This is a genomic window from Streptomyces sp. NPDC058758 (genome assembly GCF_042746075.1).
GTDB lineage: Bacteria > Actinomycetota > Actinomycetes > Streptomycetales > Streptomycetaceae > Streptomyces.
In genome coordinates this window covers 1-56,809 of record NZ_JBHYPS010000041.1, presented here as the reverse complement: position 1 = coordinate 56,809, position 56,809 = coordinate 1, and the positions used below count along the sequence as shown (strand labels likewise).

Annotated in this window: 47 protein-coding genes and 1 tRNA gene (1 of these 48 cut by a window edge); 34 read left to right on the top strand and 14 right to left on the bottom strand. The window is 75.2% G+C overall.

The annotated features are described in order from the left end of the window. From nth to ACFW6A_RS33030, 3 genes are all read left to right on the top strand, one after another. Positions 1–345: the 3' end of an endonuclease III gene (gene nth, locus ACFW6A_RS33040; protein ID WP_386645208.1), read on the top strand. Its footprint begins 765 nt before the window's first position; the window shows 345 of its 1,110 coding nt (coding positions 766–1,110); its start codon lies beyond the left edge, outside the window; the stop codon is at positions 343–345. Between the two features lie 64 nt (positions 346–409). Further along, positions 410–1,114, top strand: a complete 705-nt coding sequence (locus ACFW6A_RS33035) for a CoA pyrophosphatase (protein ID WP_351843930.1) — start codon at positions 410–412, stop codon at positions 1,112–1,114. Positions 1,115–1,184: 70 nt separating this feature from the next. After that, positions 1,185–2,384 carry a MarP family serine protease gene (locus tag ACFW6A_RS33030; protein ID WP_351843933.1) on the top strand — a complete coding sequence of 400 codons (1,200 nt, stop codon included), beginning with the start codon at positions 1,185–1,187 and terminating at the stop codon, positions 2,382–2,384. A gap of 6 nt (positions 2,385–2,390) precedes the next feature. Here ACFW6A_RS33030 and ACFW6A_RS33025 read toward each other — a convergent pair whose 3' ends face one another. From ACFW6A_RS33025 to ACFW6A_RS33000, 6 genes are all read right to left on the bottom strand, one after another. Next, complete coding sequence (locus ACFW6A_RS33025) at positions 2,391–2,582, bottom strand: hypothetical protein (protein WP_351843935.1); 192 nt, start codon at positions 2,580–2,582, stop codon at positions 2,391–2,393. A gap of 119 nt (positions 2,583–2,701) precedes the next feature. Beyond that, the gene (locus ACFW6A_RS33020; RefSeq protein ID WP_351843938.1) at positions 2,702–3,637 is read right to left on the bottom strand and encodes an alpha/beta hydrolase; all 936 of its coding nucleotides are present in this window, start codon (positions 3,635–3,637) and stop codon (positions 2,702–2,704) included. Next, positions 3,634–4,131, bottom strand: coding sequence for a phage holin family protein (locus ACFW6A_RS33015; RefSeq protein ID WP_351843940.1), 498 nt, complete (start codon positions 4,129–4,131; stop codon positions 3,634–3,636). The genes ACFW6A_RS33020 and ACFW6A_RS33015 overlap by 4 nt, the downstream gene beginning before the upstream one ends. A gap of 54 nt (positions 4,132–4,185) precedes the next feature. Continuing rightward, the gene (nhaA, locus tag ACFW6A_RS33010; RefSeq protein ID WP_351843942.1) at positions 4,186–5,568 is read right to left on the bottom strand and encodes a Na+/H+ antiporter NhaA; all 1,383 of its coding nucleotides are present in this window, start codon (positions 5,566–5,568) and stop codon (positions 4,186–4,188) included. A gap of 271 nt (positions 5,569–5,839) precedes the next feature. Further along, complete coding sequence (gene acs / locus ACFW6A_RS33005) at positions 5,840–7,852, bottom strand: acetate--CoA ligase (protein ID WP_351843944.1); 2,013 nt, start codon at positions 7,850–7,852, stop codon at positions 5,840–5,842. 292 nt (positions 7,853–8,144) lie between these two features. Continuing rightward, positions 8,145–10,562 (bottom strand): SulP family inorganic anion transporter, encoded by a 2,418-nt coding sequence (locus ACFW6A_RS33000; protein ID WP_386645205.1) that lies wholly within the window; start codon positions 10,560–10,562, stop codon positions 8,145–8,147. Positions 10,563–10,780: 218 nt separating this feature from the next. On the opposite strand from ACFW6A_RS33000, the gene ACFW6A_RS32995 reads away from it, so the two are divergent. After that, entirely contained in the window at positions 10,781–12,094 is a 1,314-nt protein-coding gene (locus tag ACFW6A_RS32995) for a hypothetical protein (protein ID WP_351843948.1), read from the top strand. A 45-nt stretch (positions 12,095–12,139) separates the two neighbouring features. Here ACFW6A_RS32995 and ACFW6A_RS32990 read toward each other — a convergent pair whose 3' ends face one another. Next, complete coding sequence (locus ACFW6A_RS32990) at positions 12,140–13,123, bottom strand: ATP-binding protein (RefSeq protein WP_386645203.1); 984 nt, start codon at positions 13,121–13,123, stop codon at positions 12,140–12,142. Between the two features lie 102 nt (positions 13,124–13,225). On the opposite strand from ACFW6A_RS32990, the gene ACFW6A_RS32985 reads away from it, so the two are divergent. Next, positions 13,226–14,044, top strand: coding sequence for an oxidoreductase (locus ACFW6A_RS32985; protein ID WP_351843953.1), 819 nt, complete (start codon positions 13,226–13,228; stop codon positions 14,042–14,044). A gap of 332 nt (positions 14,045–14,376) precedes the next feature. Here ACFW6A_RS32985 and ACFW6A_RS32980 read toward each other — a convergent pair whose 3' ends face one another. After that, the gene (locus ACFW6A_RS32980) at positions 14,377–15,231 is read right to left on the bottom strand and encodes an HAD-IB family hydrolase (protein WP_351843956.1); all 855 of its coding nucleotides are present in this window, start codon (positions 15,229–15,231) and stop codon (positions 14,377–14,379) included. A 463-nt stretch (positions 15,232–15,694) separates the two neighbouring features. Between ACFW6A_RS32980 and ssd the strand changes: the two genes are divergently transcribed. From ssd to ACFW6A_RS32945, 7 genes are read left to right on the top strand one after another with little or no spacing between them, the layout of a single operon-like run. Further along, a complete protein-coding gene (gene ssd, locus ACFW6A_RS32975; protein WP_351843958.1) occupies positions 15,695–16,813 on the top strand; it encodes a septum site-determining protein Ssd in 1,119 nt (372 codons plus the stop codon). Further along, entirely contained in the window at positions 16,810–18,045 is a 1,236-nt protein-coding gene (locus ACFW6A_RS32970) for a TadA family conjugal transfer-associated ATPase (RefSeq protein WP_351843961.1), read from the top strand. The genes ssd and ACFW6A_RS32970 overlap by 4 nt, the downstream gene beginning before the upstream one ends. Next, positions 18,042–18,905: a type II secretion system F family protein gene (locus tag ACFW6A_RS32965; RefSeq protein WP_386480053.1), complete on the top strand. Its 864-nt coding sequence runs from the start codon at positions 18,042–18,044 to the stop codon at positions 18,903–18,905. Before ACFW6A_RS32970 ends, ACFW6A_RS32965 begins: the two co-directional genes overlap by 4 nt. Before the next feature lie 19 nt (positions 18,906–18,924). Continuing rightward, positions 18,925–19,734 (top strand): type II secretion system F family protein, encoded by an 810-nt coding sequence (locus ACFW6A_RS32960; RefSeq protein ID WP_386645212.1) that lies wholly within the window; start codon positions 18,925–18,927, stop codon positions 19,732–19,734. A gap of 56 nt (positions 19,735–19,790) precedes the next feature. Beyond that, positions 19,791–20,012, top strand: a complete 222-nt coding sequence (locus ACFW6A_RS32955) for a DUF4244 domain-containing protein (protein ID WP_351843965.1) — start codon at positions 19,791–19,793, stop codon at positions 20,010–20,012. Continuing rightward, a complete protein-coding gene (locus ACFW6A_RS32950) occupies positions 19,999–20,364 on the top strand; it encodes a TadE family type IV pilus minor pilin (protein ID WP_386480058.1) in 366 nt (121 codons plus the stop codon). Before ACFW6A_RS32955 ends, ACFW6A_RS32950 begins: the two co-directional genes overlap by 14 nt. Further along, on the top strand, positions 20,361–20,786 hold the full coding sequence (locus ACFW6A_RS32945) for an Rv3654c family TadE-like protein (protein ID WP_386645200.1): 426 nt from the start codon (positions 20,361–20,363) through the stop codon (positions 20,784–20,786). Before ACFW6A_RS32950 ends, ACFW6A_RS32945 begins: the two co-directional genes overlap by 4 nt. Here ACFW6A_RS32945 and ACFW6A_RS32940 read toward each other — a convergent pair. After that, positions 20,671–23,205 (bottom strand): DEAD/DEAH box helicase, encoded by a 2,535-nt coding sequence (locus tag ACFW6A_RS32940; RefSeq protein ID WP_386645198.1) that lies wholly within the window; start codon positions 23,203–23,205, stop codon positions 20,671–20,673. The two genes, ACFW6A_RS32945 and ACFW6A_RS32940, sit on opposite strands and share 116 nt — an antisense overlap. Positions 23,206–23,285: 80 nt before the next feature. Here ACFW6A_RS32940 and ACFW6A_RS32935 point away from each other — a divergent pair, with 80 nt between their 5' ends. From ACFW6A_RS32935 to ACFW6A_RS32880, 12 genes are all read left to right on the top strand, one after another. Further along, positions 23,286–23,639: an STAS domain-containing protein gene (locus ACFW6A_RS32935; protein WP_030749286.1), complete on the top strand. Its 354-nt coding sequence runs from the start codon at positions 23,286–23,288 to the stop codon at positions 23,637–23,639. Between the two features lie 13 nt (positions 23,640–23,652). Beyond that, positions 23,653–24,111: an ATP-binding protein gene (locus ACFW6A_RS32930; protein WP_351851428.1), complete on the top strand. Its 459-nt coding sequence runs from the start codon at positions 23,653–23,655 to the stop codon at positions 24,109–24,111. 166 nt (positions 24,112–24,277) lie between these two features. After that, the gene (locus ACFW6A_RS32925; protein ID WP_386645196.1) at positions 24,278–26,611 is read left to right on the top strand and encodes a sodium-translocating pyrophosphatase; all 2,334 of its coding nucleotides are present in this window, start codon (positions 24,278–24,280) and stop codon (positions 26,609–26,611) included. Positions 26,612–26,773: 162 nt separating this feature from the next. Next, the gene (locus ACFW6A_RS32920) at positions 26,774–27,427 is read left to right on the top strand and encodes a small secreted protein (RefSeq protein ID WP_351851433.1); all 654 of its coding nucleotides are present in this window, start codon (positions 26,774–26,776) and stop codon (positions 27,425–27,427) included. A gap of 192 nt (positions 27,428–27,619) precedes the next feature. Next, positions 27,620–29,164 carry a methyltransferase gene (locus ACFW6A_RS32915; RefSeq protein WP_386485389.1) on the top strand — a complete coding sequence of 515 codons (1,545 nt, stop codon included), beginning with the start codon at positions 27,620–27,622 and terminating at the stop codon, positions 29,162–29,164. Positions 29,165–29,347: 183 nt separating this feature from the next. Beyond that, a complete protein-coding gene (locus ACFW6A_RS32910) occupies positions 29,348–29,545 on the top strand; it encodes a hypothetical protein (RefSeq protein ID WP_351851437.1) in 198 nt (65 codons plus the stop codon). A gap of 312 nt (positions 29,546–29,857) precedes the next feature. Beyond that, entirely contained in the window at positions 29,858–32,683 is a 2,826-nt protein-coding gene (gene topA, locus ACFW6A_RS32905; RefSeq protein WP_351851440.1) for a type I DNA topoisomerase, read from the top strand. 229 nt (positions 32,684–32,912) lie between these two features. Next, on the top strand, positions 32,913–36,302 hold the full coding sequence (gene tmk / locus ACFW6A_RS32900; RefSeq protein WP_386645193.1) for a dTMP kinase: 3,390 nt from the start codon (positions 32,913–32,915) through the stop codon (positions 36,300–36,302). 97 nt (positions 36,303–36,399) lie between these two features. Then, the gene (locus ACFW6A_RS32895) at positions 36,400–37,602 is read left to right on the top strand and encodes a DNA polymerase III subunit delta' (protein WP_351851445.1); all 1,203 of its coding nucleotides are present in this window, start codon (positions 36,400–36,402) and stop codon (positions 37,600–37,602) included. 161 nt (positions 37,603–37,763) lie between these two features. Continuing rightward, entirely contained in the window at positions 37,764–39,323 is a 1,560-nt protein-coding gene (locus ACFW6A_RS32890) for an alpha/beta hydrolase (RefSeq protein ID WP_351851448.1), read from the top strand. Between the two features lie 96 nt (positions 39,324–39,419). Then, positions 39,420–39,493, top strand: a tRNA-Thr gene (locus ACFW6A_RS32885). 90 nt (positions 39,494–39,583) lie between these two features. After that, positions 39,584–40,267, top strand: coding sequence for a pyridoxamine 5'-phosphate oxidase family protein (locus ACFW6A_RS32880; protein ID WP_351851450.1), 684 nt, complete (start codon positions 39,584–39,586; stop codon positions 40,265–40,267). A 39-nt stretch (positions 40,268–40,306) separates the two neighbouring features. On the opposite strand, the gene ACFW6A_RS32875 is transcribed toward ACFW6A_RS32880, so the two are convergent. Further along, positions 40,307–41,071, bottom strand: a complete 765-nt coding sequence (locus ACFW6A_RS32875) for an RNA polymerase subunit sigma-70 (RefSeq protein ID WP_386645190.1) — start codon at positions 41,069–41,071, stop codon at positions 40,307–40,309. Between the two features lies 1 nt (position 41,072). Beyond that, on the bottom strand, positions 41,073–41,456 hold the full coding sequence (locus ACFW6A_RS32870; RefSeq protein WP_351851454.1) for a DUF6479 family protein: 384 nt from the start codon (positions 41,454–41,456) through the stop codon (positions 41,073–41,075). 189 nt (positions 41,457–41,645) lie between these two features. On the opposite strand from ACFW6A_RS32870, the gene ACFW6A_RS32865 reads away from it, so the two are divergent. Then, entirely contained in the window at positions 41,646–42,155 is a 510-nt protein-coding gene (locus tag ACFW6A_RS32865; protein WP_351851456.1) for a SigE family RNA polymerase sigma factor, read from the top strand. Positions 42,156–42,262: 107 nt separating this feature from the next. Beyond that, the gene (locus ACFW6A_RS32860; RefSeq protein WP_386645188.1) at positions 42,263–43,591 is read left to right on the top strand and encodes a hypothetical protein; all 1,329 of its coding nucleotides are present in this window, start codon (positions 42,263–42,265) and stop codon (positions 43,589–43,591) included. A gap of 40 nt (positions 43,592–43,631) precedes the next feature. On the opposite strand, the gene ACFW6A_RS32855 is transcribed toward ACFW6A_RS32860, so the two are convergent. Next, entirely contained in the window at positions 43,632–45,329 is a 1,698-nt protein-coding gene (locus tag ACFW6A_RS32855; protein ID WP_386645186.1) for a bifunctional 3'-5' exonuclease/DNA polymerase, read from the bottom strand. Between the two features lie 258 nt (positions 45,330–45,587). Between ACFW6A_RS32855 and ACFW6A_RS32850 the strand changes: the two genes are divergently transcribed. Continuing rightward, the gene (locus ACFW6A_RS32850; RefSeq protein WP_386645210.1) at positions 45,588–46,517 is read left to right on the top strand and encodes an NADP-dependent oxidoreductase; all 930 of its coding nucleotides are present in this window, start codon (positions 45,588–45,590) and stop codon (positions 46,515–46,517) included. A 413-nt stretch (positions 46,518–46,930) separates the two neighbouring features. On the opposite strand, the gene ACFW6A_RS32845 is transcribed toward ACFW6A_RS32850, so the two are convergent. Then, positions 46,931–49,048, bottom strand: a complete 2,118-nt coding sequence (locus tag ACFW6A_RS32845) for an FtsX-like permease family protein (protein WP_386645184.1) — start codon at positions 49,046–49,048, stop codon at positions 46,931–46,933. Further along, the gene (locus ACFW6A_RS32840; RefSeq protein WP_386645182.1) at positions 49,042–49,953 is read right to left on the bottom strand and encodes an ATP-binding cassette domain-containing protein; all 912 of its coding nucleotides are present in this window, start codon (positions 49,951–49,953) and stop codon (positions 49,042–49,044) included. Before ACFW6A_RS32840 ends, ACFW6A_RS32845 begins: the two co-directional genes overlap by 7 nt. A gap of 198 nt (positions 49,954–50,151) precedes the next feature. Here ACFW6A_RS32840 and ACFW6A_RS32835 point away from each other — a divergent pair, with 198 nt between their 5' ends. From ACFW6A_RS32835 to ACFW6A_RS32805, 7 genes are all read left to right on the top strand, one after another. Then, on the top strand, positions 50,152–51,303 hold the full coding sequence (locus ACFW6A_RS32835; protein ID WP_386645180.1) for a DUF2786 domain-containing protein: 1,152 nt from the start codon (positions 50,152–50,154) through the stop codon (positions 51,301–51,303). A 201-nt stretch (positions 51,304–51,504) separates the two neighbouring features. Then, complete coding sequence (locus ACFW6A_RS32830; RefSeq protein ID WP_386645178.1) at positions 51,505–53,718, top strand: FUSC family protein; 2,214 nt, start codon at positions 51,505–51,507, stop codon at positions 53,716–53,718. A gap of 136 nt (positions 53,719–53,854) precedes the next feature. Beyond that, complete coding sequence (locus ACFW6A_RS32825; RefSeq protein ID WP_386645176.1) at positions 53,855–54,403, top strand: hypothetical protein; 549 nt, start codon at positions 53,855–53,857, stop codon at positions 54,401–54,403. A gap of 80 nt (positions 54,404–54,483) precedes the next feature. Next, positions 54,484–55,101 (top strand): SigE family RNA polymerase sigma factor, encoded by a 618-nt coding sequence (locus ACFW6A_RS32820; protein ID WP_386645174.1) that lies wholly within the window; start codon positions 54,484–54,486, stop codon positions 55,099–55,101. Next, the gene (locus tag ACFW6A_RS32815; protein ID WP_386477360.1) at positions 55,098–55,853 is read left to right on the top strand and encodes a hypothetical protein; all 756 of its coding nucleotides are present in this window, start codon (positions 55,098–55,100) and stop codon (positions 55,851–55,853) included. The genes ACFW6A_RS32820 and ACFW6A_RS32815 overlap by 4 nt, the downstream gene beginning before the upstream one ends. A gap of 77 nt (positions 55,854–55,930) precedes the next feature. Continuing rightward, a complete protein-coding gene (gene rpmG, locus ACFW6A_RS32810) occupies positions 55,931–56,095 on the top strand; it encodes a 50S ribosomal protein L33 (protein ID WP_351851482.1) in 165 nt (54 codons plus the stop codon). Positions 56,096–56,350: 255 nt separating this feature from the next. Continuing rightward, the gene (locus tag ACFW6A_RS32805; RefSeq protein ID WP_043226629.1) at positions 56,351–56,563 is read left to right on the top strand and encodes a DUF397 domain-containing protein; all 213 of its coding nucleotides are present in this window, start codon (positions 56,351–56,353) and stop codon (positions 56,561–56,563) included. The last annotated feature ends 246 nt before the right edge of the window (positions 56,564–56,809 follow it).

Below are 56,809 nucleotides of genomic sequence, written 5' to 3'. Positions count from 1 at the left end.
TTCGGGTGGACCGAGTCCGACGACCCGGTCAAGATCGAGGCCGAGATCGCGGAGATCTTCCCCAAGAGCGACTGGACGATGCTCTCGCACCGGGTGATCTTCCACGGCCGCCGCATCTGCCACGCCCGCAAGCCCGCCTGTGGTGCCTGCCCGATCACCCACCTCTGTCCCGCCTACGGTGAGGGCGAGACCGACCCGGAGAAGGCGGCGAAGCTGCTCAAGTACGAGAAGGGCGGCTTCCCCGGCCAGCGGCTCAACCCGCCCGCCGACTACCCCGGCCGCCCGGCACCGCCCGCGCCCGGCGCGGTCCCGGGCGCCGCAGGGCGCCCCTCCGGAGCAGAGTGAGCACGGCACGGCCGTTCGGGAACGAAGGGACACGGCGACGGCGTTGGACGACACGGGGGTGCCCATGACGCGCACGGACGAAGAGACCTACGGCCCCGGCACCGGCGGCCTGCTGGACCGGGACGGCCTGCCCGACTGGCTCGCGCCGGTCGACCGGGCCGCGCGCACGGTCGCGCCCGAGCAGCTGAGCCGCTTCCTGCCGCCCCCCGGCGGCGCGGGACGGCAGTCCGCCGTGCTCGTCCTCTTCGGCGAGGGCGAGCGCGGACCCGAGCTGCTGCTCATGGAGCGGGCCGGCAGCCTCCGCTCGCACGCCGGACAGCCCTCCTTCCCCGGCGGCGCCCTGGACCCCGAGGACGGCGACCCGGCCGACGGCGGGCTGCTGCGCGCCGCCCTGCGCGAGGCCGAGGAGGAGACCGGCCTCGACCCGGCCGGCGTCCAGCTCTTCGGCGTGCTGCCCCGGCTCTACATCCCGGTCAGCGGCTTCGTCGTCACGCCCGTGCTCGGCTGGTGGCGCGCGCCGAGCCCCGTCGGCGCCGTCGACCCCGCCGAGACCGCCCGGGTCTTCACGGTGCCCGTGGCGGATCTCACGGACCCGGCCAACCGCGCCACCGCCGTCCATCCGGCCGGCCACACGGGCCCCGCCTTCCTCGTCGCATCCGCTCTGGTCTGGGGTTTCACCGCCGGAGTGATCGACCGGCTGCTGCACTTCGCGGGCTGGGAGCTTCCCTGGGACACCTCGCGGAAGGTCCCGCTCGACTGGCGGTCATGACAGGCTGACCCCCCCGGGCGACCGGAGACGAAACGGCGACCGGAAGAACGAATCTGCGAGGCTGAAGACCGTGAACCTGCTGGACATCCTGCTGCTGCTCGCGGCCGTGTGGTTCGCGATCATCGGCTACCGCCAGGGCTTCGTGGTCGGCGTCCTCTCCGTGATCGGCTTCCTCGGCGGCGGGTTCGTCGCCATGTGGCTGCTGCCGATCCTGTGGGACCAGCTCACCGACAAGAGCGAGGTCTCCACCTCGGTCACCGTGATCTTCGTGATGGCGGTCATCGTCTCCGCCTCCGTCGGCCAGGCGTTCACCACCCACCTCGGGAACAAGCTGCGCCGCCACATCACCTGGTCCCCGGCCCGCGCCCTCGACGCCACCGGCGGCGCGCTGGTCAACGTGGTCGCCATGCTGCTCGTCGCCTGGCTCATCGGCCTGGCCCTGGGCAGCACCTCGATGCCCACCCTCGCCAGGGAGGTCCGCGACTCCAAGGTGCTCCAGGGCCTCAACGAGGCGATGCCCCGCCCGGCCGAGGAGTGGTTCGCCGACTTCACCACCACCCTCGCCCGCAGCGGCTTCCCGCAGGTCTTCAGCCCCTACGTCAACGAGCCCATCACCGAGGTGCTCCCCCCGGACCCGGCGCTCGCCGGCAGCCCCGTCGCCACCCTCGCCCAGCGCTCCATCGTCAAGGTGGTCGGCACCGCCCCGAGCTGCGGCAAGGTCCTGGAGGGCACCGGCTTCGTCTTCTCCGACCGCCGCGTGATGACCAACGCGCACGTGGTCGGCGGCGTCGACGAGCCCACCGTGCAGATCGGCGGCGAGGGCAGGCTGTACGACGCCAAGGTCGTCCTCTACGACTGGCGGCGGGACATCGCCGTCCTCGACGTGCCGGACCTGAAGGTCACCCCGCTGCGCTTCACCGAGCAGGAGGCCCACAGCGGCGACGACGCCATCGTCGCCGGCTTCCCCGAGAACGGCTCGTACGACGTCCGCTCCGCCCGCGTCCGCGGCCGGATCAGCGCCGACGGCCCCGACATCTACCACCGGGGCGACGTGCGCAGGGAGGTCTACTCGCTGTACACGACGGTCCGTCAGGGCAACTCCGGCGGTCCGCTGCTCACCGAGGACGGCACGGTCTCGGGCGTGATCTTCGCCCGCTCCCGCGACGACGCCAACACCGGATACGCGCTGACGGTCGAGGAGATCCGCGAGGACATCGAGCGCGGCCGTACCGCGAACCAGCAGGTGGACACCGACAGCTGCGCCCTCTGACGCCCCCTACGCGGTGTCGCGCTGGTGGCGGAGCCGGGCAGAGACCCAGCGGGCCCGCCGCCTGAGGATGCGTGAGATGCCGACCTGGCCGCCGGGAGCGCGGCCCTGGTCCGGCGGTCCTCCCCGCTCGCGGGAGCCCGGCCCGGAGGCGGAGCGGCGGTCGCGTGCCGTGTCACCGTAGTCGTGCGTCCAGCCCATACCGGGACGTGTGCCCGGGGGTGGGGCTCGGTAACCTTTCCGGGGCCCGCCAATCGGAGTATGCGCGGGGCACATGGCCGTTCGACGCAAACCCGTGCGGGCGGGGGCCCGTAGGGGACTCAGCGGTCGGGTTCGGGGTCCTTCAGCCAGTTGACGAGTTCCGTCGTGAAGGCGGCCGGGTCCTCCTCGTGCGGGAAGTGCCCCAGGCCGTCGAAGAGCCGCCAGCGGTACGGGGCCTCCACGTACTCGCCCGAACCGGCCGCGCTGCGGGTCCGCATCACCGGGTCCAGCGAGCCGTGCAGGTGCAGCGTCGGCACCCGGACCGGCCGCTTCATGCGCCGGTTGAACTGGATGCCGTCGGGGCGGGCCAGCGAGCGGACCAGCCAGCGGTACGGCTCGATCGAGCAGTGCGCCGTGGACGGCACGAGCATCGCCCGCCGGTACGCGTCGACCGCCTCGTCCTCCACCGGGCGCGGGCCCGACCACTCCCGGATCAGACGCCCCACCAGCTCCGCGTCGTCCGCGACCAGTTGGCGCTCCGGCAGCCACGGCCGCTGGAAGCCCCAGACGTGCGAGCCGGCCCGGGACTGGGCGAAGTCGGAGAGCATCGCCGAGCGCCAGCGGCGCGGGTGCGGCATCGAGGAGACCACGAGCCTGCGGACCAGCTTGGGCCGCATGACGGCCGCCGTCCAGGCGAGGTAGCCGCCCAGGTCGTGGCCGACGAGCGCGGCGTCCGGCTCGCCCAGCGAGCGGACCACGCCGGTGATGTCGAGGGCCAGGTTGGCGGGGTCGTAACCCCGGGGGGTGCGGTCGCTGCCGCCGACCCCGCGCAGGTCCATCGCGACCGCCCGGAAGCCGGCCTCGGCGAGCGCCGGCAGCTGGTGGCGCCAGGTCCACCAGAACTGCGGGAAGCCGTGCAGCAGCAGCACCAGGGGGCCGTCGCCCATCTCGGCGATGTGGAAGCGGGCGCCGTTGGCCGCGACGTCACGGTGGGTCCACGGACCGTCGAGGCGCACGGGCCCGCCGCCGGGGGCGCTGCTGTCGGGGAGGGTCATACGGACGAGCGTGCCACAGACTGGGCCTTGGCCATGGTCACCTCGGCGGCCGGGAGGCCCTCCGGGCGGGGGTGCGGCTTCACGTTCTGCATGATCGCCGCGGTCTTCTTGGCGGAGGCGATGGACTTCTCCGGCGGCTTGACCTTCTTGAACTTCGAGACGGCGATCAGGCCGAGGAGGCCCGCGACGATCACGTTGAAGGCGAAGGACAGCAGGAAGCACCAGACGAGGTTCCAGCCGCCGTTGCCGTTGTGCCCGCCGGTCCAGGTGTTGATGGCGTAGGCGAGCGCGAAGCTCAGCATCGGCAGCGAGAACAGCAGCACCACGGCGGCGGCGATGGCCGCGCCGCTGCCGATCGCGCCGCGCTTCACGTCCTGCCGGAGCTCGGCCTTGGCCAGGGCGATCTCGTCGTGCACCAGTGCGGACATCTCGGCGGTCGCCGAGGCGACCAGCTGGCCGAGGCTGCGCTCGGTTCCGTCGAACGGGTCGCTCATCGCTCTCCCTCTCCTCTTGTACGGTCCGAGACTCTGTGTACGGTCCGCCTCAGATCATGCCGGACGGTCGGCCCCGTCGCGCGGTGCCCCCGCCAGTCGGGCGCGCTCGCGGTGCTCCGCGGCCTTCCGCTCCAGGATCTCGGCCATCCGGAGGTGGTACGCCTCGGTGCCCTCCTCGTACACGTCCGGGATGCCGTCCTGGTCGTCGTCCCGGTCCTCCTCGGCGACCAGCAGCTGGTACTTCCGGACGCGCAGCTTGAGCAGGAGCGCGGCGCACGCGGCGGCGATGAGCGAGCCCATGAGGACGGCGGCCTTCACCTCGTCGGTGAGCGCCGGGTCCCCGACGAAGGCGAGTTCGCCGATGAGGAGGGAGACGGTGAAGCCGATGCCGGCGAGGGCGGCGAGGGCGAAGACGTCCGGCCAGACCAGCTGGGGGTTGAGTTCCGCCCTGGTGAAGCGGGCCGCGAGCCAGGTGCCGCCGAAGATGCCGACCGCCTTGCCGACGACCAGGCCGAGGACGACGCCGAGGGTGACGGGCTGGGTGAAGACGTCCCGCAGCGCCTCGCTGGACATGGCGACGCCGGCCGAGAAGAGCGCGAAGAGGGGGACGGCGACGCCCGCGGAGAGCGGCCGGACCAGGTGCTCGACGTGCTCGCCGGGGGAGTGCTCCTCGCCGTCGCGGGTGGTGCAGCGGAGCATCAGGCCCATGGCGACGCCGGCGATGGTGGCGTGGACGCCGCTGTTGTACATGAGGCCCCAGACGACCAGGGCCAGCGGGACGTACACGTACCAGCCGCGGACCTCCTTGCGGAGGAGGAACCAGAAGAGGGCGAGGCCGGCGAAGGCGCCGCCGAGGGCGGCGAAGTTCAGGTCGCTGGTGAAGAAGACCGCGATGATCAGGATCGCGAAGAGGTCGTCGACGACGGCGAGGGTGAGGAGGAAGGCGCGCAGCGCGGAGGGGAGCGAGGTGCCGATGACGGCGAGGACGGCGAGCGCGAAGGCGATGTCGGTGGCGGTGGGCACGGCCCAGCCGTCCATGGAGCCGCCGCCGACGGCGTTGACCAGGACGTAGACCAGGGCCGGGGTGGCCATGCCGCAGATCGCCGCGATGACGGGGAGGGCGGCGGCCTTCGGGTCGCGCAGTTCGCCGGCGACCAGTTCGCGCTTGAGCTCGATGCCGGCGACGAAGAAGAAGATCGCGAGGAGGCCGTCGGCGGCCCAGTGCTCGATCGAGAGGTCGAGGCCGAGGGCGGCGGGGCCGATGTGGAAGCCGGAGACGGCCTCGTAGCTGTCGTGGAAGGTGTTGGCCCAGACGAGCGCGGCGACGGCGGCGAGGAGCAGCAGCACACCGCCGACGGTCTCGGTGCGCAGGGCGTCGGTGAGGTGGCGGCGCTCCGGGAGGGAGAGCCGGCCGAGGAACGTGCGGTCGGTGGACACGGGGAGCCTCCGGTCGGGTGGGCAGCACACAGCACATGCCGACCAGACTTCCCGGCGCACCTGGGTCTTTCTGTCGCGTTCCTGACGCGTTCCTTACTTTACCTAACGAGCCCGGGGCGTGTCCGGCGAGGATCACTTTAGGGTGGTATGGGCCTTTCGTCGCGTCGGGGCGGGGGCGCGGAGAGGCCCGCCCCGGGGTGTCGGGGAGAGAGCGCGGAGAGGCCCGCCCCGGGGTGTCGGGGCGGGCCTCTCCGTGAGCCGGTCGCGGTGCTCAGTCCTCGCTGGCGGCGGCGGGCAGCTGCGTCTGGATGAGCGACATGACCGAGGAGTCGGCCAGCGTGGTGACGTCGCCCACCTCGCGGTTCTCCGCCACGTCGCGCAGCAGGCGGCGCATGATCTTGCCGGAGCGGGTCTTCGGCAGCTCGGCCACCGGGAGGATCCGCTTGGGCTTGGCGATCGGGCCGAGCGTGGCGCCCACGTGGTTGCGCAGCTCGGCGACGAGCGCCTCGTCCTGGCTGGCGGTGCCGCGCAGGATGACGAAGGCGACGATCGCCTGCCCGGTGGTCTCGTCGGCGGCGCCGACGACGGCCGCCTCGGCCACCGCCGGGTGGGAGACGAGCGCCGACTCGACCTCGGTGGTCGAGATGTTGTGGCCGGAGACGAGCATGACGTCGTCGACGCGGCCGAGCAGCCAGATGTCGCCGTCGTCGTCCTTCTTGGCGCCGTCGCCGGCGAAGTACTTGCCCTCGAAGCGGGACCAGTAGGTGTCGACGAAGCGCTGGTCGTCGCCCCAGATGGTGCGGAGCATCGACGGCCACGGCTCGGTGAGCACCAGGTAGCCGCCGCCGCCGTTCGGCACCTCGTTCGCCTCGTCGTCGACGACGGTGGCGGAGATGCCCGGCAGCGGGCGCTGGGCGGAGCCCGGCTTGGTCTCGGTGACGCCGGGCAGCGGGCTGATCATCATCGCGCCCGTCTCGGTCTGCCACCAGGTGTCCACGATCGGGCAGCGGTCGGCGCCGATGTGCTTGCGGTACCAGACCCACGCCTCGGGGTTGATCGGCTCGCCGACCGAGCCCAGCACCCGCAGGCTGGTCAGGTCGAACTTCGCGGGGATGTCGTCGCCCCACTTCATGAACGTGCGGATCAGCGTCGGCGCCGTGTAGAGGATGGTGACGCCGTACTTCTGCACGATCTCGAAGACCCGGCCCTGGTGCGGGGTGTCCGGGGTGCCCTCGTACATGACCTGCGTGGCGCCGTTGGCCAGCGGGCCGTAGACGATGTACGAGTGGCCGGTCACCCAGCCGATGTCGGCCGTGCACCAGTAGACGTCGGTCTCCGGCTTGAGGTCGAAGACGGCGTGGTGGGTGTACGCGGCCTGGGTGAGGTAGCCGCCGGAGGTGTGCAAGATGCCCTTCGGCTTACCCGTCGTGCCCGAGGTGTACAGGATGAAGAGCGGCTGCTCGGCCGGGAACGCCTCGGGGGCGTGCTCGACGGACTGGCGCTCGACGACGTCGTGCCACCAGACGTCCCGGCCCTCGGTGAAGGCGGTCTCCTGGCCCGTGCGGCGGACCACGAGGACGTGCTCGACCGTCGGGCACTTGGCGACGGCCTCGTCGATGGCCGGCTTGAGGGCGGACGGCTTGCCGCGGCGGTAGCCGCCGTCGGCGGTCACGACCACCTTGGCGTCGGCGTCCTGGATGCGGGAGGCCACGGCGTCGGCGGAGAAGCCGCCGAAGACGACCGAGTGGGCGGCGCCGACGCGGGCGCAGGCCAGCATCGTGATCGCGGCCTCGGGGATCATCGGCAGGTAGACGGCGACCCGGTCGCCCTTGCCCACGCCCAGCTCGGTCAGGGCGTTGGCGGCCTTGGAGACCTCGTCCTTGAGTTCGGCGTAGGTGATCGCGCGGCTGTCGCCCGGCTCGCCCTCGAAGTGGATGGCGACGCGGTCGCCGTGGCCGGCCTCGACGTGCCGGTCGACGCAGTTGTACGCCACGTTGAGCTCGCCGTCGGCGAACCACTTGGCGAACGGCGGGTTCGACCAGTCGAGGGTCTCGGTCGGCTCGGTGGCCCAGGTCAGGCGCTTGGCCTGCTCGGCCCAGAAGCCCAGCCGGTCCGCCTCGGCCTGCTCGTACGCCTCCGCCGTCACGTTGGCGTGCGCGGCCAGCTCGGCGGGCGGCGCGAAGCGGCGCTCTTCCCGGAGCAGATTGGCCAGGCTCTCGTTGCTCACGACATCTCCCTTTCCCAGGGCGTCCTCTGTGCGTATGTGTCCCGCGTCATACCTCATCAGCCCGAGACCCCGGGTGACAAGAGTCTCCGGGGAATTGGTTTAGACCTGTGGGTGATGGGGGTGGGATGGCCCCTCCCTCCCGAGCGGAGGGACGGAGGGGCCACACAGTCTCACGGACGCGCGCCGGGAAAGGTTCAGGACGCGCGGGCCGAGACCCCGGCCGGCGCGCGGCCAGGGGCCTCGAGGCGCGGCCTGAGCGGGTGGTCCGGGGCCTCGAGGCGCGGCCCGGGCACACGGCCGGGGGCCTTGAGGCGCGGCCCCGGTGCGCGGTCCGGGGCCGCTCCGGCGGTCAGGAGGCCTTGGCCGCGAGGGTCGCCGGCGGGACGCTGTCGAAGACGTCGTCGTAGCCGCGCACCTCGTCGCCGGAGAGCAGGTACGCCTGGGCCTCGCCCACGTGGAAGTACATCCCGTGGAGGGTGAGGCTGCCGTCCGCGAGCCGCCGCGCCACCGACTCGTACGCCCGCAGGTGCTCCAGCTGCTGCACCACGTTGGTGAGGCACAGCTGCTCGACCGCGTCCGCCGGCAGCCGCCCGGAGATCCGCGCCCACGCGTGGCGGCGGCTCGCCATCCGCTCCAGGCTCGGCCGGCCGTGCCGCAGCCAGCGGCGCAGCGGGGTCGCGGGCTCGTCCGGTCCGGCGCCGAGCAGGGCCTGCATGGCGCCGCAGCCGGAGTGGCCGCAGACGGTGATCGACTGCACCCGCAGCACGTCCACCGCGTACTCGATGGCGGCCGCCACCGAGTCGTCCCCGCTCTCCTCGCCCGGCAGCGGCACCAGATTGCCGACGTTGCGCACGGTGAAGAGGTCGCCGGGACCGCTGGACGTGATCATGCTGGTGACCAGCCGGGAGTCGGCGCAGGTGAGGAAGAGCTGCGAGGGGGTCTGGCCCTCCCGGGCGAGCCGGGCCAGCTCGTCGCGGACCAGCGGCGCGGTGTTCCGCTGGAACTTGCCGATGCCGTGGGCGAGCTGGTGCCCCGTCCGGGCCGGCGGCTCCTCGGCCGGGGCGACGGGCGGCGCGGGCCGCTCGGCGCACTGGTGGTTGTGCCAGGGGGTCCAGGGACGGCAGCAGGTGTGCGGGGAGGCGACGGGCGCGCCGCTCGCGCCGCTCGTGTCGGACTCGGTGCCGGTGCCGGTGCCGGTGCCGGTGCCGGGGTCGCGGTCGGCGGGCGACCCGGCGATACGGCCTCCGGTGGGGCCGGTCAGCTCCACCGTGCCGCCGTGGGCCCGGTGGCCGGTCGTCCAGTCGTTCAGCGTCTCGTACGCGGCATGGTCCATGAACGAGCCGTCCAGCTCCACGGTCACCTCCGAACCCGCGGGGATCTGGTGCAGCGCCCGGCTCAGCCGGGGCACCGCGAGGAAGGTCAACTGGCCGCGTACGCGCAGCACCTGGCGCCCGTCGCGGTCCTCCCGGGTGATCCGGGTCCGGGCGAGCCGGGACATGGCGACCGCGACCGCGACCGCGATGCCGAGGGCGACGCCCTCCAGCACGCCGACCAGGACGACCCCGGTCACGGTCACCGCGTACACCGCGGCCTCGCGGTGCCGGGTCACCGTACGGATGTGGGTGATGCTCACCATCTGGATGCCGACCACCATGACCAGCGCGGCGAGCGCGGCCAGCGGGATCAGGTCGATGGCGGGGACCAGCAGCAGCGCGGCGAGCACGATCCACAGGCCGTGCAGCATGGTGGAGGCGCGGCTGACCGCGCCCGCCGAGACGTTGGCGACGCTGCGGACCGCCACCCCGGCGACCGGGAGGCCGCCGAGCGCCCCGGAGACCATGTTGGCCGCGCCCTGGCCGGCCAGCTCGCGGTCGAGGTCGGCGCGCGGAACCCCCTTGCCCCGGTCCGGGCGGGCGGCGACGAGCTTGTCGACGGCGACGGCCGAGAGCAGCGACTGCACGCTGGTGACCAGCGTGATCGTCAGTACCCCGGCGGCGATGCCGAGGACCGGCCCCTCGGGGAGTCCGGGGAGCGCGTGGCTGCTCCAGGACGGCAGGTCGACGCGGGGCACGGCGAGTCCGGCGGCCAGCGCGAGCAGGGTCGCGCCGCCGACGCCGACCAGGGCGGCGGGGGCCTTCCGCAGGAGCCCGCCGACGCGGCCCGGGAGGCGGGGCCAGCCGAGCAGGACGGCGATGGTCAGCCCGCTGATGGCGAGCGCGGCGGGTCTGGCGTCCGCCAACCGGGCCGGCAGGCCCAGGACGTTGGCCACCGCGGAGCTCTGCGGGGTGCCGCCGAGGACGATGTGGAGCTGGGCCAGCGCGATGGTGACGCCGATGCCTGCCACCATGCCGTGCACGATGGCGGGCGAGACCATGAGCGCCGAGCGGGCCACCCGCAGGGCGGCCAGGGCGAGTTGGGCGAGGCCGGCGAGGACCGTGATGGCGCAGGTGGTGCGCCAGCCGTACCGCTGGATCAGCTCGGCGGTGACGACGGTGAGGCCGGCGGCGGGTCCGCTCACCTGGAGCGGGGAACCGCCGAGGCGGCCGGCGACCAGACCGCCGACGGCGGCGGCGACCAGGCCGGCCTGGAGCGGGGCTCCGGTGGCGAGGGCGATGCCGAGGGAGAGCGGCAGCGCGATCAGGAAGACGGCGATCGACGCGGAGACGTCCACGCCGGCGGGGCGGAGGCGACGGGCGCCTCCGGGCGGGCTGTGGGGCCGCTGGACACGGGGTCGGTTGGGCGTGCGGGCGGGGGTGCAGAGGGTCATCCGGTCTCCTTCGGGGCCGAACGGGTACCTCAACTCTGAGTAAACGAATCGTAATGGAGAGTAAAGTCTCCGGCATTATTTTCGGGGCAAACAGGGCAATGGTTCACCGGTTCCGGTGAATGGGCCGCGTATTGCCGCTTGTCGTTTCATCACTCCGGCGGGCCGGGTGCGACGTTGACGCCGCTCGTAGCCGTAGTCGCCAGAGGAGAGGTGGGCGGATGTCAGCCGCCGTGCGAGGAAGTACGTTCCGGAGGAAGGCGCTGGCCGCCGGCGCCCTCACCGTCGCCCTGGTGGGCGGCCTGGCCGGCTGCTCGCAGCCGGGCCCCTCCGGCCCGGGGACCGAGGGCGCCCCCGGCGCGGGGACGGGGGCGAAGAAGGCCCCGGCCGCCGCGCCGGAGAGTGCCGTCCGGCTGATCGGTGACGGCTCCACCGCCTACACCGGCGCCCAGCCGCACCAGCCGGTCTGGAAGAAGCTGAAGCCCGGCGAGGCCCCGCCGCAGTTCGTGGTCTTCTCCTGGGACGGCGCCGGCGAGGACAGCCAGAAGCTCTTCTCGCACTTCCGGAACGTCGGCAAGAAGTACGGCGCGACCATGACGTACTTCCTCAGCGGCGTGTACCTCCTGCCGGAGGAGAAGCGGGCGATGTACGACCCGCCCCAGCACTCCGCCGGCCGCTCCGACATCGGCTTCAACGACACCGAGGGCATCCGCGACACCGTCCGCGAACTGCGCGGCGCGTGGCTGGAGGGCAACGAGATCGGCACCCACTTCAACGGGCACTTCTGCGGCGCCGACGGCGGCGTGGGCACCTGGTCCGTGGAGGAGTGGAAGAGCGAGATCCGGCAGGCCAAGTCCTTCGTCAAGAACTGGAAGAGCAACGCCGGGCTGCGCGCCGAGCAGCCGCTCCCCTTCGACTACGACAAGGAGCTCGTCGGCGCCCGCACGCCCTGCCTGGAGGGGCGCGCCAACTTCGTGAAGGCGGCCGCCGAGCTGGGCTTCCGCTACGACACCAGCGGCGTCAACGACCAGATCTGGCCGAAGAAGGACCAGGGCCTCTGGGACCTCTCCATGCACCTGGTACCGGTGCCCGGCCGCGCCTTCCAGACACTGTCCATGGACTACAACTTCATGGTCAACCAGTCGCCCGGCACGACCCAGGGCGACCCCGGCATGCACCGCTACTGGGGCGACCAGATGCGCGACGGCCTCGTCCAGGCCTTCGAGCGCTCCTACCGGGGCAACCGGGCGCCGGTCGTGATCGGCAACCACTTCGAGTCCTGGAACGGCGGCACCTACATGCGCGCCATCGAGGAGACCATCGCCACCGTCTGCGTCCAGAAGGACGTCAAGTGCGTCTCCTTCCGCCAGCTCGCGGACTGGCTCGACGCCCAGGACCCCGCCGTCATCGCCAAGATGCGCACCCTGGGGGTGGGCGAAGCCCCCGCCGGCGGCTGGTCCGCCTTCCTCGCGGCCCAGCCCCCGGCGCCCGCCGCCGCTCCCGCCGCTCCCGCGAAGCAGCCCGTTCGCGGCTAGCGGCCCCCGGCGGGCCGTTCCGTGACGGCCGCCGGCCGCCGGCCGTCAGCGGGCCGCTGCCGCGGCCGGTTCGCCGAGGACGAAGTCGGGGTCGACCTGCGCCGCCAGGTCGGCCCCGGTCTTCGCGTTCCCCCAGCTCTCCGCGTTGCGGAGGTGGAAGTGGACCATCTGGCTCGTGTAGCGGTGCCGGTCGCGGCGGGCGTACGAGTCGTCCGCCGCCTCCCGCAGGGTCCGCAGCGCGCGGTGGTTCTCGGGCTCCAGCTGCTCGAAGCGCGGCGGGCGGCCCTTCTCCATCGCGCGGACCCAGTCCGAGTGGCCGACGGTGACCAGCAGGTCCTCGCCGACCTCCTGGCGCAGGAAGTCCAGGTCGTCCGGTCCCTGCACCTTGTTGCCCACGACCTTCAGCGCGACGCCGAAGTCCCGCGCGTACTCCTTGTACTGGCGGTACACCGACACGCCCTTGCGGGTCGGCTCGGCGACCAGGAAGGTCATGTCGAAGCGGGTGAACATGCCCGAGGCGAAGGAGTCCGAGCCGGCCGTCATGTCGACGACCACGTACTCGCCTGCCCCGTCCACCAGGTGGTTCAGGCACAGCTCCACCGCGCCGACCTTCGAGTGGTAGCAGGCCACGCCGAGGTCCGCCTCGGTGAACGGCCCGGTCGCCATCAGCCGCACCTCGCCGGGGTCGAGCCGGACCGGCCGGGCGCACGCCTCGTACACCGGGTTGTCCTCGCGGACCCGCAGCAGCCGCGAACCCTCTCCCGGGGGAGTCGTCTTGATCATCGTCTCGGCCGAGGCGATCCGCGGGTTGCTGCCCCGCAGGTACTCCTTGATGAGCGGCAGGTGCGCGCCCATCGCGGGCAGGGCTGCGGCCTCCGCCTCGGTGAGGCCGAGCGCGGCCCCCAGGTGCTGGTTGATGTCCGCGTCGACGGCGACGACCGGCGACTCCGTGGCGGCGAGGTGGCGGACGAAGAGCGAGGACAGCGTCGTCTTGCCGCTGCCGCCCTTCCCGACGAAAGCGATCTTCATGTTCACCTAGCGTAGTGGCATGAACGCGCTTGGTGGTCAAGGTCTATGAAGAAGACCACTCCTTCGTGGGGCGGGCGCCGGGGACGCGTAGCCTCCTTACCTATGAGTACGCACGCCTCTGACCCCTTGGCCGCCCTCGGCTCCCTGCCGGGCGTCGCCGACGCGGTGGACTCCGTACGCAAGGCCGTCGACCGGGTCTACGGCCACCGCGTGATGCGTCGCCGCAGCAACGAGATCGCCTCCGAGGCTGCGCTCCGCGGCGCCCGCGGCTCGGCCGCGCTGGCCGGCGCGGACTGGGCCCTGGAGGAGGTCCGCCGCCGGACCGACTTCAGCGCCGATCCCGAGGCCCGCACCGTCGGCGCCGCCCTCCGCCTGAGCGCCGAGGCGGGCCAGCTGCTCTCCATCTGGCGCCAGTCGCCGCTCCGGGTGCTGGCCCGGCTGCACCTGGTCGCCGCGGGCGAGCAGGCGGACGCGACGGGCCGCCCGCGCCAGATCGGCGAGGCCGTGACCGAGCCGCTGATCGAGGCCCCGCTGCCGAGTCCCGACGAGGTCGCCGCCCGGCTCGACGGCCTCGCGGAACTCGTCGTCGCGGGAAGCGGGGCCCCCGCCCTGGTCGTCTCCGCGGTGGTCCACGCCGAACTGCTCGCCCTGCGCCCCTTCACCTCGCACAACGGCCTGGTCGCCCGGGCCGCGGAGCGGATCGTCCTGGAGGGGAGCGGCCTCGACCCGAAGGGCATCTGCCCCGCCGAGGTCGGCCACGCGGAGCAGGGCCGGGCCGCCTACGCGGCCGCCTTCGAGGGGTACCTCACCGGCACCCCCGAGGGCGTCGGCGGCTGGATCGCGCACTGCGGGCGATCGGTGGAACTCGGGGTGCGGGAGTCGACGGCAGTCTGCGAGGCGCTCCAGCGCGGCGCCGCCTGAAGAACCCCGGACATGGGTTGCGGCGGTACCGATGATCAGTACCGCCGCTGGCACGTCCACCCAGTTACCAAGCGTCCTCGATATGTGCCCATCAGGCGGGGTGCTTTGCCCTTCGCCTGGTGCGGCTGGCCCGTAATCGACGGGTCGACGTCGCGTGGGTGCCAGGTTTTTGTGCGTCAGGTCCGTGGGGCCTTGATGCTCAACAGGTGATCCTCTCGGATGTCCCAGGTCTCGCGGGCCTGATTCCTTTCTACTCCTGTCCGCCGGTAAGCGAAAGTGGTGACTCCGCTTCTTTGCGCTGTTTCCGGATCGTCTGAAACCGGGACAAGCGGTCAGGGCCCGGCGAGGACCGCCGCGGCGGCCCTGTGACGCCGGCGGGTGGCGTACCAGACGAGCCCCGCGGTGGCCGCCGCCGCGCCCACGGCCGCCGCGGCCATGAGCGCCGGGCGGGGCGGCATCCGGAGCGCCGGCAGCCGCTGCTTCAGCCGCACCGGCCGGTTGAAGACCAGCACCGGCCACTCCCGGGCGACCGCCTCGCGGCGCAGCGTCCGGTCCGGGTTGACCGCGTACGGGTGCCCGACGGCCTCCAGCATGGGGATGTCGGTCGCCGAGTCGCTGTAGGCGTAGCAGCGGGAGAGGTCGTACCCCTCCGACTTCGCCAGCTCGCGGACCGCCTCGGCCTTCGTCGGGCCGTAGGCGTAGTACTCCACCTCCCCGGTGAAGCACCCGTCCTCGCCGACCACCATCCGGGTGGCGACGACGCGGTCGGCCCCGAGCATCTCCCCGATCGGCTCGACCACCTCGGCGCCGGAGGTGGACACGATCACGACGTCGCGGCCGGCGGCGTGGTGCTCCTCGATGAGGGAGGCGGCCTCGTCGTAGATGATCGGGTCGATCAGGTCGTGCAGGGTCTCGGCGACGAGTTCCTTGACCTGGGCCACGTTCCAGCCTTTGCAGAGCGCGGAAAGATATTCGCGCATCCGCTCCATCTGGTCGTGATCGGCCCCGCCGACGAGGAACACGAACTGGATGTAGGCCGTCCGCAGGGCGGCGCGGCGGCTGATGAGTCCGCCCCGGTAGAAGGACTTGCTGAAGGTCAGCGTCGAGGACTTCGCAATGACCGTCTTGTCCAGGTCAAAGAAGGCGGCTGTGCGCGGCAAGGAGTGGTTTTCCACAACGCTGAGCATAGGTGCCCGCCATTCGGCGTACGCTGGGGCGCGTGGGTTTGCCTGAGAAGGCTCTCGGGTACACCATGGAAGTCACGGATCGTTCGCGACCGTGCTAACCCGGTCCGGCTCCTCCCCCCCCCGAGTCGGCCGGAGAGACGACCCCCGCTCTCCCCCCCGGCGGGGGTCGTCGCATGTCCGGAGCCGTTTTCGGGCGCCGATCCCTCGCTCCCTCCCTTCTCTCGTGCCCTCGTCCGCACGGACGTGCCGGACGCGGCGACCTTTCGATTCGTCACCCAGAGTAGCCGCCGGACTGCGTTCCGGGCAGCCCCCGCGAGGGTGGCCGAGTTATTCACAGGCAGTGGATTGTCCACAGTTTTTCGGTGGAGTCCGCACGATTTCCCGTACGGCCTCACGGTGATTCCCGTCGCGAAGTTCGCGGCTCGCAGGAATCACGAGAGGGGTGTGCGCGATGCAGGAACCGATGACTTCCCGCACGGGAGGAACGGACCACGAGGACGCGGCGCGGGGCGGACGGGGGACCCGCGGAGCCGGCCCGCTGATCGTCACCGAGGACGTCGCCCTCCTCGACGACCTGCTGAGGCTCTGCGCCGCGGCCGGCGTCGAGCCCGAGGTGCACCACCGGGTGCCCGAGCGGCGGGCGAGCTGGAGCGACCCCCCGCTCGTCCTGGTCGGGGAGGACGCGGCGGCCCGCTGCCGGGGCTCCGTGCGCCGGCCCGGGGTCGTCCTGGTCGGGCGCGCCCAGGACGACCCGGAGGCGTGGCGGCTCGCCGTCGAGATCGGCGCCGACAGCGTGCTCCGGCTCCCGGGCGCCGAGTCCCTGCTCGTCGAGCGGATCGCCGACGCCGCCGAGGGCGTCGGCCGCACGGCGCTGACCGTCGGCGTCATCGGCGGCCGGGGCGGCTCCGGCGCCTCCACCCTGGCCTGCGGGCTCGCGCTCGCCGCCGCCCGCACCGGCAGGCGGACCCTGCTCGTCGACGGCGACCCGCTCGGCGGGGGCCTCGACGTGCTGCTCGGCGCCGAGCGGGAGCGGGGCAGGCGCTGGGGGGACTTCGCCGCCTCCAAGGGGCGGCTGGCCGGCGGCGCCCTGGAGGAGTCGCTGCCCGCCGCCCGGGGCGTGCGGGTGCTCAGCTGGGGCCGGGAGCCCACCGGTGCCGTGCCGCCCGACGCGGTCCGGTCCGTGCTCGCCGCCGCGCGCCGCGGGGGCGGGGTGGTCGTGGTCGACCTGCCGCGCGCCGTCGACGAGGCCGGAGCCGAGGCCCTGGCCCAGCTCGACCTCGGGCTCCTCGTCGTCCCCGGCGAACTGCGGGCGGTCGCCGCGGCCCATCGGATCGCCGGCACCCTCTCCATGGTCGTCCGCGACCTGCGGGCCGTGGTCCGGGGGCCGTACGCGGCGGGGCTCGACGAGCGCTGGGTCGCCGACGCCCTGCGGCTGCCACTGGCCGGCGAACTCCCCTACGACCCCGGCATCCTGACCGACCAGGACACCGGCAGTCCGCCCGGCGCCGACCCCCGGGGACCACTGGGCCGTTTCTGCGCCGCCTTCTGGGAGCGCGCGCTGCCCGCCGGGGGTGCGGCATGACCGCGGCGGGCGCGGTGGAGACCGGGGCGGGCGCGGTGGAGACCGGGGCGGCCTCCTCCGGCGGTGCTCCGGCCGTCCGGGCGGGCGGAGCGGGACTCCTCGACGCCGTGCGGCAGCGGCTCGCGGCGAGCGGCGCCGAGCCGACCCCGGCCCGTGTGGCGGCCGCCCTGCGGGCCCAGGGCCGCCTCCTCGGGGACGCCGAGGTTTTGGGCGCCGCCGAGGAGCTGCGCCGCGAACTGACCGGCGCGGGACCGCTGGAGGCCCTGCTGGCCGACCCCGACGTCACCGACGTGCTCGTCTCCGCGCCCGACCGGGTGTGGGTCGACCGGGGCTCCGGCCTGGAGCGGGCCCCCGTCGTCTTCGCCGACGCCGCAGCCGTGCGCAGGCTCGCCCAGCGGCTCGCGACGGTGGCCGGGCGCCGCCTCGACGACGCCCGGCCGTGGGTGGACGCCCGGCTGCCCGACGGCACCCGCATGCACGCGGTCCTCCCGCCGGTCGCCGTCGGCTCCACCTGCCTCTCGCTGCGGGTGGTGCGCCCCCGGGCCTTCACCCTGGAGGAGCTGACCGCCGCCGGGACGGTGCCGCCCGGTGGCGACCGGGTCCTGCGCGCGCTGATCGAGGCCCGGGTGTCGTACCTGGTCAGCGGGGGCACCGGCACCGGCAAGACGACGCTCCTCGCGGCCCTGCTCGGTCTGGTCGGCGAGCGGGAGCGGATCGTCCTCGCCGAGGACTCGGCCGAGCTGCGCCCCGACCACCCCCACGTGGTGCGCCTGGAGGCCCGGCCGCCGAACCAGGAGGGAGCCGGAGTCGTCACCCTCAGGGACCTGGTACGCCAGGCCCTGCGGATGCGGCCCGACCGGCTGGTGGTCGGCGAGGTCCGGGGCGGCGAGGCCGTCGACCTGCTCGCGGCCCTGAACACGGGACACGAAGGCGGCTCGGGCACGCTGCACGCCAACACGGCCTCCGACGTCCCCGCCCGGCTCGAAGCGCTCGGCACCGCCGCGGGGCTCGACCGGGCCGCCCTGCACAGCCAGTTGGGCGCCGGCCTGTCCGCCGTGCTGCACCTGGTACGCGACCCCGACGGGCGGCGCCGGATCGCCGAGGTCCACGTCCTGGAGCGGGACCGGGAGGGCCTGGTGCGCACGGTGCCCGCCCTCCGCTGGGAGCCGGCCGGCTTCGAGCGGGAGCGGGGCTGGCCCCGGCTGCGCTCGCTCGTCGGAGGTGCCCCGTGACGGCCGCTTCGTACGCCGGGCTCTGGCTCCTGCCGGGCGTCCTGCTCGCCGGGTGGCGGACGGCCGTGCACCGCCGGGCCGTCCGGCGGGCGCGGGCCCTGCTTCCCGGGGACGGAACCGGGCGCGGCGGTGCCGGACGCCGGGAGGCCCTGGCCCGCCGGTGGGCGGCGCTCCGGGCGCGGCCCGAGTGGCTGTGCCTGCCCGCCGCGGGGCTGATCGCGCTGCTGGGGGAGTCGCCGCTGCCGCTGGTCGCCGGCGCCCTGGCCGTCCCGCTCGCACGGCGGCGGCTGCGGGCGGCGGCCCGGCGCAAGGAGCGCGAGGCGCTCGCCGGACGGGTGGTGGAGCTGTGCGAGACCGCGGGCGGCGAGCTGAGGGCGGGCGCCCAGCCCGGTCACGCCCTCGCCTACGCCGCCCGCCGCACCGGCGCCCTCGGCCCGGAGGAGGCCCGGGTGCTCGCCGCGGTCGGCTTCGGCGGTGACGTGCCGGAGGCGCTGCGGAGGGCGGCCCGCCGGGAGGGCGCCGAGGGGCTCGCGGGGCTGGCGGCCTGCTGGCAGGTGGCCGTCGACAGCGGTGCGGGCCTGGCCGCCGGTCTCGACCGGCTGGAGGCGGCCCTGCGCGAGCAGCACGGGCGGCGCGAGGGACTGCGGGCCGAACTGGCCGGTGCCTGGGCCACGGTGGCCGTGCTCGCCGCCCTCCCGGTGGCGGGGATCGGCATGGGCGCGGCCCTGGGAGCCGAGCCGCTGCGGGTCATGCTCCACACCCCCGCCGGAGGGGCCTGCCTCCTCCTCGGGGGCGCGCTGGAGGCGGCCGGGCTGTGGTGGGCCGCGCGGATCGTGCGGGGAGGCGGCGGTGCGGAGTGAACTGACGCGGTCGGGGCCGCTGTTGCTCCTGGGCTGCTGGCTGCTGGGCAGGGCCTGGCTCGGTCTGGCGCGCAAGCGCCGCGGGCGGGGCGCCCGGCGCCGGCTCGGCGGGCTGCTGGCGGTCGCGGACGGCGGGCTTCCCGGCGGTGGCCCGAGGAGGAAGCCGGCCGGGAGGCCCGCCGGGAGCCGCGAGCGGCGGTGGGCGCGACGGGTGGCCGGGCTTCGGAAGGTGCCGGTGCCGGTGTCTGCCGCGGTCGTCGGGGCGATCCTCTGCGCCGGGGCGCTCTTCGGGGTGGTGGCGGTGCTGCCGGCGGGCGTGGGCGGGGTGTTCGGCGCCCGGTGGCGGCTGCGGCGGGCCGCCGCCTCCCGGGAGGCGGCCGAGGAGCGGGAAGCGGTACGGCAACTCCCCCTGGCGGCAGATCTGTTGGCGGCCTGCGCCTCGGCCGGGGCCGGGCCGGGCGAGGCGGCGGAAGCCGTCGGGCGGTCCATGGGAGGCCCGCTCGGGGAGCGGCTGCTGCGGACCGCCGCGGAGCTGCGGCTCGGCGGCGAACCGGCCCGGGTGTGGGCCGGGTTCGGCGCGATACCGGGCGCCGAGGGGCTCGCGCGCTGCCTGGAACGGGCCGGCGCCTCCGGAGCGCCGGCCGCGGACGCGGTGGCCCGGCACGCGGCCGTGCTGCGGGCGGCCGCCGCCCGCGCCGCCACTGCCCGGGCCCGCCGGGCCCAGGTGCTGATCAGCGCCCCCGTGGGGCTGTGCTTCCTGCCCGCGTTCCTCGCGGTCGGGGTGGCCCCCGTGGTGATCGGCCTGGCACGGGGCCTGCTCGGCCCCTGAACGACGACGACACAACACGACACGACACGAAGTGACCGAACGGAAGGAAGAGGAAGATGGGAACGACGTACGGGTGGGCGCGGAAGGCGCTGCGGAGGTTCTGGGCGACCCGGCGGGCGGCCCTCAAGGCCGACACCGGCATGAGCACCGTCGAGTACGCCCTGGGACTGCTGACGGCGGCGGGGGTGGCGGCCCTGTTCTACGGGGTCATGACGAGCGGGAGCGTCTCGGGCGCCCTGCAGGCGATGGTCACGAAGGCCCTCGATGCGCCGTTCTGAGCGGGACCGGGGCTTCGTGACCGTGGAGGCGGCGGTCGTGCTGCCGGTGCTGGCGCTCTTCGCGATGGCCCTGCTCTGGGCGCTGGCGGCGTCCGCCGCGCAGATCCGGTGCGTGGACGCGGCCAGGGCCGGGGCGAGGGCGGCGGCCAGGTCGGAGCCCGCGGCGGCCGTGGCGGCCGCCGCCCGGGCGGCGGCTCCCGAGGGGGCCAGGGTGGCGGTGGCGCGCGAGGGCGACCTGTGGCGGGTGACGGTGGAGTCCGCCGCGCCCGGCCCCGGCGGCCTCGGCGTGTCCCTGCGGGCCGGGGCCGCGGCCCTCGCCGAGGACGCGGTCGGGGAAGGCGGGCCGCTGTGAGGCGCGGACGCGGGGACCGGGGCGCCGCGAGCGTGTGGACGGCCTTCGCGGCCTGCGCCCTGTGCGTGGTCTTCGGGGCGGTGCTGGCGCTCGGGCAGGCGGTGGTCGCCCGGCACCGGGCCGGGGGCGCCGCCGACCTCGCGGCGCTCGCCGCCGCCGACCGGGCCCTGTGGGGCGAGGCCGAGGCGTGCGCGGCGGCCGGCCGGGTGGCCGCCGCGCAGGGCGCGGAGCTGGTCCGCTGCCGGGTGGCGGGCGTCGAGGCGGAGGTGACGGCGCGGGTGGTCCGCGGGGCGTGGTCCCCGACGGTCAGGGCCCGGGCGGGACCCGGCCCCCTGCCCCCTCCACCGAACCTGGCTCCGGGCCTGGCTCCGTCCCGGGCTCCGGGGCGGGGTCCTGCGGAGCCTCGCGGAGCAGTTCCGTGAGGAGGCGGACGGCGCCGCGTTTGTGGAGGGGGTCGTTGCCGTTGCCGCACTTGGGGGACTGGATGCAGGAGGGGCAGCCCGCCTCGCACTCGCAGGAGGCGATCGCCTCCCGGGTGGCGGTGAGCCAGGCCCGGGCGGTGTGGAAGGCCCGCTCGGCGAATCCGGCGCCGCCCGGGTGCCCGTCGTACACGAAGACGGTCGGCAGCAGGGTGTCCGGGTGGAGCGGGACGGAGACGCCGCCGATGTCCCAGCGGTCGCAGGTGGCGAAAAGCGGCAGCATGCCGATCGAGGCGTGCTCGGCGGCGTGCAGGGCGCCGCCGAGGATCTCCGGGTCGATCCGGGCCGCGTCGAGCTGGTCCTCGGTGACCGTCCACCACACGGCCCGGGTGCGCAGGGTGCGGGGCGGCAGGTCGAGCTTGGTCTCGCCGAGCACCTCGCCGGTGATCAGCCGGCGGCGGAGGAAGGAGACGACCTGGTTGGTGACTTCGACGGAGCCGTAGCAGAGGCGGCCCGCACCCCAGGGGACCTCGGTGTCGGTCTCCAGGACGCGGATGGAGGTGGTGTCGCGGGCGGTGGTCGAGTACGGCGGCACGGCCTCCTCGACGAGGGCGACGGAGTCCTCCAGGTCCAGCTTCCGCACCAGGTAGGTGCGGCCCTGGTGGAGGTGGACGGCGCCCTCGTGGACGGCGGTGTGGGAGGCGGCCTCGTCGACCGTGCCGAGGAGCCGGCCGGTTCCCTCCTCCACGATCCGCACCGGGCTGCCGCCGCCGCCCCGGATGTCGGCGAGGTCGGCGGCCCGCTCACGGCGGGTCCAGTACCAGCCGCCGGTGCGGCGGCGCAGCAGCCCGGCCGCCTCCAGCTGGGGCATCAGACCGGGGGCGGCGGGGCCGAAGAGGGCGAGGTCGGTCTCGGTGAGCGGGAGTTCGGACGCGGCGGCGCACAGATGGGGGGCGAGGACGTAGGGGTTGTCGGGGTCCAGGACGGTCGACTCGACCGGCTGGTCGAAGATCGCCTCGGGGTGGTGGACGAGGAAGGTGTCCAGCGGGTCGTCGCGGGCGATCAGGACGGCGAGGGCGCCCTCGCCGGAGCGGCCCGCCCGGCCGGCCTGCTGCCACAGCGAGGCCCGGGTGCCGGGGTAGCCGGCGATGAGGACGGCGTCGAGGCCGGAGACGTCCACGCCCAGTTCCAGGGCGGTGGTGGCGGCGAGACCGAGGAGCTCCCCGGAGTGCAGGGCCCGCTCCAGGGCGCGCCGCTCCTCGGGCAGATAGCCGCCCCGGTAGGCGGCGACCCGCCGGGCGAGGGCCCGGTCGGTCTCGGCGAGGCGCTCCTGGGCGATCACCGAGATCAGCTCGGCGCCGCGCCGGGAGCGGACGAAGGCGACCGTGCGGGCGCCCTGCCGGGTGAGGTCGGTGAGGAGGTCGGCGGTCTCGGCGGTGGCGGTGCGGCGGACCGGCGCGCCGCGTTCGCCCTGGAGTTCGGTGAGGGGCGGCTCCCACAGGGCGAAGACCAGCTCGCCGCGCGGGGAGGCGTCGTCGGAGACCTCGGTGACGGGCAGGCCGGTGAGGCGGCCGGCGGCGCGGGCCGGGTCGGCGGAGGTGGCGGAGGCGAGGAGGAAGACCGGATCGGAGCCGTACCGGGCGCAGACCCGGCGCAGCCGGCGCAGGACCTGGGCGACGTGGGAGCCGAAGACGCCCCGGTAGGTGTGGCACTCGTCGATGACGACGTAGCGCAGCGAGCGCAGGAAGGAGGACCAGCGGGGGTGGGCGGGGAGGATGCCCCGGTGCAGCATGTCGGGGTTGGTGAGGACGTAGTTCGCGTACTGGCGGACCCACTCCCGCTCCTCGACCGGGGTGTCGCCGTCGTAGACGGCGGGCCGGACGCGGTTGCCGAGCGGGGCGGCGAGCTCCCGGACGGCGCGGCGCTGGTCGGCGGCGAGGGCCTTGGTGGGGGAGAGGTAGAGGGCGGTCGCCCCGCGCCCGTTCGCGGCCTCCGCGCCGTCGAGGAGGGCGGAGAGCACGGGGGCGAGGTAGGCGAGCGACTTGCCCGAGGCGGTGCCCGTGGCGATCACCACGGACTCGCCGTCGAGGGCGTGCTCGGCGGCCTCGGCCTGATGGGCCCAGGGGTGGTCGATCCCGGCCTCCTGGATCGCGGCGATCACCTCGGAACGGATCCGGTCCGGCCAGACGGCATGCCGCCCCGTGCGGGCGGGCATGTGCTCCATATGAGTGATGCGCGCGGCGCGGCTCTCGCCCGAGGTGAGCCGTTCGAGGATCCGGTGCGGGGAGGGGCGGCTGCCCGTGTCCCCGGCGGGTCGAGCGGTGCGGTGATTCTTGGCCATCGGCACCGAGTGTGTCACCGGCGTGACGGACAATGCTCCCAAGGCGTCGTGCATGGCTGCTGGTAAGTGATTGAATGCCATCGCGGCTGGCGATTCGTTCTCCGACTCCGCCCGGGAGATCCGAGGGGGCGAACGCCCGATAGCAAGGTGCTGGAGGATCCGTGGACCTGTCCCTGTCGACTCGCACTGTGCCCGGAGCTGGCGGCGACCGTACGGTCGTCGAGGTCGGTGGCGAGATTGATGTTTATACCGCGCCCAAGCTGCGCGAGCAGTTGGTCGAGTTGGTGAACGACGGCAGTTACCACCTGGTCGTCGACATGGAGGGAGTGGACTTCCTCGACTCCACCGGACTCGGCGTGCTCGTCGGTGGGCTGAAGCGCGTGCGCGCGCACGAGGGCTCGCTGCGCCTGGTCTGCAACCAGGAGCGCATCCTCAAGATCTTCCGGATCACGGGCCTCACCAAGGTCTTCCCGATCCACACCTCGGTCGACGAGGCCGTCAACGCGGTCGACTGACCGGGGGGATCCCATGGCCACCGTTGAACTCCGCTTCAGCGCCCAGCCCGAGCACGTGCGGACGGCCCGCCTGGTGGCGGCCGCCGTCGCCCGTCGGGCCGGGGTGGACGAGGCGGTCCTCGACGAGGTGCGCCTCGCCGTCGGCGAGGCGTGTTCCCGCGCGGTCGGGCTGCACCGCGGCAACGGCGTCACCACGCCCATCAGGGTCGCGCTGACCGAGGAGGAGAAGACGTTCTCCATCGAGGTCGGTGACGAGGTGCCCACCGCGGCCGCGGCGGCCGGTGTCCCCGGCGCGCGCGCCGAGGCCCCGGCCGGGGAGCCCGACGACGCCGACGGCGAGGACGAGATGGGCCTCGCGGTGATCCGCGGGCTCGTCGACGACGTCGAGGTGACCGTCGGCGAGGACGGCGGCACCATCCGGATGAGCTGGCCCACCACGCCCGCGGAGACGGACGCGGACGTCCTGTCCTGACCCCGCGCCCCACGACGGACACGTACGGGAAGAGGCCCTGCCCCGCGGCAGGGCCTCTTCCCGTACCGCCTTTTCCCGCGGGCCCCCGGGGCAATCGATGGATTCCGCCGGGGTGCCGCCTGCGGAAGCCGTTTTGTCCCGCTTCGGCTGCCTATGATCCGTGCCCATGCACCCGGAACCGGAATTGGCCCAGGCCCCCGCCGCCCTCGCCGCGGCGGTGCTCACCAGCGGGAACCGGACGATCGTCTTCGTCGTCGCCGGGATCGCCCTCGCCGCACTGGTCACCGCCCGGCTCTTCGGCCGGCAGGTGCTCAGGGCCGACGAGGGCACCCCGGCGATGCGGCGGATCGCCGCCGCCGTGCAGGAGGGCGCCAACGCCTACCTCGCCCGCCAGCTGCGCACCATCGGCCTCTTCGCCGTCGTCGTCTTCCTCCTGCTCATGGCACTGCCCGCAGACTCCTGGTCGCAGCGGGCCGGACGCTCGCTGTTCTTCCTGGTCGGGGCGTTGTTCTCGGCGGTCACCGGGTACGTCGGGATGCGCCTCGCGGTCCGGGCCAACGTCCGGGTCGCCGCCGCCGCCCGGGAGGCCTCCCCGGGTCCCGGCGAGCCCGGCCGGGACCCGGCCGAGGCCGCCCGCCGGGCGATGCGGATCGCCTTCCGCACCGGCGGGGTCGTCGGCATGTCCACGGTCGGCCTCGGGCTGCTCGGCGCCGCCTGCGTCGTCCTCGTCTACGCCGCCGACGCGCCCAAGGTCCTGGAGGGCTTCGGGCTCGGCGCCGCCCTCATCGCCATGTTCATGCGGGTCGGCGGCGGCATCTTCACCAAGGCCGCCGACGTCGGCGCCGACCTCGTCGGCAAGGTCGAGCAGGGCATCCCCGAGGACGACCCGCGCAACGCCGCCACCATCGCCGACAACGTGGGCGACAACGTCGGCGACTGCGCGGGCATGGCCGCCGACCTCTTCGAGTCGTACGCCGTCACCCTGGTCGCCGCCCTCATCCTCGGCAAGGCCGCCTTCGGCGACCACGGCCTGGTCTTCCCGCTGATCGTGCCCGCGATCGGCGTCCTCACCGCCGTCGTCGGCATCCTCGCCGTCGCGCCCCGGCGCTCCGACCGCGGCGGGATGCGCGCCGTCGACCGCGGCTTCTTCGTCTCCGCCGCCGTCTCCCTCGTCCTCGTCGCCGTCGCCGCCTTCGTCTACCTGCCGTCGTCCTACGCCGAACTGGCCGGCGTCACCGAACCGGGGCTGACCGGGCACGACGGCGACCCGCGGGTCCTCGCCCTCGTCGCCGTCGCCCTCGGGATCGTGCTCGCCGCGCTCATCCAGCGGCTCACCGGCTACTTCACCGAGACCGGCCGGCGCCCCGTCCAGGACATCGGCCGCTCCGCGCTCACCGGCCCGGCCACCGTCGTCCTCGCCGGCGTCGCCATCGGCCTGGAGTCCGCCGCGTACGCGGCGCTGCTCATCGCCCTCGCCGTCTACGGCGCGTTCCTGCTCGGCGGGGCCTCCGTGATGCTGGCGCTCTTCGCGGTCGCGCTCGCCGGCACCGGGCTGCTCACCACCGTCGGCGTGATCGTCGCCATGGACACCTTCGGGCCGGTCGCGGACAACGCGCAGGGCATCGCCGAGATGTCCGGGGACGTGCGGGGCGCGGGCGCGCAGGTCCTCACCGAGCTGGACGCGGTCGGCAACACCACCAAGGCGATCACCAAGGGCATCGCGATCGCGACGGCCGTCCTCGCCGCGGCCGCGCTCTTCGGCTCGTACCGGGACGCCATCGCCACCTCGGTCGCCGAGGCCGGCGCGAAGGCCGGCGAACTCACCCTCTCCATGGACATCTCCCAGCCCAACAACCTCGTCGGGCTGATCCTCGGCGCCGCGGTCGTCTTCCTCTTCTCCGGACTGGCCGTCAACGCCGTCTCCCGCTCGGCCGGTTCGGTGGTCCACGAGGTGCGGAGGCAGTTCCGCGAGCACCCGGGGATCATGAACGGCACCGAACTCCCCGAGTACGGGCGGGTCGTCGACATCTGCACCAAGGACGCGCTGCGCGAACTCGCCACGCCCGGACTGCTCGCCGTCACCGCACCGGTGGCGGTCGGGTTCGCGCTCGGCGTCGGCCCGCTCGGCGCGTACCTCGCCGGGGCGATCGGCACCGGCGCGCTGATGGCGGTCTTCCTGGCCAACTCGGGAGGCGCCTGGGACAACGCGAAGAAGCTGGTCGAGGACGGCAACCACGGCGGCAAGGGCAGTCCGGCGCACGAGGCGACGGTGATCGGCGACACCGTCGGCGACCCCTTCAAGGACACCGCCGGACCGGCGATCAACCCGCTCCTGAAGGTGATGAACCTCGTGGCCCTGCTGATCGCCCCGGCCGTCGTGCGCTTCGGGTACGGCGAGGACGCGAACGCCTGGGCGCGGGCCGGGATCGCGGTGCTGGCGCTCCTCGTGGTGGTCGTCGCCGTACGGGCCTCCAAACGGCGTCGGGTGGCCGTCGCCTGACGTGGCGTCCGTCTCATTTCCGGGACGCGCGAGGGGCCCGGATGCCCGGCGCCGCTTGGTTCAAAAGGATTCAACACGGGAGGAACCACTCGTACGAAAGGTGGAAGTCACCCGCGCGGCGTGTATGTTCCGGGGCCGAGAGTCTTGGAAGGGACCGATCCGGTGAACAAGAAGCTTGCGGCAGCGCTGTCCGGCGGTGCGGTACTGGTGCTCGTGCTGTCCGGTTGCAGCGAGGACGAGGGCGACAAGGTCAACGACTGGGCCAAGTCGTTCTGCGACCAGGCGAAGCCGCAGATCCAGAAGCGGGCCGACGCCCACCAGATCATCATCTCGACCGCGGCCGACAGCCGTCCGGCGGAGATCCAGGCCGCGGACTCCAAGGCCTTCAAGGACATCGCGGACGCGGACCGGGCGCTGGCCAAGGCCGTCGAGACCGCCGGCGTGCCGCCGATCGAGAACGGCGAGAAGGTCCAGAAGGACGTCATCGCGGAGCTCAACGCGACCGCCGTCGCCTACGACGGGCTGAAGAAGCAGGTCGACGCGCTCGACCCGACGAACCAGCAGAAGTTCGCCGAGGGGCTGAAGGACGTCGCCGACGGCCTCACCAAGATCGAGAAGATGGACCAGAACGCGCTGGCCAACCTGGAGAACGGCGAGCTGGGCCAGGCCATGGCCAAGCAGCCGGGCTGCCAGAAGCCGACCCCGTCGGTCCCGAAGACGCCGACCGGCTCCGCCTCCCCGAAGGCGGGCGCCACGGCCACGCCCACCACCTCCGCCTCGCCGAAGGCCGGGGCCTCCGCCTCCTCGGAGTCGTAACCCCGCACGGGCGCCCGCACGGCCGGTCCGGGACCTCCCGGGCCGGCCGCGTCGCGCCGTCCCGGGCCGTCGTGCCGTCGCCGACCGTGCCGCCAGGGTCCGGGCCGTCGGTGCCGTGACGCCGGCGACCGGGCCGTCGGTGCCGGGCTGTCGATGACCGGGTTGTCGGGGGCGGCCGTCACAATGGAGCCCGTGAGTACGACCAGCCTGACCACCAGCCTTCCGGTGCCCGCGCACGCCGCCCGACTGCGCGAGGCCCTGCTCGCCGCGGACTTCACCGCCGACGGCCTGCTCGACCTGCTCGGCGCCCCCGCCTACGCGGCCCTCGCCCGCAGCGAGACCGTGCCCGCCCTGCGCGCCACCCGCGGCGACTCCCCGCTGGAGACCCTCGTCCGGCTCTTCCTGCTCCAGCGGGAGGTCGCGTCCGGCCCGGCCGCCGCCGCGCTCCCCCTGGAGGAGGCCCTGGCCGACGGCTGGGTGGTCCGGGAGGGCGACGCCGTGCGCGCGACCGTCGACGTGCGGCCGTACGGCGGCCCCGACGGCGAGGACTGGTTCATCGTCTCCGACCTGGGCTGTGCCGTCGGCGGCGCCGGCGGCATCGGCAGCAAGGAGGAGGGCGTCGTCCTCGGCGTCGGCGGCGCCTCCACCACCCTCGCGGGCATCACCGTCCGCACGCCGGTCGCCACCGCGCTCGACCTGGGCACCGGCTCCGGCATCCAGGCCCTGCACGCCGCCCGGCACGCCACCCTGGTCACCGCCACCGACCTCAACCCGCGGGCGCTGGACTTCACCCGGCTGACGCTCGCCCTCTCCGGGGCCCGCGAGGCCGAACTCCTGGAGGGCTCGCTGTACGAGCCGGTGGACGGCGACACGTACGACCTGATCGTCTCCAACCCGCCCTTCGTGATCTCGCCCGGCTCCGGACTCACCTACCGGGACGGCGGGATGAGCGGCGACGACCTGTGCCGCACCCTCGTCCAGCAGGCCGGCGAGCGGCTGAACGACGGCGGCTACGCGCAGTTCCTCGCCAACTGGCAGCACGTCGACGGCGAGGAGTGGCAGGACCGGCTGCGCTCCTGGGTGCCGCGCGGCTGCGACGCCTGGATCGTCCAGCGCGAGGTGCAGGACGTCACCCAGTACACCGAGCTGTGGCTGCGGGACGGCGGCGAGCACCGGGGCGACCCCGAGGCGTACCGGGCGGCGTACGACCGCTGGCTGGACTCCTTCGAGGCGAGCGGCACCCGGTCCATCGGCTTCGGCTGGATCACGCTGCGGCGCGACCCGGCGGTGGCCGCGGGGAAGGCCGAGCCGTCGATCGTGATCGAGGAGTGGCCGCACCCCGTGGAGCAGCCGCTCGGCCCGGCCGTCCGCGCCCACTTCGAGCGCCAGGACTACCTGCGGACCCATGACGACGCGGCGCTGCTCGCGGACAGCTTCACCCTCGCCCCCGAGGTGGTGCAGGAGCAGGTCGGGCTGCCCGGCGCCGAGGACCCCGAGCACGTCGTCCTCCGCCAGAACCGGGGCATGCGCCGCGCCACCCGGGTCGACCACGTGGGCGCCGGCTTCGCGGGCGTCTGCGACGGCTCCCTCAGCGCCGGCCGGATCCTCGACGCGATCGCCCAGCTCATGGGCGAGGACCCGGTGCTGCTGCGGGACCGCACCCCGCAGGCCATCCGCCTCCTCGTGGAGGAGGGCTTCCTCACCCCGGAGTCCCTGCTTCCGGCGGAGGAGAAGTAAGGAGGAGGGCGACGGAGCAGTGCGGCACTACCGGCCATCCTCGTGAAACCGGACGGCCCGGCCCGCGTCGTTCACCCGGAATTCGCGTCCCTGACGCCGGGAGCTGTCAGCCTCCCTCTCAGGACATTCCCGGGAGAGCCACGCCACGGGGGCACGGCGCCGGGACGGGAAGCGGGTACGGGCATGGAGAGCGGGCCGGCGATCTTCGCGGGAACGGCGTTCGCGCTGTTCGGAGGCGCGCTGCTGCTGTGGACCACGGTCCGCGTCCGGCACGGCGAGCCCGTCGCGCTCGGCGTCGCGCCCCGGTCCGCCGCCGTCGTCGGGGGCCTGGCCGGGGCGGCCCTCCTCGCCCTCGGCGTCTGGTGCTTCGGCCGCCTCTGAGCCGCCGCCCGCGCCGCCCGCTGAGACGCGCTCCACACCCGGCCGCCCCGCCGGTCCGGCAGTCCGGGCGGCAGGAAGGGCAGGAGTCGGGTTACCGTTCGAGTGGCCGTTGCGGGCTTTCCCTGTTTGACACGGGGGCGGGTTGTACCGTCACACTCCGCAGCGACGGGAGCGTCACCGTCCGTGGCGCTGCCGTGCGCGCCCAGCGTCGTACGGGCGCTGCGGTGGCGCTGCCAGCGCCGTACGGGCCGGCCCTGGCCCGCACGGGCCCGCACCGGGCCTGGAGAGTGTCGACCGGAGAGAAGAGCGAAGTTGTCCCCGACCAGCGAGACCGCACACGGCGGCCGCCGACTCGTCATCGTCGAGTCGCCTGCCAAGGCGAAGACGATCAAGGGCTACCTCGGCCCCGGCTACGTCGTCGAGGCGAGCGTCGGGCACATCCGTGACCTCCCCAGCGGCGCCGCCGAGGTGCCGGAGAAGTACACCGGCGAGGTCCGCCGCCTCGGCGTCGACGTCGAGCACGACTTCCAGCCGATCTACGTCGTCAACTCCGACAAGAAGGCGCAGGTCAAGAAGCTCAAGGACCTGCTGGCCGAGTCCGACGAGCTCTTCCTCGCCACCGATGAGGACCGCGAGGGCGAGGCCATCGCGTGGCACCTCCGGGAAGTCCTCAAGCCCAAGGTCCCCGTCCACCGGATGGTCTTCCACGAGATCACCAAGGACGCGATCCGCGAGGCCGTCGCCAACCCGCGCGAGCTCAACCAGCGCATGGTCGACGCCCAGGAGACCCGCCGCATCCTCGACCGGCTGTACGGCTACGAGGTCTCGCCGGTCCTGTGGAAGAAGGTCATGCCGAAGCTGTCGGCGGGCCGCGTGCAGTCCGTCGCCACCCGGCTCGTCGTCGAGCGCGAGCGCGAGCGCATCGCCTTCCGCTCCGCCGAGTACTGGGACCTCACCGGCACCTTCTCCACCGGCCGTGCCGGTGACACTTCCGACCCGTCCACGCTGGTCGCGCGCCTCGCCGCGGTCGACGGCAAGCGCGTCGCCCAGGGCCGCGACTTCGGCGCCGACGGCCGGCTGAAGAGCGAGGCGGTGCTCCACCTCGACGAGGCGAACGCCCGCGCGCTCGCGGCCGCCCTCGCCGACACCCGCTTCTCGGTCCGCTCGGTCGAGTCGAAGCCGTACCGCCGCTCCCCGTACGCGCCCTTCCGCACCACCACCCTCCAGCAGGAGGCCAGCCGCAAGCTCGGCTTCGGCGCGAAGGCGACCATGCAGGTGGCGCAGAAGCTGTACGAGAACGGCTTCATCACCTACATGCGTACGGACTCCACCGTGCTCTCCGACACCGCCGTGGCCGCCGCCCGCGCCCAGGTGACGCAGCTGTACGGCGCCGACTACCTGCCGGAGAAGCCGCGCGTCTACGCCGGCAAGGTCAAGAACGCCCAGGAGGCGCACGAGGCGATCCGTCCCTCGGGTGATCGTTTCCGCACCCCGGCCGAGACCGGTCTGACCGGCGACCAGTTCAAGCTCTACGAGCTCATCTGGAAGCGGACCGTCGCCTCCCAGATGAAGGACGCCACCGGCAACTCGGTCACCGTCAAGATCGGCGGCACCTCCGCCGACGGCCGCGACGCCGAGTTCTCGGCCTCCGGCAAGACGATCACCTTCCACGGCTTCATGAAGGCCTACGTGGAGGGCGCCGACGACCCGAACGCGGAGCTCGACGACCGCGAGCGGCGCCTCCCGCAGGTCGCCGAGGGCGACGCGCTCTCCGCCGAGGAGATCACCGCCGACGGCCACGCCACCAAGCCGCCCGCCCGCTACACCGAGGCCACCCTGGTCAAGGAGCTGGAAGAGCGCGAGATCGGCCGCCCGTCGACGTACGCCTCGATCATCGGCACCATCCTCGACCGCGGCTACGTCTTCAAGAAGGGCACGGCCCTCGTGCCGTCCTTCCTCTCCTTCGCCGTGGTCAACCTGCTGGAGAAGCACTTCGGCCGGCTCGTCGACTACGACTTCACCGCCCGCATGGAGGACGACCTCGACCGCATCGCCCGCGGCGAGGCCCAGTCCGTGCCGTGGCTCAAGCGCTTCTACTTCGGCGAGGGCGAGGCCGCCGGCGGCGCGGCCGACGCCGGCAACGGCGACGGCGACCACCTCGGCGGCCTCAAGGAACTGGTCACCGACCTCGGCGCCATCGACGCCCGCGAGATCTCCTCCTTCCCCGTCGGCGACGGCATCGTGCTCCGCGTCGGCCGCTACGGCGCCTACGTCGAGCGCGGCGAGCGGGAGCAGGAGGGATACCAGAAGGCCGACGTCCCCGACGACCTCGCGCCCGACGAGCTCACCGTCGAGTACGCCGAGGAACTGCTCGCCAAGCCGAGCGGCGACTTCGAGCTGGGCACCGACCCGGTCAGCGGCCACCAGATCGTCGCCAAGGCCGGCCGGTACGGCCCGTACGTCACCGAGATCCTGCCCGAGTCCACCCCGAAGACCGGCAAGAACGCGGTCAAGCCCCGCACCGCCTCCCTCTTCAAGACGATGTCCCTGGACACCGTCACCCTGGAGGAGGCCCTCCAGCTCATGTCGCTGCCGCGCGTGGTCGGCACCGACGCCGAGGGCGTCGAGATCACCGCGCAGAACGGCCGCTACGGCCCGTACCTCAAGAAGGGCACCGACTCGCGGTCGCTGACCAGCGAGGACCAGCTCTTCTCCATCACGCTGGAGGAGGCGCTGGCGATCTACGCCCAGCCCAAGCAGCGTGGCCGGGCCGCCGCCAAGCCGCCGCTCAAGGAGCTCGGCACCGACCCCGTCAGCGAGAAGCCCGTGGTCGTCAAGGACGGCCGCTTCGGCCCGTACGTCACCGACGGCGAGACCAACGCGACCCTGCGCACCGGCGACAGCGTCGAGACGATCACGCCGGAGCGCGGCTACGAGCTGCTCGCCGAGAAGCGCGCCAAGGGACCGGCCAAGAAGGCCGCCAAGAAGGCCCCGGCGAAGAAGACCGCGGCCAAGAAGACGGCCGCGAAGAAGACGACGGCGGCCAAGAAGACCGCGGCGAAGAAGACCACCACGGCGACGGCGGCGAAGAAGACGACCGCCGCCGCGAAGAAGACCGCCGCGGCCAAGCCGGAGTAGTCCCGAGGGGCCCGGGCGGTCCGGAGTCTTTTCGAGGAGTCCCGGACGGTCCGGAGTAGTCCCCGAGGAGGCCCGGGCGGTCCGGAGTAGTCCCCGAGGAGGCCCGTGCGGTCCGGAGCGGTCCGGACCGGCCGGGCCTCGGGGGAGGGCGGGAGCCTCGGCTCCCGCCCTTCCTCCATATGTTCGACTGTGGGCCCGGTGAGCCAGGCCGTCCGGATAGGGTGGACGGATGACGCGAGCAGAGCAGCCAGAGCTTCTGGGCGACTCCGAAGCCGCACCCGCCCCCGGCGCCGCCCCCGTCTTCGACGCGGCCCTCGTCGCGGATTCCCGGGAGCGCGCCGTACGGGCCCTCGTCCGCCACCAGCCGCTGCGCCGGCTGTGGAGCGCCCAGGCCGTCGGCGGGGTCGGCGACGCGCTCGCCCTCCTCGTCCTCGTCCTGCTCGGCCTCCAGGCCGCGCTCGCCGGGGGCGCGTTCGGCGGCGGAGAGCGGGGGCTCGCCTTCGCCGTGGCCGCCGTCGTCGGCGCCCGGCTGCTCGCCACCGTCCTCTTCGGCGCCGTCCTGCTCGGCCCCCTCACCGCCCTGACCGCGCCCGGCGCCGCCCTCGACCGGCGGTGGACCATGCTCGGCGCCGACGGGCTGCGGATCGCGCTGCTCGTCGTCGCGCCCCTGTGGATCGACTGGACCCCCGGCAGCGCCCTGTGGTTCCTGCTCGGCACGGTCTTCCTCACCGGCGCCGCCGAACGCCTCTGGACGGTCTGCCGCGACGGCGCCGCCCCCGCGCTGCTGCCCGCCGCGCCCGTCGAGGGCGACGCCGTGCGCCCGCTCCCCGACCACCTCGGCGCCCTGCGCACGCTCAACCAGCGCACCGCCTTCCTCGCCGTCCCGGCAGCCGCCGCCCTGCTGCTCGCCGCCACCCTCGTCGGCAACCTGCTCGGCTCCGGCATCGACTGGTTCTCGCTCCACCAGGCCGCCCTCGGCTCCTACCTCGCCGCCGGCCTCTTCGCCGCCTCCGTCAGCGTCCTCGCCGCGATCACCCTGCCCGGCGGACAGACCCCGCGCCCCCGCTCGCCGCTGGAGGGGCTGCGCCGCCCCGCCGCCGACAAGGGCCGCACCGGAGCCGTACCGCTGCTCGTCCTGGCCTGCGCCACCGTCGCCGGCGCCATCGGCGCCGCCGCCTCGCTCGCCGCGCTCCACGCCTTCGACCTCGGCGGCGGGCCCGTCACCTACGCCCTGCTGGTGCTCGCGCTCAGCGGCGCCACCGCCGTCGGCATCCGCACCGCCCGCTCCGTGCTGCCGGTGCTCTCCCGGCGCCGGCTGCTCGCCCTCGCCGTCGCCGTCACCGGCGTCGCCCTGATCGCCGTCGGCCTCGTGCCCGACACCGCGACCGTGCTCCTCCTCGCCGCCCTCGCCGGATACGCGGCCGGCGTCGCCGCCAACACCGGGCACACCCTCATCGACCAGGAGACCGAGGAGCCGCGCCGGGAGCGCACCACCGCGCACCTCCAGGCCACCGCGCGCGTCGGCATCGCCCTGGGCGCGCTCGCCGCGCCGCTGCTCGCCGCCGCGATCGGCCCCCACCGCTTCGTCTCCGGCTCCGGGAAGTTCGTCTTCGACCACGGCGGCGCCGCCTTCACCCTCGTGCTCGTCGGCGCGCTGCTGCTGCCCGTCGCCGCGCTGGTCCTGGCCAAGGCCGACGACCGGGCGGGCGTCCCGCTCCGCCGCGACCTGCGCGACGCGCTGCGCGGCGCCGACCCCGCCCAGGCCCCGGCCGCGACCGGCTTCTTCATCGCCCTGGAGGGCGGGGACGGCGCCGGCAAGTCCACCCAGGTCCAGGCGCTCGCGGACTGGATCCGCGCCAAGGGCCACGAGGTCGTCGTCACCCGCGAGCCCGGCGCCACCCCCATCGGCAAGCGGCTCCGCTCGATCCTGCTCGACGTCTCCTCCGCGGGCCTGTCGAACCGCGCCGAGGCCCTGCTGTACGCCGCCGACCGCGCCGAGCACGTCGACTCGCTGGTCCGGCCCGCCCTGGAGCGGGGCGCCATCGTCCTCACCGACCGGTACATCGACTCGTCCGTCGCCTACCAGGGCGCCGGCCGCGACCTCTCGCCGACCGAGATCGCCCGCATCTCCCGCTGGGCGACCGGCGGTCTCGTCCCGAACCTGACCGTCCTCCTCGACGTCTCCCCGGAGACCGCGCGGGAACGGTTCACCGAGGCGCCGGACCGGCTGGAGTCGGAGCCGCCGGAGTTCCACGCGCGCGTGCGGGCCGGTTTCCTCGCCCTCGCCGCCGCCGACCCCTCGCGCTACCTCGTCGTCGACGCCGGGCAGGAGCCCGAGGCCGTCACCACCGTCGTGCGCCACCGGCTCGACCGGATGCTGCCCCTCTCCGAGGCCGAGGTGAAGGCCGCGGAGGAGGCCCGCCGCAAGGCCGAGGAGGAGGCGCGGCGCAAGGCCGAGGAAGAGGCCGCCCGCAAGGCCGAGGAGGAGCGGCTGGAGCGCGAGCGCCAGGCGCAGCTCGCCAAGCTGCGCGCCGAGGAGGAGGAGCGCAAGCGGCGCGAGGAGGAAGAGGCGCGCCGGCTGGAGGCCGAGCGGCAGGCGGAGGAGGCCCGGCGCAAGGCCGAGGAGGCCCGCATCGCCGCCGAGGAGGAGGCCCGCCGCCTCGCGGCCGAGGAGAAGGCCCGCCGCGAGGAGCAGGAACGGCTCCGCAAGCAGGCCGAGGAGGAGGCCCGCCTCCGGGCCGAGGCGGAGGCGATCCGCCAGGAGAAGCAGCGCAAGGCGGAGGAGGCCCTGCTCCGCGCGGAGGAGGCCCGCCGTCTGGCGGCCGCGGCCGCCGCCGCGAAGGCGGCCGAGGAGGCCGCGAGGGCCGCGGCGGAGAAGGCCGCCGCGGAGGCCGAGCGGAAGGCCGCCGCCGAGCGGGCCGAGGCCGAGCGGGCGGCCGCGGAACGGCGCGCCGCCGCCGAGCGGAGGGCCGTCGAGGAGTCGGCGAACGAGGTCACGGTCCAGACGCCGGTCGTGAGGCTCGGCAAGGACTCCGGCGCCTCCGGGGGCTCCGGTACGGCTCCGGCCTCCGGTACGGTTCCGGCTTCCGGTACGGGTCCGGCCTCCGGTACGGCTCCGGGCTCCGGCGCGGCTCCGGCGGCGGGCGGCGGCGAGCCGACCGTCTCGCCGAACGAGGTCACCGTGCCGACCCCGGTCGTCCGCCCGGAGGACCCGCGCCGCCCCGAGGCCGAGACGGCGGTCCTGCCGCAGGTCCGCGACCGCGCCGCCGACGAGACGGCCGTGCTGCCGCCCGTCCGGGACGCCGCCGTGGACGAGACCGCCGTGCTGCCGCCGGTGAAGGACGCGCGGCGGGCCGATCCGGTGGACCGGGTGCCGCAGGACTTCTTCCGGGACGAGCGGGACGAGCGGTCGGAGCGGGAGGCCGGCGGAGCCGGTGCGAACGACGCCACCCGCGAGCTGCCGCAGCTCGACGAGCGGGGCCGGCCGCGCCGCCGCTCGGACTGGGCCGAGGAGACCCCGCTGGACGACCTGCCGACCCTCGCGGACGAGCTGTTCGGCGGGTACGACGACGACGGCCACGGCGACGACGACGGGAACGGGCGGCGCGGACGCCGCTGAGGGATCGCCGAGGGCATTGCCGAGGGGACCGACGGCCCGGGCCGGGCTGTCGGTCCCCTGCCCCACAATGGAGGACGTACCTTCAGGAGGGGCAGACATGGCCGTATGGGACGACCTGGTCGGACAGGAGCGGGTCGAGGAGCAGCTCGCGGCCGCCGCGCGGGACGCCGACGCGCTCGTCACCGCCCAGGCCGCGGGCGAGCCCGACCCGGAGGCGTCGAAGATGACGCACGCCTGGCTCTTCACCGGCCCGCCCGGCGCGGGCCGGGTCGACGCCGCCCGGGCGTTCGCCGCGGCCCTCCAGTGCGTCAGCCCCGACCGGGCCCTCGGCGGGACGCCGGGCTGCGGCTTCTGCACCGGCTGCCACACGGTGCTCGTCGGCACCCACGCCGACGTCACGACGGTCTCCGCCGTCGGCACGGAGATCCTCGTCAAGGACATGCGCGACACCGTCCGCAAGTCCTTCACCTCCCCGGCCAACGGCCGGTGGCAGGTCATCCTCGTCACCGACGCGGAGCGGCTCAACGAGAAGTCGGCCAACGCGGTGCTGAAGGCCGTCGAGGAGCCCGCCCCGCGCACCGTCTGGCTGCTCTGCGCCCCCTCCGTCGAGGACGTCCTCCCCACCATCCGCTCCCGCTGCCGCCACCTGACCCTGCGCACCCCGCCGGTCGAGGCCGTGGCCGACGTGCTGATCCGGCGCGACGGCATCGAGCCGGAGGTCGCCCACGCGGCGGCCCGCGCCACCCAGGGGCACGTGGACCGGGCCCGGCGGCTCGCCACGGACGAGCGGGCCCGCGCCCGCCGCGCCGTCGTCCTCAAGCTGCCGCTGCGGGTGGCGGACGTCGGCGGCTGCCTCAAGGCCGCCCAGGAGCTGGTGGACGCCGCCGCGGAGGACGCGAAGCAGGTCGCGGAGGAGGTCGACGCCAAGGAGACCGAGGAGCTGAAGGCGGCGCTCGGGGCGGCCCAGGGCGGGCGGATGCCGCGCGGCACCGCCGGGATGATGAAGGAGCTGGAGGACAAGCAGAAGCGCCGCGGCCGGCGCACCCAGCTCGACAGCCTGGACCTCGCCCTCACCGACCTGACCGGCTTCTACCGGGACGTGCTCGCCCTCCAGCTGGGCACCCGTTCGGCGCTGGCCAACGAGGACGTGCGGGACGCGGTGGAGCGGATCGCCCGCGACACCACCCCGGAGCGGACCCTGCGCCGGGTGGAGGCCGTCCTCGCCTGCCGCGAGGCCCTGGAGCGGAACGTGGCCCCGCTGCTCGCGGTCGAGGCGATGACGATGGCCCTGCGCGACTGAGCGCCCGGCCCCGGGAGCCCGGCCGTCGGCGGCGGGGCTCCCGGGGCCGGTAGGCGGGGAGGGCGTCCGGCGAAAGGCGTCCGGCGGAAGGGCGTCCGGCGTGCGGAGGCGACCCCTCCGCGATTGGACACGGAGCGTACCCGTCCGGATACGCTCACGGAATGGACTCCAGGCGCCTCCTCCGCATCTCCGCCACGGCGCTCGCCGCGGCCGGGCTGATCCTCTCCGGCTGCACGGGCGGGAGCGGCGCGGCCGCCCCCGAGGGCCCGGGGTCCGGCGCGGTCCACCGGATCGCCTCGCCGGCGCCCTCGCCGGAGGCGCTGAAGAAGTACTACGGCCAGAAGCTCGCCTGGCGGGACTGCGGCGTCAGCGGCTTCCAGTGCGCGACGCTGCGCGCCCCGCTGGACTACGCGAAGCCCGACGGGCCCGAGGTGCGGCTCGCCGTCTCCCGGGTGCGGGCGAGCGGCCCCGGCGAGCGGATCGGCTCGCTCCTGGTGAACCCGGGCGGGCCGGGCGGCTCGGCCGTCGACTACCTCCAGGGGTACGCGGGCATCGGCTACCCCGAGCCGGTGCGGGCCCGCTACGACATGGTGGCCGTCGACCCGCGCGGGGTCGGCCGCAGCGAGCCGGTCGACTGCCTGACGGGCCCGGAGATGGACGCGTACACCCAGGTCGACCAGACTCCGGACGACCCGGCGGAGGTCGACGCGCTGGCCGCCTCGTTCAAGCGGTTCGCGGCCGGGTGCCGGGAGCGCACCGGCGCGGTCCTGCCGCACGTCTCCACCGTGGAGACGGCCCGCGACATGGACATCCTGCGGGCGGTCCTGGGCGACGCGGCCCTGCACTACGTCGGCGCCTCGTACGGCACCTTCCTCGGCGCGACCTACGCCGAGCTGTTCCCCGGCCGGGTCGGCCGGCTCGTCCTCGACGGTGCCATGGACCCCTCCCTCTCGGCGCTCGACCTCAACCGCGACCAGACGGCCGGCTTCGAGACCGCCTTCCGCGCCTTCGCCGCCGACTGCGTCACCCGGCCCGACTGCCCGCTCGGCACCGGGTCGCCCGAGGCGGCCGGGGAGGCCCTGAAGTCCTTCTTCCGCGCCGCGGACGCCGACCCCGTCCCCACCGGCGAGGACCGCGAGCTGGGCGAGTCGCTGGCGACCACCGGCGTCATCGCGGCCATGTACGACGAGGGCGCCTGGCCGCAGCTGCGAGAGGCCCTGACCCGGGCGATCGGCGGCGAGGGCTCGGCGCTGCTCGCGCTCGCCGACAGCTACTACGAGCGGGAGCCGGACGGCTCGTACGCGAACCTGATGTTCGCCAACGCCGCCGTGAACTGCCTCGACCTGCCCCCCGCCTACCGGGACCCGGCCGACGCCCGGCGGGCCGCCCCGTCCTTCGACGAGGCCTCCCCGGTCTTCGGCACGGGCCTCGCCTGGGCGGCCCTGAACTGCACCTACTGGCCCGCCCGGGCCACCGGCCGCCCGCACCGCATCACCGCCGACGGCGCCGCCCCCATCCTCGTCGTCGGCACCACCCGCGACCCCGCCACCCCCTACAAGTGGGCCGAGGCCCTCGCGGACCAGCTCTCCTCCGGCACCCTCCTCACCTACGAGGGCGACGGCCACACGGCCTACGGCCGCGGCAGCGACTGCGTCGACACCGCCATCAACACCTACCTCCTCGAAGGCACTCCGCCCACCGCGGGAAAGCGCTGCTCATAGCCCCCGGACCCGCCCCCTCCGCCCCTGGTCGGAGCACCTCCGGAAACTGTGTAGACTTGGCGACGCTGCTGCACCCACCATGGTGTCGCGCAGCACGCCGCCTTAGCTCAGTTGGCCAGAGCAACGCACTCGTAATGCGTAGGTCTCGGGTTCGAATCCCGAAGGCGGCTCACTCTGGAACCCCAGGTCGGACTAGTCTGACCTGGGGTTTCGTGATGTCCGGGCCGTTTTCGGGCCGTTCTTCGTGAGCTGGGGGAAGCATGGGCGAGGGTGCGATCGAGGTGACCGAGCGGACTCGGTTGCGGCGGATGCGGGAGAAGGGGTCGTACCGGCGGGCGGATCTGGACGCGGTGCTGGCGGCCGGGTGGCTGTGCCACCTCGGGGTGATGGTGGACGGGGTGCCGATGGTGGTGCCGACGGTGTACGGGGTCGACGGGGACCGGCTGTACGTGCACGGCTCGGTGGCCAGCCGGAGTCTGGTGCAGGCGCCGGGGAGCACGGTCTGCGTGACCGTGACGCACGTGGACGGGCTGGTGCTCGCGCGGTCGGTGTTCGAGCACGGGGTGAACTACCGGTGCGCGATGGTCTACGGCGTTCCCGAGCCGGTGACCGACCCCGAGGAGAAGCTGCGGGGGCTGCGGGCGCTGACCGAGCAGAGCAGCCCGGGGCAGTGGGAGTACGTGCGGCAGCCGAGCCGGAAGGAACTGGCGGCCACCTCGCTGCTCGCACTGGACCTCACCGAGGCGTCGGTGAAGACGCGGAGCGGCCCGCCGGACGACGGGGACTCCGAGGACGCGGAGCTGGGGCTCTGGGCGGGGGTGCTGCCGGTGGTGACCGCCTTCGGCGTGCCGGTGCCCGATCCCGCGCTGCCGGCCGGGCTGGCGGCTGCCGTGCCCGCGCACATCGCCGGGCGGGCCGGGAAGAGCGCCGACGGGCGGGACTGAGGCGCGGAGCCGTGGGGGAGGGAGAAGGGCCGGGGGCCGTCACGTCCTCGCGAGCGCCAGGCGGGAGACGTGGGGCGGGTCCGCCAGGACGTCGACCGAGGTGATCGGGCCCGCCGGGGCCGTGAAGACGTAGACCGCGTCCGGGGCGGCGGCCAGGCCGGGGGCGCCGTCCACCGGGACCGGGCGGGCGGCCGCCGCGCGGGCGGCCAGGACGCGGGCGACGGCCGGGGCGCCGTGGGCGGGCCGCACCCCGCCGCGTACGGCTCCGGTGTCGGCGCGCAGGACCGCGTCCGGGTCGAGCAGGGAGCGCAGCGCCGCCGTGTCGCCCTCGCGGGCGGCGGCGAGGACCGCGTCCACGGCCGTGCGGAGGTGGGCTGGGTCGGGGGCGGGCATCGCCTCTGCGGCCCTGGCCCGGGCCCTCGCGCGGACGCCGATCTGGCGGACGGCCGCCGGGGCGCGTTCCAGGACCGGGGCGAGGGTCTCGTACGGCACGCCGAAGCGGTCGTGCAGGACCAGGATGAGCCGTTCCGCCGGGGTCGGGCCGGGAGAGTCCGACCAGGGGTCCCACGGTTCGGTGCGGCGGGCCTCGCGGGCCCGGAGCCGGCCGAGGCAGACCCGCGCCAGGACGGCCTCCGGGGGCGGTCCGGGATCGGGGACCGGGCCGGGGCCCCGGTGCGCCCGGGGGCCGGGGCCGTACGAGGCGAGGGTGCGCTCGGCGGCCCGGACCGCCCGGTCCGCCTCGGGGGCGGAGCCGAGCAGTCCGAGGGCCATCGCCCGCAGCCGGGCGCGGGGGGCGGCGCGCACGTCAGTCGCCGTGCCCGGGGCCTCCGCTGCCGAAGCCGCCGCTGGAGATGCCGCCCCACTTGCGCTTCTCCTCGCTCGGCGGCGTGGGCGAGGTCTCGGTGCCGCCGCCGTCCTTCAGCTGGTACGGCATGAGCCGGTGGGCGCCGTCGGTGTGCGGCATCTCCGCGCCCCTGCGGTACTCCGACATCTCGCCGGGGAGCGCGCCGGTGTCCGGGCGGTGCGGTTGCTCCTCGGGGGCGGGGGGCCGGGGCTCGCGGGTGCGGACCCGGTAGCCGAACCAGAAGGCCCCGATGAGTACGGCGACGAGAACCAGGCCGCCGATGACCTGTGCCAGCCCTGACTGCCAGACTCCAGCGGCCAGGAGCTCTGCGCTGAGAGTGTTCATACCAAAAGGATTACCCGATTCCGCTTCTTCGGATGCGTTCGAGGGCGGGTTCGATGAAACATTTCCCCGGTCCCGTCGCGTCGAAGGGGTGACGCCACCACGGCGAGCACGGCACGCGCACGGCGCTCGCACGGGGCGACCGTCCTTCACCACCCGTGACCACACGCGACCGCAAGGAAGAGGAGGGGCATGAGAACGTCCCGCGCGGACGAGTTCCTGGAGTTCGCCTCGGCACGCACGGGTCAGCTGTTCCGCTCGGCCTGCCTGCTGACCAGCGGGGACGTCCACCTCGCCGAGGACCTCACGCAGGAGACGCTGGGCAAGATGTACGCCCTCTGGGGGCGGGTCTCCCGGATAGGCAACCCCGCCGCGTACGCCCAGACCGTCCTCGTCCGCACGTTCCTCAGCCACCAGCGGCGACGCTCCGCCACCGAGCGCCCGCTGGGCGAACTGCCCGACCACACCCCGGACGACGGCACCGACCCGCTGCTGCGGATCGCCCTCCTCGACGCGCTCGCCGCACTGCCCCCGAAGGACCGGGCGGTCGTGGTGCTGCGCTACTGGGAGGACCGCAGCGTCGAGGAGACCGCCGACGCCCTGCACACCAGCTCCGCCGCCGTCCGCACCCGCTGCACGCGGGCGCTCGGCAAGCTGCGGCAGCGACTCGGCGGCAGCATCGCCGAGTTCGCCGTCCGCTGAGCCGCCCCCCGCCCGCGGTTCCCACGCCCCTCGCCGACGGTCCCCGGACCACTCGGACGGCACCCCCTTCCCTTTCGTCCCTCCGAAGCAGAGACGGTGATCCCGCCATGTCCCAGCACGAACACCACGACCCCGAGGCCGGGTTCGCCGACGAACTCGGCTCGGCCCTGCGCACCACCGGCGAGAGCTTCGGCCTCGACGGCCGGCCCGGCCTGGTCTCCGGCGGGCTCGCCCGGGGCCGCCGCCGGCTGCTCCGCCGCCGCCTCGCCGTCACCGGCGGAGCCCTCGCGCTCGCCGCCATCGGCGCCGGCGGCGTGTACGCCGGGAGCGCCGTCTCCCCCGCCGGACCCTCGGACAAGGCGACCGTGGCGGCGCCGAAGCCCAGCGCGTCGCCCACCGCGGAGTCGAGCGGCGAGCCCGCCTCCGACTCGCTGAAGCCGGGCATGGCGGAGATCCCGCTCTCCGAGATCGCGGACGTCCTCAAGGCCAACGCCCCCGCCGGCCAGTGGCGGTTCGACGGTCTCGACGGCACCGGCCAGGGCCTCAGCGGCGTCTACGACGACGGCGGGGGCGAGGCCGCCGTCGGCGTCTTCCTCTCCCGCGCCGGACGCGGCCCGGACGCCGGCCTCGACATGGTGACCTGCCCCGAGAAGGCGTACGTCCCCCACGACCGCTGCGTCGAGGGCCGGACGCCGGACGGCTCCCGGGTGATGGTCTTCCAGGGCTACGTGTACCCGGACAAGCGCGAGGAGACCAAGAACTGGCGGGCCGTGCTGCTCACGAAGGACGGTTTCCTGATCGACGTGAGCGAGTACAACGCGCCCGCCGAGAAGGACGCCGCGATCAGCCGCGAGGACCCGCCCCTCACCGCCACCCAGCTCGAGGAGCTCGTCTCCGCCGCCGCGTGGCGGCCCCTGCTGAAGCAGATCCCGCCGCTGCCCACCGCGCCCGCCCAGCCCGGCAAGCTCGGCCGGCCCGGCAAGGTGCGCGAGGCGCCGCCGCAGATCGTCGGCGACGGCGTCCCCGCCACCCTGCGCGCCCTGCTGCCCAAGGGGCTGACGGTCGTCGACAAGGGCGGCGAGGGCGAGTTCGCCTTCGCCGTCGTCGACGACGGCAAGGGCAAGAGCCTGGTCCAGGTCAACGTCCAGTACGGCATGGGCGACGTCGCCGGCCAGCTCTACGGCTCCGGCGACGTCACCACCCTGCCCGACGGCCGCAGGGTGAAGCTCACGCGGCAGCCCGGCGAGAAGGGCGGCGAGGGCGTGGTGTGGTGGAGCGCCGACACCATGCGGAAGGACGGCTTCCGGGTGGTCGTCTCCGCCTTCAACACCGGCGCCCAGCACGAGGCGGCCACCCGGGCGGAGCCCGCGCTCACCATGGAGCAGCTGAAGGCGATCGCCCTCGACCCCCGGTGGGCGAAGCTGCCCGCCAAGTAGCGGAACCACGGGCCACGGGGGAACGGGCGGTGCGCGGACGCTACTTGGCGTTCGCGTACCGCTCCACCGTCGCCGTCGTGAAGGGGAAGCGGACCGGGGTGTCGCCGAAGGTGATCCGGCCCGCCTCGTCGCCCGCCGCCCGGATCGCCTCCGTCACCGCCCCGGCCTCCTCCGCCGGGCAGTGCACGATCACCTCGTCGTGCTGGAAGAAGACCAGCTCGGCCCGCATCCCGGCGGCCGACAGGGAGCGGCGCAGGGCCGCCAGCATCAGCAGGGCCCAGTCGGCGGCGCTGCCCTGGACCACGAAGTTACGGGTGAACCGGCCGCGCGCCCGCGCGTTGTTCGAGGCGTAGCCGGGGGTGTAGCCCTCCTCCGCGACGGCCTGTTCGGGTCCCTCCTGGGGGAGGCCCGCCTCGCCGTCGTCGTCGGCGCCGACCGCCCTCGGGCTGGTGCGGCCCAGCCAGGTGCGGACGAGGAGGCCCTCCTCGCCGGCCTTCGCCGCCTCGTCGACGTAGGCCACCGCGCGGGGGAAGCGGCGGCGCAGCGCCGCCAGGTTCTTCAGCCCGTCACCGCTGGTCTGGCCGTAGATCGCGCCCAGCAGGGCGATCTTGGCGTGGTCGCGGTCGCCGGAGAAGGCCCGGTCGGACAGGCGGGTGTAGAGGTCGTCGGGGTGGCCGGCGACCTCCATCAGGCCGGGGTCGCGGGAGATCGCGGCCAGCACCCGCGGCTCCATCTGGTCGGCGTCCGCGACCACCAGCCGCCAGCCCTCGTCGGCGACGACCGCGCGGCGGATCACCTTCGGGATCTGGAGCGCCCCGCCGCCGTTGGTCGTCCAGCGGCCGCTGACCGTGCCGCCCGGCAGGTACTCCGGCCGGAACCGGCCGTCCCGCACCCAGTCCGCCAGCCACGACCAGCCGTGGGCGGTCCAGATCCGGTACAGCTTCTTGTAGGCGATCAGCGGCCCCACCGCCGGATGGTCGACCTCCTCCAGCTCCCAGCGGCGGGTGGACCGCAGCCGGATCCCGGCCTGGGCGAAGGCCTTCACCACGTCGGCGGGCAGATCGGGCCGGACGCGGCGGCCGAAGGCGGCCGACACCTCGTCCGCCAGCTCCGCGAGGCGGCGCGGCTCGCCCCCGCCCGCGTACCGCTCGCCCAGCAGTTCGCGCAGCACCTCCCGGTGCACGTCGGCCCGCCAGGGCAGCCCGGCCCGGTGCATCTCGGCGGCCACCAGCATCCCGGCGGACTCGGCGGCGGTGAGCAGCCGCATCCTGCCCGGGTGCTCGGCCCGGCCGTGGCGGCGCTGCTGCTCCGCGTAGACCGCGAGGAGGCCCTCGAAGGGGACGGGCGCGACGGGCCGCGGCTCGAAGAGCGAGTCCTGGGAGCCGGGCTCGGCCGTGCGCTGCGGCGGATCGGGCGGCACCGGGGCGCCCCGCAGCCGGGCCCACGCGGCGGCGGCCGAGCGCGGCTCGCCGAGCCGCCCCTCGTGGCCCAGGAGCAGCTGCTCGGCGCCCTCGACGTCGTAGCACCGCTCGACGCGGACGCCGGCGGCGAGCAGCTTCGGGTACACCTCGGCCGTCGACCGCCACACCCAGCGTGCGACGCCGGGCCGGGACCGGACGGCCGCGGCCAGGTCCGGCTCGCGGCGCACCTCCCCGGCGGGCGCGCCGTCCGGCTTGAGGGGGACGAGGAACGCGCCCTCGCCCTCCGGCTCCGGGGCCAGCGCCCACCTCTCGCTCATGGGCGCGAGTCTGGCATCCGCCACTGACAGCGACGGCCCACGACATCCGGGCGGGGCGGGGCGGGTGGCGCGCGGGGGTGGAGATCCGCCGTGGAGGGTGGTCTTTCGGCCATGTGGAACCGGCCGGTGGGAGCCGGGAACAAGCGGTGTCCGCTGCCGGCTTGAGCACGTACGGAACGGATCGAGCAGCAGGTCGATGAGAGCGGAAGCGCCGGTTTCCGGGGCGAACGCGCTGATGCGGAGGGCGACATGGCGACGATGGAAGCGATCGTGTTCGAGGAGTTCGGCGGCCCCGAGGTGCTGCGGCACGAGACCGGCGCCGAGGTGCCGGAGCCGGGCCCCGGCGAGGTGCGGCTGCGGGTGGCGGCGGCCGGCGTCAACCCGATGGACTGGAAGGTGCGCAGGGGCCTGCTGGAGGAGGTGCACCCGACGGTCTTCCCCGCCGTGCCGGGGATCGAGGTCGCCGGGACGGTCGACGCGCTGGGCGAGGGCGTCACCGGACTCGCCGTCGGGGAGGAGGTGTTCGGCTGGTCGAAGACCGGCGCCTACGCCGGCCACGCCCTTGCCGGCAACGTCCTGCCGAAGCCGGCCGGTCTGTCCTGGGAGACGGCGGTGGGCCTGCCGGTCGCCGGCGAGACCGCGGCCCGGGTCCTGGAGGAGCTCGGCGTACGGGAGGGCGAGACGCTGTTCCTGCACGGAGCGGCCGGGATCGTCGGCACCATCGCCGTCCAGCTCGCGGTCGCCGCCGGTGTCACGGTCGTCGGCTCGGCCTCGGCGTCCAACCACGCCTATCTGCGGGACCTGGGCGCGATCCCGGTCGCGTACGGCGACGGGCTCGCCGAGCGGGTGCGGGCCGCGGCCCCGCAGGGCGTCGACGCGGTCTTCGACGCGGCCGGGTACGGGGTGCTGCCGGTCGCGATCGAGCTGCTCGGGGGCGAGGAGACGGCCGACAGGTCGCGGATCGTGACGATCGCCGAGACGGACGCGGCCGCGCACGGGATCGTCTTCAGCCTCCCCGAGCAGGACTTCGAGCGGGTCAGGGGCTGGCTGACCGCCCAGGCGCAGGGCGTCCTCGCGGGCACCCTGCGCCTGCGGCACGCCGACACCCTCCCCCTCAAGGAGGCCGCCCGCGCCCAGGAACTGAGCGAGTCCGGCCACGTCCGGGGCAAGCTGGTCCTCACCCCGTAGCGCCTTCGCGGACCGATCGCCCCAGGCGGGAGGGGGGGGAGGCGGGGAGGCGGGAGGGGGAGGCGGGAAGCGGAAGGGGGGCGGGAAGCGGAGGCGGGAAGGGGGTGCGGGCGCGGCCGGATGCGGGCGCGGCCCGGAGCCGGGACAGGTTCGTGGACGGTGCGGGGTGGGTGCGCGGCGGGTGGGCGGCAGGGCGGGGCGGCCGTCCAGGCGGGTGCGCGGCGAGTGCGCGGCAGGGCGGGCACGGGGCGGGGCGGCCGTCCGGGCGGGCACGCAGCAGGGCAGCGCGGGCACGCGGCGGGTGCGCGACGGAACGGGGCGGGCACGCGGCAGGGCGGGGTGGCCGGCCGGGGCGCGGGCGGGGCGGTGGCCCGGCTCCGACCCCGGCCACCGCCCCGTCCCACCTTCGCCGCTCAGCGGGTGAGGCGCCACGCGGGGAGGGCCGCGGAGGCGACGGCGACCAGCGCGCAGACCCCCGCCGCCGCGCCCGTCTGCGCCCACGGCACCGCCAGCACGACCGGCGCGGAGAGCGCGGCGAGGCCCGCGCCGAGGGCGGCGAGGACGGCGGCCGTCACGGCGAGCCCGAGGGCCGTGCCGACGGCGACCGCGAGCAGCGCCTCGCCCGTCACGGCCCGCAGGGCCTGCGCGCGGGTGGCGCCGGCCAGGCGCAGCGCGGCCAGCTCGCCGCCCCGGACCGACGTGGCCATGAGCAGGGTGCTCGCCAGGGCGATCACCGTGTAGAGGAGGACGAGGACCAGGAGCAGGCGGAGGCCCGTCCGGGCGGCCCGGTTCGCGGGCGGCGGGGCCGCGGCGGAGGCGGCGTCCGCCGCGAGCGGCCGGTCCGACTCCAGGCGGTCGAGCCGGGACCCGGGGGCCTGGGCGCGGGTGACGTACGGCCCGTTGTCGCCGGTGCCGCGGGCCAGGACGGCCGCCACGCGGAGCCGTACGGGGCCGCTGCCGTCTGCCCGCCACACCTCCACCTCCTCGCCGACCCGCCGCCGCTCGAACTCCTCGTTGACGACGATCGACCGGTCGTCCAGGCCCCGCAGGTCGCCCGCGACCAGCGGGAGCCGGGCGAACGCGGCGAAGGCCGCCGGGTCGGCGACCGCCCGGGCCCGGTACTTCACGACCGCCTCGGCCCCGTCCCGTACGAAGAGGGAGGTCGGCCCGGACGCGGCGACGACCGCGCCCCCGGGCGGCCGCTCCGGGAGCGTCACCTCCCGCCCCTCGGCCACGTGAGCCGCCGTCGTACGGTCCCGGGCCTCGGTCTCCTTGGCGCGCGCCACGCTCTCCGACGCGCCGGACAGCGTCCCCGCCAGCGCCACGGTCACCAGGACCGGCGCGGCGACGGCGGCGGTGCGGCGCACGGCGGCCGCGCCGTTCTCCCGGACGAGGAGCCCGACCGCCCCGCCCCGGAACACCGGGGACAGCCGGGCCGCGGGCCGCACGAGGAGCGGGGCCAGCAGGGCCGCGCCGCCGGTCAGGAGCATCGGCAGGGTCGTGTACGTCTTCCGCTTCAGCAGGGAACCGGGATCGGTGGCGTACGTCCAGACCAGCAGTCCGAGCCCGGCCGCGAGCAGCCCGGCGCCGAGCAGCGCCCGGCCCGGCGGCAGCACGTCCCGGTCGACGTCCGCCTCCCGCAGCGCGGCCGTCGGCCCGGTCCGCCCGGCGCGGTGGGCGGCGGCCGCCGCCCCGGCGAGGGCCACGCCGAGGCCCGTCCAGAAGGCCAGGTGGTACGGCCATCCGGCGCTCCCGCCGACCGTGCCGGCGCCGGCGAACCAGGCGGGCGCCAGGTCCCGGGCCACCAGGGCCCGCGCCATCGGCGGCGCGGCGAGCCCGCCGAGCGCGCAGCCCGCCGCGGACGCGGTCAGGCCGAGCAGCGCCGCCTCGGCGAGCAGCAGCCCGCGGACCTGGCCGGGGGTGGCCCCGGCGGTGCGGAGCAGGCCGAACTCGCGGCGGCGCAGCGCCACGGAGAAGGCGAAGACGGACGCGACGACGAAGACGGAGACGAAGGCGGCGACGCCGCCGGCGGTGCCGAGGAGGGCGTTCAGGCCGGTGAGTTCCTGCCCGTCCCGCTCGTGGCCGGGGTCGGCGCGGCGGCGCTCGTCGCCGGTGAGCACCTGCGCCCGGTCGCCGACGAGGGCCCTGACCTGCTCGGCGGGCGCGTCGAGTCCGACGGCGTCGGGGCGGGAGGCGGCCGGGGCGGGGGCGTCCGAGGGGTGCTCCGTGAGGGTCCACCGGGCGCGGAGTTCGCGCAGCACGGCGGTGTCCACAGGCTGTGGACGGTCGAGCGGCCGGGAGACGAGCGCGGTGCCGGGGCCGCGCCGGACCTCGACGGTCAGCCGGTCCTGGCCGAGGACGACGACGGGGGAGGACGCGAACCGCTCGGGGGCGTGCGCCGGCGGGTCCAGCGCGGCGGCGAGGCCGAGGCCGGTGGCGGTGAGCAGCCCGACGCCGAGCGCCAGGGCCAGGAACCCGCCCAGGAGGGAGGTCCAGCGGGCCCGGAGCCCGCCCAGGACGACGCTCAGCATGCCCGACCCGCCGTTCCCGCCGGTGCCGCCGTTCCGGTGATTCCCTGCGTTCCCGCCGGTGTCGTTCTTCCGGTGGTTCCCGCGGCTCCCGCCGGTGCCGCCGTTCCGGTGATTCCCGCCGGCCCCGTCGAGACCGTCGGCCCCGCAGGCCCCGCCGTTCCCGCAGGCCGCAGCTCCGCGAGTCGGGCCGACACGGTGGGGGCCGTCGGGGCGGCGAGTTCGCCCGCCAGGCGGCCGTCCACGAGGAAGACGACCCGGTCCGCGCGGGCGGCGGCGACGGGGTCGTGGGTGACCATCACCAGCGTCCGGCCCTCCTCGTCCACGAGGTTCCTGAGCATGTCCATCACCTCCGCGCCGGTCGTGGAGTCCAGCGCGCCGGTCGGCTCGTCGCCGAAGAGGACGGCGGGGCGGGCGATCAGCGCCCGGGCGATGGCCACCCGCTGGCACTGGCCGCCGGAGAGTTCGGCGGGCCGGTGCCGCTCGCGGCCGGCGAGCCCGACCCGGGCGAGCGCCGCCCGGACCTCGCCGCGCGCCGGGCGGCGGCCTGCGAGCCGGAGCGGGAGGGCCACGTTCTGCGCGGCCGTCAGCGTCGGCAGCAGGTTGAAGGACTGGAAGACGAAGCCGATCCTGTCGCGCCGCAGCAGCGTCAGCCGCCGCTCGCTCAGCCCCTCCAGGGCCGTGCCCGCCACCTCGACGCGGCCCGCGTCCGGGCGGTCGAGTCCGGCGGCGCAGCGCAGCAGGGTGGACTTCCCGGAGCCGGAGGGGCCCATGACGGCGGTGAAGGTCCCGGCGGCGACGTCGAGGTCGACGCCGTCGAGGGCCCGGACGTCCCCGTGCCGCCGGACGAGCCCCCGGAGCCGTACGGCGGCGGGAGGAGCGGGGGAAAGGGAAAGGGTGCTGGTCATGGCTCCAGCGAACCGTTTCGCCAGGGGTCGGGTCACGCCGTCTGCCGGGCGTCCCGGGGTAGGGCCAGGCCTACCCCGGGACGGGGCGCGACGGGGTGGACCCGGCCGTCCTGAGACCATCGGAGGAGGCCGGAGACGGCCGGAGGAGGCCGGACGAGAGCCGGCACGGGCGACGCGAGGGACGGAGAGGGCGCGGGCATGCAGGAGGAGGCGCGGGGGTCCACGGTGGAGCGGGCGCTGGGGGTGGCGCTGCACAGCCGCGACGACCGCTCCCTCGACACGGCTGCCTCGCTGCTCGCCGCCGCCCCGGAGGCCGACGCCGGTCTCGCGCGGCGCGGCGAGGAGCTCGTACGGACCCTGTGGGAGCACGGCTGGCAGCCCGCCGACCTCGCGCGCGCCGTCCGCCGCGAGCTGGCCGAGGAGCACCTGGGGCTGCTCGGCGCACTGGTGCGGGCCGAGACGGCCCGGTACGCGACGCTGCCCCGGCGCTGGCGGGACCAGATCGACGGACTGGACGACGGCACGGGCGCCGGCCCCGCCGACCGCTTCTCGCACGCGACGGCCGTCCTGGAGCTGTACCGGCTGCTGGTCCGGCTGCCCCGGCTCGACGCGGCGGGCCCCGTACCCGGCGAGACGCTGCCGCCGGCCGCCGCCGGGGAGCCGCGGATGCTCACCCGGATTCGCGCGCTGCTCGCCAAGGCGGAGGCCACCGGCTATCCGGAGGAGGCCGAGGCGCTGACCGCGAAGGCGCAGGAGCTGATGGCCCGCCACAGCCTCGACGAGGCGGGGCTCGCGGCCGGGGCGCCGTCGCCGCAGACGCCGGGCGCCATCCGGATCGGCGTGGAGCCGCCCTACGAGCAGGCGAAGGCGATCCTGCTCGACGCGGTGGCGGGCGCCAACCACTGCCGGGCGGTGTGGAACGAGACGTACGGCTTCTCGACGGTGGTCGGCTTCGAGGCCGACCTGGACCCGGTCGAGCTGCTGTACACCTCGCTCCTCGTCCAGGGCACGGCCGCGATGACGCGGGCGGAGGCGGAGCAGCGGAAGGGCGGCCGCAAGCGCACCAAGTCCTTCCGGCAGTCCTTCCTCCTCGCGTACGCGAACCGGCTCGGCGCCCGCCTGGAGGCGACCTCCCGCCGGGTCGCCGCCGAGGCCCCGACCCTCCTCCCGGTCCTCGCCTCCCGCGAGGTCGCGGTGACGGCCCGCACGGACGAGCTCTTCCCCGAGACGAGGGCGACCCGCGTCCGGGCGATGTGGGACGAGGACGGCTGGAACCACGGCGCCAGCGCCGCCGAGTCCGCCACCCTCACCCCCGACCGGGCCCGCCTGGACCGCCGCGCCCGGGGCTAGGCGGTGTCGGCCCGGGCCAGTACACCCAGGGCCTGTCCGCCACCCAGGGTCTCCCCGCCCACCCAGGGTCTCCCCGCGCACCCAGGGCCTGTCCGCCCCTTCTCGCCGGGGCCGGTCCGACCGGCGCCGGCGGTCGGACAGGCCCCCGGGACCGTGAGGTGAAATGTCCGGTTACGGGGGGTTGCTCGCTACGCTCGGATCATGAGCTGGCTCCGGGCGCTGAGGGAGACCGCCCGCTCCGGTCTCACCGTCGAGCGGCGGCGGCTCGCGCCCGCCGTCGCGGCCCGCGGCGCGCTCGGGCTCGCGCTCGTCATCGGCTTCTCGCTGGCCCTCTTCGGACCGGCCGTCGCCGCGTCCTCCGCGTTCGGCGCCTTCCAGGCGGCCATCGCCACCTTCCAGCGCTCCTGGCGGCCCCGGCCCACCCTCGCGCTCGCCTCCGGCGGCAGCCTCGCCGTCTCCACCTTCCTCGGCTACCTGACCGGCGCGCACACGGTCCTCTTCCTCGCGCTGCTGCTCCTGTGGACCTTCCTCTCCGGGCTGGTCTGGGCGGCCGGGCCCACCGCCGGCATCATCGCCTCCTCCAACGTGGCGATCATGCTGGTCACGATCACCCTGCCCACCTCCGTCGCGACCGCCGCCGGGCACGCCGCCATGATCTTCGCGGGCGGGGTCGTCCAGGCCGCGCTGGTAGTGCTGCTGCCGGTCCGGCCCTGGGGCGCCCAGCGCGACGCCCTCGCCGACGCGCTCGCCGCGGAGGCCGACTACGCCCGCCGGCTGCGCCACGACCCGGTCGCGCCCTTCGACCCGGTCCCGCTCATGACCGCCCGCAGCGCCGCCGCCGTCACCCCGCGGCAGGCCCGCCGCCGGCCCGCCGAACTCCACGGGCCCCGGCGGCTCGCCGAACGGATCCGGCCCGTCCTCGCCTCGCTCGCGGACCCCGCCGTCGGCGCCCCCGCCGAGGGCCCGCAGCGCGACCGGGTCCGCGAGCTGCTCGCCGCGGCCGGGGAGATCCTCGACGCCGCCGCGCGCGCCATCCGCCACGGCGAACCGGTCCGGCTGCCGCCGGCCGCGGTCGCCGCCCTGCGCACCCCGGACACCGGCTCGATCCTCACCGACCGCTCCCACCGAGCCGCCCTCCGCCTGGCCGCCCTCCTCGGCGACGTCGTCGAGACGGCGGAACCACGCACGGAGACGGGGTCGGGGGCGGAACCGGGAACGGGAATGGGGCCGGGAACGGGCTCGGGGACGGGGACGGGGTCCGGGGTGGGTACGGAGGGGCGCGCGGGCGCGCTGTCCGCGCCGTCCTCCGAGGCCGCCCCCGAGCCCCCCGAGCCCCCCGAGTCCGCCGATCCCCCTGGCCCCCTCGGCCTCCCCGCCCCCCGCACCCGCCCCACCCTCCTCCGGCTCGCGCCGCTCGTCCTCGCGCAGATGCGGGCCGAGGTGCGGCCGGGCTCGGCGATCCTGCGGCACGCGATCCGGGTCTCCGCGGTCACCGCCGCCGGCTACCTGCTCGGTCTGGTGCTGCCCTTCGGGCACGGGTACTGGGCGCCGATGGCCTCCGTGATGGTGATGCGGCCGGACTTCTCGCAGACGTACTCCCGCTCGGTGGCCCGCTTCGGCGGCACGCTCGTCGGCGTCGCGCTGGCCAGCGGCGTGGTGCAGACGGCGCACCCGGGGACGTACCTCTCCGCCGGCCTCGCCGTCCTCTGCGCCTTCGGCATGTACCTGCTGATGAGGACGGGGTACGCGGTCAGCCAGGTCTGCGTCGCCGCGTACGTCGTCTTCCTCCTCGGCATGGAGGGCTCCGGCGTGACCCAGACCGTACGGGACCGGGTCCTGCTCACCCTCCTCGGCGGCCTCCTCGCGATGCTCTCCTACGCCCTCTACCCGGCCTGGGAGACGCCCCGGCTGCGGGGCAGGCTCGCCGACTGGCTCGCCGCGTCCGGGCGGTACGCGGCGGCCGTCGCCGCCCGGTACGCCGCCCCCGCGGGACCCGGCAGCCCGGACGTCCGCGAGGCCCTGCTCTCCGCCCGCGCCGCGCGGGTGGCCTGGCACGACGCGCTGGGCCGGGCCGTCCACGAGCCGGTGCGGCACCGGGGGCTCTCGCACGCGGCGGCCGAGGACGCGGGCCACGCCCTCGCCGAGTTCGGGCGGGCCGCCATGCTCCTGGAGGCCCACCTGCCCGAACGCGGCGCCCCGCCCCTGCCCGCCGCCGCCGGCCTCGCCGAGGTGCTGCGCGAGGCGACCGAACGCGGCGCGAAGGCGGTCCGCGAGCGCGGGGAACCCGTCTGGGACGACCTCCGCGAGACCGTCGCCGCCTGGGACACGGAGGTCACCGACCCGCTGCTGCGGAAGGCGGCGCGGCTGCTCCTGGACGCCCTGGACGAGCTGTCGGCGGCTCTCGCCGACGCCTGAGCCGGAGAATCCTCCGCCGCGGTGTCATCCGGGTTCGGCACGACCGGAGTTGAGAAGGGTGGAAGACCCGCCCGTCTGTCTGTCCTGTCTGTCCGTCCGCCCGCCCGTCCGCCCGTCCGTAACCTGGAGCCGTCCCATGAAGAAGTACCTGCTCGCCGCAGGCGCCGCCGCGACGTCCGCCGTGGCCGCCGCCGCCCTCGCCGCCCCGGCCTCCGCCGCGCCCGCGCCCTCCGTCTCCACCGCCGCTTCCGCCGTCTCCATCGCCGCTTCCGCCGCCGCCCCGGTCGCCGACGTCCGGACGGTCCGCCAGGGGCAGCGCGTCGACGCCGGCGGCGGTCACACCCTCTGGCTCACCCGCGAGGGCAAGCACTGGACGGGCCCGGACGGCTTCGAGCAGTTCCGCAGCGTCGTCGACGGCAACCTCGACCTGACCCGGCCCGCCCTCAGCCACCAGGGCGAGGGCACCTTCCACTCCGGGATCTACGGCGGCCCGGAGGCGCCCGGCCGGGTCGACGTGACCGACGCCGAGGGGCGGGTCACCCGCGCGACCCTGCTCCAGCTGCCGGGGCGGCCGGGCTGGGGCGTCTGGTACGCGCACACCGCGCCGTCCGACCGTGACGTCTCCGTCGCCTTCCGCGGCCGCGACGGGCGGCTCCTCGTGGAGCTGCCCGCCACGGACTCCTGACGGGCCGTCCACCACGCTCGGCGGGGCCCGGCACGGGGCGGGCCCCGCCGTACCACCTCCCGATCGCGAGGTCCGCCACCGTGACGCACGCAGCAGAACCAGAGACGGACGCGGGCTTCGCCGCGTTCGCCACCGCCGCCTGGCCCCGGCTCGTCCGCACGGCCCGGCTGCTCACCGGCGACTTCCACGAGGCCGAGGACCTGGTGCAGACGACCCTCGCCAAGGTGTACGGCCGCTGGCGGCGGATCCCGCGCGAGGACGTCGACCTCTACGTGCGCCGCGCCCTCGTCAACAACAACCTCAGCCGCCTGCGCCGCCGCCGGGTCGCCCACCTGCTCGTCCCGGTGCTGCCGGAACCCGCCCGGCACCGGGACGCGGGCCACGCCGAGCACGTCGAGGAGCGGGCCGTGCTGCTGGAGGCACTGGCCGACCTGAGCCCCCGTCAGCGCACCGTGATGGTCCTGCGGTACTGGGACGACCTGACCGAGCAGGAGATCGCCGAGGTCCTCCAGTGCTCGATCGGCACGGTGAAGACCCACGCCCGGCGCGGCCTCGCCGCGCTGCGCGCCCACCCCCGGCTCGCCGCGGACCCCGCCCCGCCGCCCGCTTCGCCCCCGCTGCCCGCTTCGCCCCCGCCGTCCGGCCCGTCACCGCTGTCCGGCCCGCCCCTCCGCACCCCCTACGGAGCCCGCCCATGACCCCCGCACCCGACGCCGGACCCGACGCCACCGGCGCGTGGGACGCCCTGCTGCGCGCCGAGTTCGCCCGCGCCGCCCGCGACGTGACCCCGGGGCCCGCGCCCGTCGCGGCGGTCGTCCGGGCCGGCCGGGCGCGCCGCCGGCGCCGTACCGCCGCCCTCTCCTTCCTCGCCGTCCTCGGCGTCTCGGCCGCCGTGGCCGCCGGTACGGTCCTGGGCCGCGGCCCGCACCCCGCCGGCGGCCTCGCCGCCCCACCGGTCCGGTCCGCCGCCGACGCCACCGTCCCGGCGCCGGGGGCGCCGGCCGTCCCCCGGGCCTCCGCCTCCCCTTCCTCCGCCGCGTCCGGGCGGCGGGTCCCGGCGCCCGTGCGGACCGTCGCCGCGGGGGAGCGGGTGACGGCCGCCCCCGGGTGGAAGGTGTGGCTCACGGACCGGGGCAAGCACTGGGAGGGGGGCGGGGACGGGCTCGAACAGTTCCGCAGCGTCATCGACGGCAACGTCGACCTCGCCCGGCCCGGCATCAGTCACCAGGGCGAGGGGACCTTCCACTCCGGCCTCTACTACGGCACCCGGGACGCGGGCCGGGTCGAGCTGGTGGAGGCCGGCGGCCGGACCACCGCCGCCGCCCTCCTGGAGCTGCCGGGCCGCCCCGGCTGGGGCGTCTGGTACGCGGTGACGCGGGGCGGGTCGGTCGTGGGCCTCCGTCTGTACGACCGGGCGGGCCGCCTCCTGTCCGAGCTTCCACCCCTCTGACCTGCACATATGTCGCCCTCGAGAGATCCGCTAGATCATATTGGCAATGGGATTCGTTTTCGTTTACCCTCGGCCGCATGGCACGCAACGAGATACGCCCGGTCCTCAAGCTCAGGTCCACCGCCGGGACCGGCTTCACCTACGTCACCCGCAAGAACCGCCGCAACGACCCCGACCGGCTCACCCTCCGCAAGTTCGACCCGGTCGCCGGCCGGCACGTCGACTTCCGAGAGGAGCGCTGAGCCGGACCGGGCCCGCGCCCGGGGAACCCCCGCCCCCGCCCTCCCGTCCCTCCGGATGGGAAGATCGCGGGGGCGTTTCCGTGCCGCCGGACGCCCCTCGCACGCTGTGTCGCGTAGTGACTACGCCACGCCTCGTGCACGTGCATCTGCTCATGCAGTCGCATGTGAACGCAGCTATGATCCGGGGAAGTTGACGAACGAACCAAGCAACTCGGGGAGCTACCAGTGCACCACGCGCACCACGCGTACAACGGCATGGCGGCCACGGAGCTGCGCGGCGTCGTCTGGCAGAAGAGCAGGCACAGCAACTCCCAGGGCTCGTGCGTCGAGTTCGCCAAACTTCCGGGGGGAAACGTTGCCATGCGCAACTCCCGCCACCCGGACGGCCCGGCGCTCGTCTACACCCCGGCCGAGATCGAGGCGCTCCTGCTGGGGGTCAAGGACGGCGAGTTCGACCACCTCGTCTGAGGCCGCCCCCGCACCGGACCCCCGGACCGGGCCTCCGGACCCTCGGACCGGGCCTCCGGACCACGAACCGGGTCGCCGAACCGGCCCCTGAGCCGGGCCCGGGACCGGCCCCCGAACCGAGCCCGCGGAAAGCGCGAACGGGGTGGGGCCCCGGCGGTGGTCCGCCGGGGGCCCCCCCCCGTCGCCGCCCGGGGCAGGAGTAGGGGACGACGCCCGGGCCCCCCCAGGGTGATATAAAAAAAAGTA

What these genes read in the sequence shown, in the direction of transcription:
- ACFW6A_RS33035 (WP_351843930.1), top strand. Translation starts at nt 410, where the DNA reads ATGACGCGCACGGACGAAGAGACCTACGGCCCCGGCACCGGCGGCCTG.
- ACFW6A_RS33025 (WP_351843935.1), bottom strand. Translation starts at nt 2,582, where the DNA reads ATGGGCTGGACGCACGACTACGGTGACACGGCACGCGACCGCCGCTCC.
- ACFW6A_RS33020 (WP_351843938.1), bottom strand. Translation starts at nt 3,637, where the DNA reads ATGACCCTCCCCGACAGCAGCGCCCCCGGCGGCGGGCCCGTGCGCCTC.
- ACFW6A_RS33015 (WP_351843940.1), bottom strand. Translation starts at nt 4,131, where the DNA reads ATGAGCGACCCGTTCGACGGAACCGAGCGCAGCCTCGGCCAGCTGGTC.
- acs (WP_351843944.1), bottom strand. Translation starts at nt 7,852, where the DNA reads ATGAGGTATGACGCGGGACACATACGCACAGAGGACGCCCTGGGAAAG.
- ACFW6A_RS33000 (WP_386645205.1), bottom strand. Translation starts at nt 10,562, where the DNA reads ATGACCCTCTGCACCCCCGCCCGCACGCCCAACCGACCCCGTGTCCAG.
- ACFW6A_RS32995 (WP_351843948.1), top strand. Translation starts at nt 10,781, where the DNA reads ATGTCAGCCGCCGTGCGAGGAAGTACGTTCCGGAGGAAGGCGCTGGCC.
- ACFW6A_RS32990 (WP_386645203.1), bottom strand. Translation starts at nt 13,123, where the DNA reads ATGAAGATCGCTTTCGTCGGGAAGGGCGGCAGCGGCAAGACGACGCTG.
- ACFW6A_RS32985 (WP_351843953.1), top strand. Translation starts at nt 13,226, where the DNA reads ATGAGTACGCACGCCTCTGACCCCTTGGCCGCCCTCGGCTCCCTGCCG.
- ACFW6A_RS32980 (WP_351843956.1), bottom strand. Translation starts at nt 15,231, where the DNA reads ATGCTCAGCGTTGTGGAAAACCACTCCTTGCCGCGCACAGCCGCCTTC.
- ssd (WP_351843958.1), top strand. Translation starts at nt 15,695, where the DNA reads ATGACTTCCCGCACGGGAGGAACGGACCACGAGGACGCGGCGCGGGGC.
- ACFW6A_RS32970 (WP_351843961.1), top strand. Translation starts at nt 16,810, where the DNA reads ATGACCGCGGCGGGCGCGGTGGAGACCGGGGCGGGCGCGGTGGAGACC.
- ACFW6A_RS32955 (WP_351843965.1), top strand. Translation starts at nt 19,791, where the DNA reads ATGGGAACGACGTACGGGTGGGCGCGGAAGGCGCTGCGGAGGTTCTGG.
- ACFW6A_RS32950 (WP_386480058.1), top strand. Translation starts at nt 19,999, where the DNA reads ATGCGCCGTTCTGAGCGGGACCGGGGCTTCGTGACCGTGGAGGCGGCG.
- ACFW6A_RS32940 (WP_386645198.1), bottom strand. Translation starts at nt 23,205, where the DNA reads ATGGCATTCAATCACTTACCAGCAGCCATGCACGACGCCTTGGGAGCA.
- ACFW6A_RS32930 (WP_351851428.1), top strand. Translation starts at nt 23,653, where the DNA reads ATGGCCACCGTTGAACTCCGCTTCAGCGCCCAGCCCGAGCACGTGCGG.
- ACFW6A_RS32925 (WP_386645196.1), top strand. Translation starts at nt 24,278, where the DNA reads ATGCACCCGGAACCGGAATTGGCCCAGGCCCCCGCCGCCCTCGCCGCG.
- ACFW6A_RS32910 (WP_351851437.1), top strand. Translation starts at nt 29,348, where the DNA reads ATGGAGAGCGGGCCGGCGATCTTCGCGGGAACGGCGTTCGCGCTGTTC.
- tmk (WP_386645193.1), top strand. Translation starts at nt 32,913, where the DNA reads ATGACGCGAGCAGAGCAGCCAGAGCTTCTGGGCGACTCCGAAGCCGCA.
- ACFW6A_RS32895 (WP_351851445.1), top strand. Translation starts at nt 36,400, where the DNA reads ATGGCCGTATGGGACGACCTGGTCGGACAGGAGCGGGTCGAGGAGCAG.
- ACFW6A_RS32890 (WP_351851448.1), top strand. Translation starts at nt 37,764, where the DNA reads ATGGACTCCAGGCGCCTCCTCCGCATCTCCGCCACGGCGCTCGCCGCG.
- ACFW6A_RS32880 (WP_351851450.1), top strand. Translation starts at nt 39,584, where the DNA reads ATGGGCGAGGGTGCGATCGAGGTGACCGAGCGGACTCGGTTGCGGCGG.
- ACFW6A_RS32870 (WP_351851454.1), bottom strand. Translation starts at nt 41,456, where the DNA reads ATGAACACTCTCAGCGCAGAGCTCCTGGCCGCTGGAGTCTGGCAGTCA.
- ACFW6A_RS32865 (WP_351851456.1), top strand. Translation starts at nt 41,646, where the DNA reads ATGAGAACGTCCCGCGCGGACGAGTTCCTGGAGTTCGCCTCGGCACGC.
- ACFW6A_RS32860 (WP_386645188.1), top strand. Translation starts at nt 42,263, where the DNA reads ATGTCCCAGCACGAACACCACGACCCCGAGGCCGGGTTCGCCGACGAA.
- ACFW6A_RS32855 (WP_386645186.1), bottom strand. Translation starts at nt 45,329, where the DNA reads ATGAGCGAGAGGTGGGCGCTGGCCCCGGAGCCGGAGGGCGAGGGCGCG.
- ACFW6A_RS32850 (WP_386645210.1), top strand. Translation starts at nt 45,588, where the DNA reads ATGGAAGCGATCGTGTTCGAGGAGTTCGGCGGCCCCGAGGTGCTGCGG.
- ACFW6A_RS32845 (WP_386645184.1), bottom strand. Translation starts at nt 49,048, where the DNA reads ATGCTGAGCGTCGTCCTGGGCGGGCTCCGGGCCCGCTGGACCTCCCTC.
- ACFW6A_RS32840 (WP_386645182.1), bottom strand. Translation starts at nt 49,953, where the DNA reads ATGACCAGCACCCTTTCCCTTTCCCCCGCTCCTCCCGCCGCCGTACGG.
- ACFW6A_RS32835 (WP_386645180.1), top strand. Translation starts at nt 50,152, where the DNA reads ATGCAGGAGGAGGCGCGGGGGTCCACGGTGGAGCGGGCGCTGGGGGTG.
- ACFW6A_RS32830 (WP_386645178.1), top strand. Translation starts at nt 51,505, where the DNA reads ATGAGCTGGCTCCGGGCGCTGAGGGAGACCGCCCGCTCCGGTCTCACC.
- ACFW6A_RS32825 (WP_386645176.1), top strand. Translation starts at nt 53,855, where the DNA reads ATGAAGAAGTACCTGCTCGCCGCAGGCGCCGCCGCGACGTCCGCCGTG.
- ACFW6A_RS32815 (WP_386477360.1), top strand. Translation starts at nt 55,098, where the DNA reads ATGACCCCCGCACCCGACGCCGGACCCGACGCCACCGGCGCGTGGGAC.
- rpmG (WP_351851482.1), top strand. Translation starts at nt 55,931, where the DNA reads ATGGCACGCAACGAGATACGCCCGGTCCTCAAGCTCAGGTCCACCGCC.
- ACFW6A_RS32805 (WP_043226629.1), top strand. Translation starts at nt 56,351, where the DNA reads ATGGCGGCCACGGAGCTGCGCGGCGTCGTCTGGCAGAAGAGCAGGCAC.